The organism is Agrobacterium sp. RC10-4-1, assembly GCF_014138475.1.
Lineage (GTDB): Bacteria > Pseudomonadota > Alphaproteobacteria > Rhizobiales > Rhizobiaceae > Agrobacterium > Agrobacterium pusense.
Genome location: NZ_JACJIT010000001.1, coordinates 514,982 through 571,495, shown reverse-complemented (window position 1 = coordinate 571,495; position 56,514 = coordinate 514,982). Strand labels below are relative to the sequence as shown.

At 60.4% G+C, this 56,514-nt stretch carries 53 protein-coding genes (1 of these 53 running past the window's edge); 22 read left to right on the top strand and 31 right to left on the bottom strand.

The features are described from left to right. Positions 1 to 78 precede the first annotated feature (78 nt). On the top strand, positions 79 to 1,125 hold the full coding sequence (locus tag FHW77_RS02635) for a GlxA family transcriptional regulator (RefSeq protein WP_004445412.1): 1,047 nt from the start codon (positions 79 to 81) through the stop codon (positions 1,123 to 1,125). Between the two features lie 88 nt (positions 1,126 to 1,213). Here FHW77_RS02635 and FHW77_RS02630 read toward each other — a convergent pair whose 3' ends face one another. The 11 genes from FHW77_RS02630 to FHW77_RS02580 form a co-directional block, all read right to left on the bottom strand. Continuing rightward, a complete protein-coding gene (locus FHW77_RS02630; RefSeq protein WP_100911190.1) occupies positions 1,214 to 2,029 on the bottom strand; it encodes a DUF2189 domain-containing protein in 816 nt (271 codons plus the stop codon). Positions 2,030 to 2,215: 186 nt separating this feature from the next. Further along, positions 2,216 to 3,610 (bottom strand): FGGY family carbohydrate kinase, encoded by a 1,395-nt coding sequence (locus FHW77_RS02625; protein WP_004445415.1) that lies wholly within the window; start codon positions 3,608 to 3,610, stop codon positions 2,216 to 2,218. Beyond that, the gene (locus FHW77_RS02620) at positions 3,610 to 4,872 is read right to left on the bottom strand and encodes an NAD(P)/FAD-dependent oxidoreductase (RefSeq protein ID WP_004445416.1); all 1,263 of its coding nucleotides are present in this window, start codon (positions 4,870 to 4,872) and stop codon (positions 3,610 to 3,612) included. The genes FHW77_RS02625 and FHW77_RS02620 overlap by 1 nt, the downstream gene beginning before the upstream one ends. Next, positions 4,869 to 6,266: an NAD(P)/FAD-dependent oxidoreductase gene (locus FHW77_RS02615; protein WP_004445417.1), complete on the bottom strand. Its 1,398-nt coding sequence runs from the start codon at positions 6,264 to 6,266 to the stop codon at positions 4,869 to 4,871. The genes FHW77_RS02620 and FHW77_RS02615 overlap by 4 nt, the downstream gene beginning before the upstream one ends. Before the next feature lie 146 nt (positions 6,267 to 6,412). Further along, positions 6,413 to 7,207, bottom strand: a complete 795-nt coding sequence (locus FHW77_RS02610) for an ABC transporter permease (protein ID WP_004445418.1) — start codon at positions 7,205 to 7,207, stop codon at positions 6,413 to 6,415. Between the two features lie 12 nt (positions 7,208 to 7,219). Continuing rightward, positions 7,220 to 8,098, bottom strand: coding sequence for an ABC transporter permease (locus FHW77_RS02605; protein WP_004445419.1), 879 nt, complete (start codon positions 8,096 to 8,098; stop codon positions 7,220 to 7,222). Then, positions 8,095 to 9,168 carry an ABC transporter ATP-binding protein gene (locus FHW77_RS02600; protein ID WP_004445420.1) on the bottom strand — a complete coding sequence of 358 codons (1,074 nt, stop codon included), beginning with the start codon at positions 9,166 to 9,168 and terminating at the stop codon, positions 8,095 to 8,097. Before FHW77_RS02600 ends, FHW77_RS02605 begins: the two co-directional genes overlap by 4 nt. Before the next feature lie 214 nt (positions 9,169 to 9,382). After that, positions 9,383 to 10,423, bottom strand: coding sequence for an ABC transporter substrate-binding protein (locus FHW77_RS02595; RefSeq protein WP_004445422.1), 1,041 nt, complete (start codon positions 10,421 to 10,423; stop codon positions 9,383 to 9,385). A gap of 62 nt (positions 10,424 to 10,485) precedes the next feature. After that, complete coding sequence (locus FHW77_RS02590) at positions 10,486 to 11,151, bottom strand: RraA family protein (RefSeq protein ID WP_004445424.1); 666 nt, start codon at positions 11,149 to 11,151, stop codon at positions 10,486 to 10,488. Between the two features lie 15 nt (positions 11,152 to 11,166). Then, positions 11,167 to 11,949, bottom strand: a complete 783-nt coding sequence (locus FHW77_RS02585) for a carbon-nitrogen hydrolase family protein (protein ID WP_037091354.1) — start codon at positions 11,947 to 11,949, stop codon at positions 11,167 to 11,169. A 147-nt stretch (positions 11,950 to 12,096) separates the two neighbouring features. Further along, the gene (locus FHW77_RS02580) at positions 12,097 to 13,005 is read right to left on the bottom strand and encodes a LysR family transcriptional regulator (RefSeq protein WP_004445429.1); all 909 of its coding nucleotides are present in this window, start codon (positions 13,003 to 13,005) and stop codon (positions 12,097 to 12,099) included. A gap of 312 nt (positions 13,006 to 13,317) precedes the next feature. Between FHW77_RS02580 and FHW77_RS02575 the strand changes: the two genes are divergently transcribed. From FHW77_RS02575 to FHW77_RS02560, 4 genes are all read left to right on the top strand, one after another. Beyond that, on the top strand, positions 13,318 to 14,817 hold the full coding sequence (locus FHW77_RS02575; RefSeq protein ID WP_004445430.1) for a helix-turn-helix transcriptional regulator: 1,500 nt from the start codon (positions 13,318 to 13,320) through the stop codon (positions 14,815 to 14,817). A 118-nt stretch (positions 14,818 to 14,935) separates the two neighbouring features. Next, entirely contained in the window at positions 14,936 to 15,115 is a 180-nt protein-coding gene (locus tag FHW77_RS02570; RefSeq protein ID WP_004445431.1) for a CsbD family protein, read from the top strand. A 7-nt stretch (positions 15,116 to 15,122) separates the two neighbouring features. Continuing rightward, positions 15,123 to 15,470: a BON domain-containing protein gene (locus FHW77_RS02565; protein WP_100911191.1), complete on the top strand. Its 348-nt coding sequence runs from the start codon at positions 15,123 to 15,125 to the stop codon at positions 15,468 to 15,470. Next, on the top strand, positions 15,467 to 15,973 hold the full coding sequence (locus FHW77_RS02560) for a DUF992 domain-containing protein (protein WP_004445433.1): 507 nt from the start codon (positions 15,467 to 15,469) through the stop codon (positions 15,971 to 15,973). The genes FHW77_RS02565 and FHW77_RS02560 overlap by 4 nt, the downstream gene beginning before the upstream one ends. A 64-nt stretch (positions 15,974 to 16,037) precedes the next feature. On the opposite strand, the gene FHW77_RS02555 is transcribed toward FHW77_RS02560, so the two are convergent. Beyond that, positions 16,038 to 17,312, bottom strand: coding sequence for an NAD(P)/FAD-dependent oxidoreductase (locus FHW77_RS02555; protein ID WP_004445434.1), 1,275 nt, complete (start codon positions 17,310 to 17,312; stop codon positions 16,038 to 16,040). A 15-nt stretch (positions 17,313 to 17,327) separates the two neighbouring features. Next, positions 17,328 to 17,996: a haloacid dehalogenase type II gene (locus FHW77_RS02550; protein ID WP_004445435.1), complete on the bottom strand. Its 669-nt coding sequence runs from the start codon at positions 17,994 to 17,996 to the stop codon at positions 17,328 to 17,330. Between the two features lie 324 nt (positions 17,997 to 18,320). On the opposite strand from FHW77_RS02550, the gene FHW77_RS02545 reads away from it, so the two are divergent. From FHW77_RS02545 to FHW77_RS02515, 7 genes are all read left to right on the top strand, one after another. Further along, complete coding sequence (locus FHW77_RS02545; protein ID WP_004445436.1) at positions 18,321 to 19,157, top strand: GNAT family N-acetyltransferase; 837 nt, start codon at positions 18,321 to 18,323, stop codon at positions 19,155 to 19,157. 16 nt (positions 19,158 to 19,173) lie between these two features. Further along, positions 19,174 to 20,547 carry an aspartate aminotransferase family protein gene (locus FHW77_RS02540; RefSeq protein ID WP_004445438.1) on the top strand — a complete coding sequence of 458 codons (1,374 nt, stop codon included), beginning with the start codon at positions 19,174 to 19,176 and terminating at the stop codon, positions 20,545 to 20,547. Between the two features lie 259 nt (positions 20,548 to 20,806). Further along, on the top strand, positions 20,807 to 21,520 hold the full coding sequence (locus FHW77_RS02535; protein ID WP_100911192.1) for an HAD-IA family hydrolase: 714 nt from the start codon (positions 20,807 to 20,809) through the stop codon (positions 21,518 to 21,520). A gap of 94 nt (positions 21,521 to 21,614) precedes the next feature. Then, a complete protein-coding gene (locus tag FHW77_RS02530; protein ID WP_111813884.1) occupies positions 21,615 to 23,225 on the top strand; it encodes an ABC transporter substrate-binding protein in 1,611 nt (536 codons plus the stop codon). A gap of 93 nt (positions 23,226 to 23,318) precedes the next feature. Then, entirely contained in the window at positions 23,319 to 24,269 is a 951-nt protein-coding gene (locus tag FHW77_RS02525) for an ABC transporter permease (RefSeq protein ID WP_004445443.1), read from the top strand. After that, the gene (locus FHW77_RS02520) at positions 24,269 to 25,123 is read left to right on the top strand and encodes an ABC transporter permease (protein ID WP_004445444.1); all 855 of its coding nucleotides are present in this window, start codon (positions 24,269 to 24,271) and stop codon (positions 25,121 to 25,123) included. Before FHW77_RS02525 ends, FHW77_RS02520 begins: the two co-directional genes overlap by 1 nt. Continuing rightward, complete coding sequence (locus FHW77_RS02515; protein ID WP_004445446.1) at positions 25,120 to 26,775, top strand: ABC transporter ATP-binding protein; 1,656 nt, start codon at positions 25,120 to 25,122, stop codon at positions 26,773 to 26,775. The genes FHW77_RS02520 and FHW77_RS02515 overlap by 4 nt, the downstream gene beginning before the upstream one ends. Before the next feature lie 248 nt (positions 26,776 to 27,023). Here FHW77_RS02515 and FHW77_RS02510 read toward each other — a convergent pair whose 3' ends face one another. Next, a complete protein-coding gene (locus tag FHW77_RS02510; RefSeq protein WP_004445447.1) occupies positions 27,024 to 27,500 on the bottom strand; it encodes an Lrp/AsnC family transcriptional regulator in 477 nt (158 codons plus the stop codon). A gap of 229 nt (positions 27,501 to 27,729) precedes the next feature. On the opposite strand from FHW77_RS02510, the gene FHW77_RS02505 reads away from it, so the two are divergent. Continuing rightward, complete coding sequence (locus FHW77_RS02505) at positions 27,730 to 29,055, top strand: NAD(P)/FAD-dependent oxidoreductase (RefSeq protein WP_100911193.1); 1,326 nt, start codon at positions 27,730 to 27,732, stop codon at positions 29,053 to 29,055. Positions 29,056 to 29,117: 62 nt separating this feature from the next. Here FHW77_RS02505 and FHW77_RS02500 read toward each other — a convergent pair whose 3' ends face one another. The 7 genes from FHW77_RS02500 to FHW77_RS02470 all read right to left on the bottom strand — a co-directional run bounded on the left by FHW77_RS02500 (position 29,118) and on the right by FHW77_RS02470 (position 37,172). Then, a complete protein-coding gene (locus FHW77_RS02500) occupies positions 29,118 to 30,053 on the bottom strand; it encodes an ABC transporter substrate-binding protein (protein WP_100911194.1) in 936 nt (311 codons plus the stop codon). A gap of 128 nt (positions 30,054 to 30,181) precedes the next feature. Then, positions 30,182 to 31,120 carry an ABC transporter substrate-binding protein gene (locus tag FHW77_RS02495; RefSeq protein ID WP_100911195.1) on the bottom strand — a complete coding sequence of 313 codons (939 nt, stop codon included), beginning with the start codon at positions 31,118 to 31,120 and terminating at the stop codon, positions 30,182 to 30,184. Positions 31,121 to 31,142: 22 nt separating this feature from the next. After that, on the bottom strand, positions 31,143 to 32,948 hold the full coding sequence (locus FHW77_RS02490; protein WP_077985899.1) for an amino acid ABC transporter permease/ATP-binding protein: 1,806 nt from the start codon (positions 32,946 to 32,948) through the stop codon (positions 31,143 to 31,145). Between the two features lie 13 nt (positions 32,949 to 32,961). Further along, entirely contained in the window at positions 32,962 to 33,516 is a 555-nt protein-coding gene (locus tag FHW77_RS02485) for a GNAT family N-acetyltransferase (RefSeq protein ID WP_037091330.1), read from the bottom strand. A 21-nt stretch (positions 33,517 to 33,537) separates the two neighbouring features. After that, a complete protein-coding gene (locus tag FHW77_RS02480; protein WP_111813882.1) occupies positions 33,538 to 34,725 on the bottom strand; it encodes a M20 aminoacylase family protein in 1,188 nt (395 codons plus the stop codon). Positions 34,726 to 34,803: 78 nt separating this feature from the next. Further along, positions 34,804 to 36,144, bottom strand: a complete 1,341-nt coding sequence (locus FHW77_RS02475; protein WP_100911197.1) for an LLM class flavin-dependent oxidoreductase — start codon at positions 36,142 to 36,144, stop codon at positions 34,804 to 34,806. Positions 36,145 to 36,167: 23 nt separating this feature from the next. After that, positions 36,168 to 37,172, bottom strand: a complete 1,005-nt coding sequence (locus FHW77_RS02470) for an LLM class flavin-dependent oxidoreductase (protein WP_182590346.1) — start codon at positions 37,170 to 37,172, stop codon at positions 36,168 to 36,170. Positions 37,173 to 37,474: 302 nt separating this feature from the next. Here FHW77_RS02470 and FHW77_RS02465 point away from each other — a divergent pair, with 302 nt between their 5' ends. Then, positions 37,475 to 37,924, top strand: coding sequence for an RrF2 family transcriptional regulator (locus FHW77_RS02465; RefSeq protein WP_004445456.1), 450 nt, complete (start codon positions 37,475 to 37,477; stop codon positions 37,922 to 37,924). A 30-nt stretch (positions 37,925 to 37,954) separates the two neighbouring features. Here the strand turns inward: FHW77_RS02465 and FHW77_RS02460 are convergent, their stop codons facing one another. The 5 genes from FHW77_RS02460 to FHW77_RS02440 form a co-directional block, all read right to left on the bottom strand. Next, positions 37,955 to 38,899, bottom strand: coding sequence for an acyl-CoA dehydrogenase family protein (locus FHW77_RS02460; RefSeq protein WP_004445457.1), 945 nt, complete (start codon positions 38,897 to 38,899; stop codon positions 37,955 to 37,957). Positions 38,900 to 38,947: 48 nt separating this feature from the next. Next, on the bottom strand, positions 38,948 to 39,493 hold the full coding sequence (locus tag FHW77_RS02455) for a flavin reductase family protein (protein ID WP_004445459.1): 546 nt from the start codon (positions 39,491 to 39,493) through the stop codon (positions 38,948 to 38,950). Between the two features lie 179 nt (positions 39,494 to 39,672). Continuing rightward, a complete protein-coding gene (gene ssuD / locus FHW77_RS02450; protein WP_004445461.1) occupies positions 39,673 to 40,842 on the bottom strand; it encodes an FMNH2-dependent alkanesulfonate monooxygenase in 1,170 nt (389 codons plus the stop codon). Between the two features lie 168 nt (positions 40,843 to 41,010). Next, positions 41,011 to 41,208, bottom strand: coding sequence for a hypothetical protein (locus FHW77_RS02445; protein ID WP_004445462.1), 198 nt, complete (start codon positions 41,206 to 41,208; stop codon positions 41,011 to 41,013). A gap of 189 nt (positions 41,209 to 41,397) precedes the next feature. Further along, positions 41,398 to 42,000 (bottom strand): alpha/beta hydrolase, encoded by a 603-nt coding sequence (locus FHW77_RS02440; protein ID WP_004445464.1) that lies wholly within the window; start codon positions 41,998 to 42,000, stop codon positions 41,398 to 41,400. Between the two features lie 396 nt (positions 42,001 to 42,396). Here FHW77_RS02440 and FHW77_RS02435 point away from each other — a divergent pair, with 396 nt between their 5' ends. Then, positions 42,397 to 43,467: an LLM class flavin-dependent oxidoreductase gene (locus tag FHW77_RS02435; RefSeq protein ID WP_004445465.1), complete on the top strand. Its 1,071-nt coding sequence runs from the start codon at positions 42,397 to 42,399 to the stop codon at positions 43,465 to 43,467. Positions 43,468 to 43,524: 57 nt separating this feature from the next. Here the strand turns inward: FHW77_RS02435 and FHW77_RS02430 are convergent, their stop codons facing one another. The 3 genes from FHW77_RS02430 to FHW77_RS02420 all read right to left on the bottom strand — a co-directional run bounded on the left by FHW77_RS02430 (position 43,525) and on the right by FHW77_RS02420 (position 47,448). After that, a complete protein-coding gene (locus tag FHW77_RS02430; RefSeq protein WP_004445467.1) occupies positions 43,525 to 44,703 on the bottom strand; it encodes an acyl-CoA dehydrogenase family protein in 1,179 nt (392 codons plus the stop codon). Beyond that, a complete protein-coding gene (locus tag FHW77_RS02425; RefSeq protein WP_004445469.1) occupies positions 44,700 to 45,731 on the bottom strand; it encodes an ABC transporter substrate-binding protein in 1,032 nt (343 codons plus the stop codon). The genes FHW77_RS02430 and FHW77_RS02425 overlap by 4 nt, the downstream gene beginning before the upstream one ends. Positions 45,732 to 45,840: 109 nt before the next feature. Further along, positions 45,841 to 47,448, bottom strand: coding sequence for an ABC transporter substrate-binding protein (locus tag FHW77_RS02420; protein WP_004445472.1), 1,608 nt, complete (start codon positions 47,446 to 47,448; stop codon positions 45,841 to 45,843). Between the two features lie 269 nt (positions 47,449 to 47,717). Between FHW77_RS02420 and FHW77_RS02415 the strand changes: the two genes are divergently transcribed. The 7 genes from FHW77_RS02415 (at position 47,718) to FHW77_RS02385 (ending at position 54,991) form a co-directional block, all read left to right on the top strand. Next, a complete protein-coding gene (locus tag FHW77_RS02415; RefSeq protein WP_004445474.1) occupies positions 47,718 to 48,707 on the top strand; it encodes an ABC transporter permease in 990 nt (329 codons plus the stop codon). Further along, positions 48,704 to 49,699, top strand: coding sequence for an ABC transporter permease (locus FHW77_RS02410; protein ID WP_004445477.1), 996 nt, complete (start codon positions 48,704 to 48,706; stop codon positions 49,697 to 49,699). Before FHW77_RS02415 ends, FHW77_RS02410 begins: the two co-directional genes overlap by 4 nt. Further along, positions 49,696 to 50,694: an ABC transporter ATP-binding protein gene (locus FHW77_RS02405; protein WP_004445479.1), complete on the top strand. Its 999-nt coding sequence runs from the start codon at positions 49,696 to 49,698 to the stop codon at positions 50,692 to 50,694. The genes FHW77_RS02410 and FHW77_RS02405 overlap by 4 nt, the downstream gene beginning before the upstream one ends. Beyond that, positions 50,672 to 51,607, top strand: coding sequence for an ABC transporter ATP-binding protein (locus FHW77_RS02400; RefSeq protein WP_004445481.1), 936 nt, complete (start codon positions 50,672 to 50,674; stop codon positions 51,605 to 51,607). Before FHW77_RS02405 ends, FHW77_RS02400 begins: the two co-directional genes overlap by 23 nt. An 18-nt stretch (positions 51,608 to 51,625) precedes the next feature. Beyond that, positions 51,626 to 52,681 carry an aldo/keto reductase gene (locus FHW77_RS02395; RefSeq protein WP_004445482.1) on the top strand — a complete coding sequence of 352 codons (1,056 nt, stop codon included), beginning with the start codon at positions 51,626 to 51,628 and terminating at the stop codon, positions 52,679 to 52,681. A 68-nt stretch (positions 52,682 to 52,749) separates the two neighbouring features. After that, positions 52,750 to 53,988, top strand: a complete 1,239-nt coding sequence (locus tag FHW77_RS02390) for an acyl-CoA dehydrogenase family protein (protein ID WP_004445483.1) — start codon at positions 52,750 to 52,752, stop codon at positions 53,986 to 53,988. 31 nt (positions 53,989 to 54,019) lie between these two features. Next, positions 54,020 to 54,991, top strand: a complete 972-nt coding sequence (locus tag FHW77_RS02385; protein WP_022562893.1) for a LysR substrate-binding domain-containing protein — start codon at positions 54,020 to 54,022, stop codon at positions 54,989 to 54,991. Between the two features lie 16 nt (positions 54,992 to 55,007). Here the strand turns inward: FHW77_RS02385 and FHW77_RS02380 are convergent, their stop codons facing one another. Continuing rightward, entirely contained in the window at positions 55,008 to 56,360 is a 1,353-nt protein-coding gene (locus FHW77_RS02380) for an LLM class flavin-dependent oxidoreductase (RefSeq protein ID WP_004445487.1), read from the bottom strand. 38 nt (positions 56,361 to 56,398) lie between these two features. After that, positions 56,399 to 56,514, bottom strand: the final stretch of a protein-coding gene (locus FHW77_RS02375; RefSeq protein ID WP_004445490.1) for an ABC transporter substrate-binding protein. It continues 1,480 nt past the right edge of the window; only the last 116 of its 1,596 coding nucleotides appear in the window; the start codon falls outside the window, past its right edge — the gene reads right to left on this strand; it ends in the stop codon at positions 56,399 to 56,401.

The following is a 56,514-nucleotide window of genomic DNA, read 5'->3' as shown; positions in this document are numbered from 1 at the left end:
CCCGACGGTTGGAAAATCTGTTGTCGTAAAAGCTAGGATCATTTGCCATCGCCCGGCTGGACAATCGCGTCTGTTTGCATGAATATTTGCGTCATGAAATCGCACGCCGCCAAAAAACGCCTCAGCGTCGCCTTCCTGCTTGCCGACCGCTTCACGCTGTCAGCCTTTGCGAATTTCGTCGACGTGCTGCGCCTTGCCGCGGACGAGGCGGACCGCTCCCGACCCATCCTCTGCGAATGGTCGGTGCTCTCCGCAACGCTCGGCAGCGTGCAGTCGAGCTGCGGCGTGAAAGTGCAGCCGGATACGCGGCTGAGCGATGCCGGTCACTACGACTACATCGTCGTTGTCGGCGGATTGATCAGCGATCATAGCGCCCTGCCGCCGGAAGCACTTCGCTTCCTGAAAGACCGCGCAACGTCAGGCGTTCCCATTGTCGGCCTCTGCACCGGCGTCTTCATCCTCCACGAAGCGGGCCTGCTCGATGGCTATCGCTGTTGCGTAAGCTGGTTCCACCACCAGGATTTTCTCGACCGTTTCGATACGGTTCGGATGATCTCAGACCAGATCTTCGTCATCGACCGCGACCGGCTGACCTGTTCGGGCGGCCATGGTGCCGCGCATCTGGCGGCTTTCCTCGTCGAGCGCCATGTCGGCCAATCCGCCGCCATCAAGAGCCTAAACATCATGATGATCGACAGCGCGCTGAGCGGTGAGAAACCCCAGCCCGGCCAGCAGAGCACACGTAAGGCCAGCGATCCCCTTGTCAAAAAAGCGATCCTGCGGATGCAGCAGAATATCGAGATTCCCAAGACCGTGCTGGAACTGGCAAGCGACCTCGGCCTTGGCCGCCGCAGCCTCGAGCGGCGTTTCCTCAATGATCTGAAGGCCACGCCATCCAAGGTCTATCTGGAGCTCCGTCTCGACCGGGCGCTCTCGCTCCTGCGCACCACGCACGACCCCATCACCCAGATCGCGCTTGCCACCGGCTTTTGCGACGCACCCCACCTTTCCCGTACGCTTCGAACCGAGCGCGGTTTTACGCCCAGCGAATATCGCAAGACACAGGCAGGCCACACGGCAACCGAGGAAGAATTTGCCGTTGGCGTGCTGCTTCCACAATCCTGAATGTGGTTGCGCCGATCTTACGAACCGCCGCTTTCGAAGGTTACCCGTCATCACCGCAAGAACGGCACGACAGGTTTGCTCGATAAATTCAAGGCACACGGCTGGAATAATCGGGGACGATCATTTTCCGATAAAGGTGCCATGTAGAATGGCCGAGAACGGGCACGACAACCGCTAAACCGATGAATGCCGGGATCGTCCCGAGAACGAGCAGCGCAGCGACAATCAAGCCCCACAGCGCCACCGGAACCGGGTTGGCAAGCGTGGCACGGATGCTTGCATCCACCGCCGCGACCGCGCCGACATCCCGATCAAGCAGCAGAGGAAACGTCACCACCGTTGTCGCCAGCACGATGGCGGCAAAAACGCAGCCAGCCAGATTGCCCCAGATGACGAGAGAGAGTCCTTGCGGGGTCATCAATACATCGGAGAGGAAGGTGGAGAGCGAAACCGGTGCCGTCGCCTCGAAATTCACGGAGTATATGCGCTGCGCAACAATCAGCCAGACGGCGAAAAGCGCAAGCAGCATGACGGCGACCGCGATGATCGACGGCAGTGCCGGAGAGTTACGAACCTCCAGCGCGTGCCGCCACGAACTATCCAACCCCTGTTCGCGCCGTCGACTGATTTCATAGAGGCCGATCGCCGCAACTGGGCCCATCAGTGCAAAACCCGACATCAGGGGATAGATCAGCGGCAGCATATTAGCGCCGGCACTCCACATCACCATGAAAACACCGGCGATCGGATACATGAGACAGAGAAAAAAATAATGGGACGGCTTTTCTTTAAAGTCCTCCAGTCCCAGCCTTAACGCGTCGGCTATATCTGCAATACCAATCTTGCGGACTTCCGGGCGGGCAAATTCGCCACTCGCACCGGCCATGACATGGAATGCCGTCATAGCACTTCTCCTCCTGCGCCATGATCCGGCTGGCAGTATGGGAACGCCCGGCGACTTTCACCCGTGCGTCAAACAGCAACCGGCCGACTTGTAATTTATCAAATTTCGTCGCCTTTGTCGCCTGTTCAATTCCACCCACTGGTCCCTCTACGCCAAGGGAGACGTGACAGCTGTTGCCGAGGCGGCTTACCGCCCCCAGCAGCGGGCATTGTCTATGGCGCGTGCGAACCGGGCATGATCTTCGGCGCCGACCGATCCATCGGGCGCGAATATCTCGGTCTCGCGCCGCATGGCGGCGACATCAATGCCGCACAGTTCGGCCAGCCCTAGCGCCGTCAACTCGCGCATGGCCGGCACGCAAATGGTCCGGCCGCTGGCTGCTGCCAGAAAACGGACAAAATAGCGGCTGTTCGACAGGCCGCCATCGATGGAGATCGTGTCGCCTATGGGAGCAACAACCGATGCCGCTTCGATCAGCCGCGCCGTCAGCAGTGCAATGCCTTCCAGCACCGCGCGCACCATGTCACTCCGCTCGGTGGCGTGGTTCATACCGATGAACAGCGGCGCGGCGTGTCTGTCCCAATAAGGCGCGGCAAGGCCAGAAAACGCGGGTACGAACGCGAGACCACGGCGAATGGCTGATGGCCCCTCAAAACAATCGATTTCGGCATTTTCAGCGTAGAGGCCAATCTTTCTCGCCCATTCGACCGCCGCGCCGGCATCATAGACGCCGCCTTCAATGGCGAAAACGGCAGGCGCGCCCTGCATCTGCCAGGCAATTGTTGGCAGAAGCTCTCCCGTCGATGGGCGCCCGTTACCGGCAACGGACAACAGAAACGCCCCCGTTCCGAAAGTTATCTTGCAATCGCCTGCCGTGCGGCAGCCGTGGCCATAAAGTGCGGCCTGCTGATCAACGATGGAAACGCGGATGGGCGTTCCCTCGATCGAGCCGAAGCCGCCGTCGACAGGGCCGACCATGGGCAGGCAATCCATCGTCACGCCATGCAGCGCGCAGAGCTCCGGACTCCAGTCTCCGGTTGAAAGATCCAGCAGCCCCGTGCGCGACGCCGTCGCAAGGTCGGTGCGGAAACAGCCCGTCAGCCGGTCCAGAAAGAACGCGTCGGTGGTGCCCAGCCGCAAACGCCCGGCTGCCTTCGCCTCTGCCACTGCCGGATTGTGCCTGACCAGCCAGGCCAGTTTGCTGGCCGAAAAATACGGATCGAGAGGCAGCCCGCAAATCTCTTTCGAAAGATGTGTTGCCGAGGGCGGCAGGGCGGCCAGCGTTTGGGCGGTGCGGGCATCCTGCCAGACGATGACTGGCGAGAGCGCCTCACCGCTGACGGCATCCCACGCCAGACAACTTTCGCCCTGATTGGCAATGGCGATGGCGTCCACCGGCCCGGCGGCGGCGAGCACCGCGCGGATATTAACAAGCAGTTCTTCCGGATCATGCTCAACATGATTGGCGGCGGGGTAAAATTGTGCGTGACGCCGACTGGCCACAACCTCCGCCTTGCCGCCATCGGTCACCACAAGGCACCGGGTTGACGTCGTCCCCTGGTCGATCGCCGCAACGCGCATCAAGTGGTCTCCTGAAAATGAAAGGAAATCTGAGCCGCTTCAAACGCCGCGGCGGGAATGGGCACAAGCACACGGCGTTCAGGGAACCACTGGCCGGTCTTGCTCCACACTTCCTTTCCATCGAGATGAAGCGAAAGCAGGCCTCGAACGCTTCTGGTGAAACGAAGCTGAAAGTCATGAAATGCGGGTCTGTCGAGCCCGCCCGGCCGTAACATGGCGGGAACCGCCAGCTTGAGCGGATCGGCGAAGGTGACGGGCACCCCCGGCGCGCTGCAGGGTGCCCGGGCGAGATCGTTTGCCACCGCCGCGCCAACCCGACGGCCTTCGCGAAACGCCCAGCCGCCCGTTTCCACGGCCCGCAAGACATTTCCGCCGGCGAAGAAGATCGGATTGGCCATTCGCCCGTCCTGGTCGATCAACGGCCCGGCACTGCCTGCCGCCACCTCCACCGCGGATGCATCGAGAAGCGCCGCCTCCGGCGTGAATCGCCCGGTGAGCAGAACACCATCGCACTGAACTGTCAGGATACGACCATCCACCAGACGGATATCCGCCTCCTCGACCCGGCCGCGTCCGCGGATATCCGTGAGTGCGGCGCCACAATGAAAGGGCACCCCAACAACCGGCGGGAAGCATCGAAAAGGCCAACGCGCGAGTGGATAAGGTTCCGGCTCGATCATCGCCACCGGCCGGGCATGATGCGTAAGGCAGGTCAAAAGCGCAGAAAAGGAAACAAGTTCCGAACCGACGATCAGCGGCCGGCGAAATGGTATGATGCCGTGAAAGGCGACATAGGCTTGCAGCGTGCCGGTGGTGAGGACGCCCACCGGCCTGTCACCCGGCAGAAGCCGCGCGGAGCGTGGTTTTTCCCGCGCGCCCGTGGCCAGCACGATACGCCGGGCCTTCAGTGTCTCGACGCCGCGTGCCGATGTCACCAGCAGCGTGCCATCCTGCCGCAGTTCGACCACGGAATGACCGGTGCGGATATCGATACCCGCTTCCTGCGCCTGCCGCTGCAGGCGTTGCGCATAAGCCGGGCCGAAATAGACGCGTCCGAATTCGCGCATGCCAAAGGGCGAATGCACGCAATGCCGGGTGGCGCCACCGAGAGCGGGTTCGCGGTCGAGGATCATCACGCGGGGGATACCGCGCGCTTTCAGCTCAAGCGCCGCAGCCACGCCCGCCGGACCGCCGCCGACCACGATGACATCTGCATTCTCAAGGTTTTGATGCACGCGCTGAAACGGCTCCCCGGCGCTCATAGGTCCGCTCCCTCCCGGACGGAAAGCGGCGTTGCCAGACGGTCGCCGGTCATCGCAGCCAACCGCGCGTTACAATAAAAGCCCTGACAGCGCCCCATGCCGGCGCGGGTACGCCGCCGCAGGCCTCCGAAATCGCCGGATGGCACCGGGCTCAAAAATGTCGCCTCGATTTCCCGGCGGGTGACGAGTTCGCAATGACAGACGATTTCGCCGTGATCGGCACGCTGCCAGTCCCGCCCGCAGGTTTCGGTCAGATTGGGCATCGTCACTTCAGGGATTGAGGATGGCGGGTTAAAACGCGTACCGAAACCTTCGTGAAGCCTCAGCGCATGCTGCGCCAGTCCGAGCGCGGCACTGAGGCCCGTGGAGCGAATGCCGCCGAGCGTGATCGCCCGCCGGTCTGGCCGGGTGGAAATCCGGTAGTGCTTCTTTTCAGACGCCGGGCGCAGACCAGCATAAACAGCGGTCACGGAAACGGAGGCCAGCGCGGGAACGATTTCCGCACCGCGTTCCAGCAGTCCTTCCAGCGTCGCCGTCTCGACCGCCGCGCGTTCGCGATCTTCCTGCTCTTCCGCCGTCGGACCGACAAGAACGTTGCCGAAGGCGGTCGGGCACACCACGATGCCCTTGGTGATTTCGGTCGGAACGGGCAAAACAATGCGCGGCACATGCCGACGGGCAGCTTTATCAAGCACCACGAACTGCCCCTTGCGGGGCTTGATGGTGAAGTCGGGCGGAAATCCCAGACGTGCGTCGACGATATCTCCGAACAGCCCGGCGGCATTGACGACGCTGGCGGCAAATATAGTGCCCGCCGTCGTCTCTATCTGCCACACGCCGTCGAATGCACCGGACAGGACCTCCGCGTTGCGCAGCAGCTGGGCACCCAACGCCACCGCCTGCGTGAGATAGCCGAGCGGCGCGGACCAGGGATCGATGATATGTTCGCCCGGAACGTCAAGTGCGGCGACAAGGCGGCCGGACAGGCCCGGCATGGCTTCACGGGCCTGCTCGGCCGTGCGTAACTCAAGCCCGGCAATGCCGTTGCGCCGCCCCTGTTCGGCGATCGCCTGCAGTTTTTCCGCTTCGCCCGGGTTCCAGGCGCAGACCAGTGCGCCCGTTTCGACGATGCTGAGACCCATCCGGCAATGAATGGAGAGATATTCCGCCCGGCCTGCCTTCACCAGTTCCAGCTCCAGGCTGCCTTCCGGCGCATCGAAACCGGTATGGAGGATGGCGCTATTGGCCTTGGAAGCGCCGGAGAGGATGTCGGGGCCTTTTTCGATCACCACCACCTTCGCACCGGCCAGTGCGAAACGGCGGGCGACCGCGCAACCGACGACACCGGCGCCAATGACGGCGACATCAAATTCCGTGGAGGGGGTCTCGGCCATGGGCTTACCTTTGCCTTCGTCGTTCCAAGCGAGATCAACAGGCGCGACGAGTCGCACCGATGCAGCAGCGGTGTTGATAAACGGGAATGAAATCTTCCCCTTTGCCAGTCAGGGGCAGCCGGCACCGGCCGGCGACCCCCGCGACTTTACTTCACAAAAGTCTTTGTCAGGCCCGCCGTGCGGTCAACGATGAAGACGACGGCAAGTGTGAGCACGATCAAGAGAACGGAAATGGCCGCAACAAGCGGATCCGCCTGCGTCTCCACATGCTGATACATCGCGACTGGAAGCGTGGTGATGCGCGGACCCGTGAGGAACAGCGAAATCACGGCTTCGTCGAACGACACCAAAAAGGAAAGCGCCGCCGTCGCCACGACACCCGGCGCAATCATCGGCATGGTCACGCGGCGGAAAACCGTGAGCGGCGATGCGCCCAGGGTGGAGGCGGCCTCTTCGAAGATCAGCGGCAGGCCGGCAAGCGAGGTGGTAAGCACACGCAGCGCATAAGGCAGCACGATGATGAGATGCGCGATCACCAGACCGGTGAAGGTGCCGAGCAGACCGGCACCGGCAAAGACGATGAGGATCGCAAGGCCGAGAACGATTGTCGGCAGCAGCAGCGGCGCGGTGAAGAAGGCGAGAAGCGCGTCCGCGCCGATGACCCGCATGCGAACGATGGCATAGGAGGCCGGCAGCGCGATCAGCATGGACAGCACGGTGACGATGATGGCGAGAAGGGTGCTGGTGCCCAGCGCTCCCATCATCTTCGAATTATGCATGAGATCCACATACCAGCGCAGGCTCCAGCCCGAAGGCGGGAAAGCCATGTAGCTATCGGCCGAAAACGAGATCGGCACCACGAGCACCACGGGCGCCAGCAGAAAAACGAACATGATGAAGGCGACGATTTTCAGCGCCAGCGGAACGGGACGTTCTTCCATCTTTGATCTCCCCTAAAGAATGGCCCGCAGAAGCCGGGAATAAAGCACCAGAGCTGCACCGAAGATCACGAGAATGATCATCGACAACGTCGCAGCGAGCGGCCAGTTGAGCGTCACGATGGCCTGATCGTAAATTTCCGTCGCGAGAAGAAAGACACGCCCGCCGCCAAGCAGCTTGGGGGTGATGAACGAACTGACGGCGAGGACGAAAGAGAGCAGGCAACCGAGCGCGACACCGGGCATGGTGAGCGGCACGATGATGCGCCAGAACACCTTCCAGGGCGATGCGCCGAGTGTTTCGGCCGCCTCCTCGACACGCGGATCGAGCCTGCCGAAACCGGCAAGCAGCGCCAGGATCATATAGGGCATCAGGATTTCGGTGAGACCGATGACAACGCCGACCTTGTTGAACAGCAGCCGCACACCGCTTTCCGCACCGAATGCGAAGAGGATATTGTTGATGAGGCCGTCATCGGCAAGGATCGCGATCCAGCCATAGGTACGCACCACGGCCGAGGTCAAAAGCGGCGAGATGACCAGTACCAGCAGCAGCGTCTTCCAGCGACCCTGCGCCCGGTGAAGATAGAGCGCGATGGGATAGGAAGCGATAAGCGTGAGGACGGTGATCAAGAGGCTGGTCAGAATGCTCTGGCCGATCAGTTCGATATAAAAACCGTCGGTCAGCGTCGATGTCCAGTTGTCGAGTGTGTGGGCTTCGCCAAGACCGCCGCCGCCGAGGCTTTCGCGGAAGGAAAGCAGGAGCAGGTTGAAGACCGGCATCACAAAGGCAAGGCCGTTGACCGCAATGATCGGCCCGAGAAGAAGCGTTGCGAGAAACACCATGGAGGATGTGCGGCTGCCGGGAGCCGTGATCATGACCGCCGCTGTCATTGGTTTGCTCCGAAGACCAGCGTGTCCTCCACGCGCCAGACGAGGCTGACTGCGCTGCCCGCCGCCACCGGCGTTTCGCCGCCTGATGTGGCACGCTCTACGGACAGCGTCTGGCCGCCCGCGGCGATCTCGTAATGGAGGATGTCACCGGCATAATAGACATCGCGGACTTCACCGGCGATACGATTGACCGGCGCTCCCTCGAAATCGGGCGCGACGTCACCGGCCACCGTCATGGCCATGCGATGCGGCCGGACCATAAGGTCGATCTTGCCATTGTGCGAACCGGGCGCCCGCAATACCGCATCACCGACCGTGATGTGATCGCCGACCGCGTTTCCGACCAGGCGGTTGGTGCGGCCGACGAAAGAGGCGACGAATGCCGTCGCCGGGCGCTCGTAGAGGTCATGCGGCGTGCCGAGCTGTTCCAGACGCCCGCCATTGAGGACGGCGACCTTGTCGCACATGCTGAGCGCCTCCACCTGATCATGGGTGACGAAGATTGAAGTGATGCCGAGCTGTTTCTGGATACGGCGGATTTCAGAGCGCATCTCGTCGCGCAGCTTGGCGTCGAGATTGGAAAGAGGCTCGTCGAACAGGAGAATGGAGGGCTGGATGACGAGAGCACGTGCCAGTGCGACACGCTGCTGCTGGCCGCCGGAAAGCTGGGCCGGTCGGCGGTCCTCGCGCCCTTCCAGACGAACCATGGCGATTGCCTCACGGGCACGCCGTTCCGCTTCCGCAGCCGGCACCTTGCGCATTTCAAGACCGAACATGACGTTCTTGAGAACCGTCATATGCGGGAACAGCGCATAGCTCTGAAAGACAAGGCCAATATCGCGCTTGTAGGGCGCAAGCCGGGTTACGTCCTTGCCATCGATCAGGATCGAGCCCGACGTCACCGGGGCAAGCCCGGCAATCATGCGCAGCGACGTCGACTTGCCGCAGCCGGACGGACCGAGAAAGGCGACCAGTTCGCCTTTGGGTATCTCGAGATTGAGATTATCCACGGCGACCATGGTTTCATAGCGCTTGGTCAGCGAACGAATTGAGAGAAATCCTGGCTGCATGATGTCTGAAGTTCCCATTCTGGCTTTTTGCCTTTCTCCAGAGCATGTCAGACACTTGGCGTCTTGAACATGTCCTGTCCCTTGCGCGCCGACCCACCTCCCCACCGACCCGAGCGTCGGTGGGGAAGATGAGCCGAGGGGTTTGGTATGCTGCTTCCGCAGCCGATAAGGGGTGCGGAAGTCTTGCCATTTCTCACGCCAGGCGCGAAAAGCCTCAGCGGCTGAGCGGAATGACCTTGCGACGCCAGTCCTGCGTGATCTGGTCACGAACCTTCGAGAGGCCGATCCAGTCAACCGGAATGACCTTGTCCATCGCCTTGACGACCGTGCGATCGCTGACATCGGCAGCCACCGTCGCCTTGGCATTGGTCGGCGCATAATACATGGCGGCGGTGAAGGCGGCCTGGGCTTCCGGGCTCAATGCATAATCGACGAACTTGCGGGCCGCCTCGGACGAAGGGCCTCCTTTGACGAGGTTGAGCGTATTGATCTGGAGAATCGTACCTTCCTTCGGAAGAACGACCTTCATCTTGCCCTTGGAACCATCGGCATTCACCTGGCTGCGGGCGTTCCAGCCCACGCCCAGCGATACCTGGCCATTGACGACATTCGGATAGACTTCCGGTTTCGGTTCCCAGGTCTGGACGTTCGGCGCGACTTCCGCCATCGCACTGATGCCGGCGTCGATATTCTTGATGAAGTCTTTGCCGCCATTCATGTGATCCATGATGATCGTCGTGCCGATACCGACGATGTCAGGGGCGCTCAGCATGGCGACCTTGCCCTTGAAGGCGCTGTCTTTCAGGGCATTCCAGCTGTCCGGGGCGGTCTTGACCGCATCGGTATTGTAGATGAGAACCAGATTGTCGAAAGTCACGCCAACACCGGCCACACCTTCGAAGCGCGCGTTCGGATAAAGGTCGGCGACATTCTTCGTCACGCTTTCATCGATCGTGTCGAACAGGCCTTCATCCGTGCCGGTTTTGGCAACAGAAACATCCATCAGCGCGATATCGGATTGCGGTGCAGCTTTCTGGGCGCGCAGCGAGCCGAGCATGGCGGCAGAACCCTGCTGCGGGAAATATTCGACCTTGATGTCAGGGTTGGCGGCCATGAAAGGCTCGATGACGGCCTTCGTGTAACGCTCCTGGAAAAGGCCGCTATAGCCGAGGAACGTCACGGTCTGCTGGGCCTGCGCCGGCAGGGCAGCCGCACCGAGCATGAGAATCCCACTCAGAAGTATCGTTTTCTTCATTGTCCTGTTCTCCTCTATTGTTATTGGGAGTGGCGAACGAATCCGCCACCCGTAAGCCTGTGTCAGGCGCTGAGCTTGGCCTGGACGAATTTATTGGCGCCCGAAATATCCGGCAGCTTCTCGCCGTTGCGCAGGCGCTCCAGAAGCACGATCTCGGCTTCCTGCATGCCGATGGCGCGCTCCGCCATGGCGCGAGCCTGGCTCGGATGAAGGGCGACCACGCCGCTCTCATCGCACAGGATCGCATCACCCGGATTGATTACCTGGCCGCCAACGCTGATCGGAATATTGATCGCGCCTTCCAGACCGAGGATCTTCGTGGTGATCGGCGACGGGCCGCGGCACCACATGGGCATGTCCACCTTCGTGAACTCCGAGAAATCGGTCGCCGGACCATCGACGACACCGGCTTTGACACCGGCCATCTTCATGGTGTTGGTGATGACGCCGCCCCAGCAGGCGTGGCGAGTATCACCGCAACGGTCGATGAGAACGATATCGCCCGGACGCACGAGTTGCGTCAGGTAGTGCAGCATGGTCGAATCCGCATTCGGGATGCGAAGCGTGACGGCGGTGCCCGCCACGCGCTTGCCCGGAAGGACCGCCCGGATTTCAGGATCGACGAAACCGGAATGGAGCACATGGCCAATCGTGGCGACTTCGACCTTTTCAAGAAGTTCGATGACGTCGGGGCCGATCTGTTCCGGCATGGGGTTGACGATAAACATTGGGTCTTTCTCCGATCAGAGAACGTGGTGGTTCGCCACCGGCACGTTGGCGCGCACCTTGGCCGAATAGTCGAAGTCGAGAGCGGCGCCGGCTGTCCCGACAGTGTCGGAGCATTGCGCGACGATGTGACCCCACGGATCGATGACCATGGAATGTCCCCAGCAGGCTTTCTTTCCACCCGCATGGGTGCCGATCTGTCCCACGGCGAGGAAATAGGTCTGCGTCTCGACGGCGCGGGCGCGGGCCAGCACTTCCCAATGGTCCTTCCCCGTCATCAGCGTGAATGCAGCCGGCAGAACGATGACATCCGCGCCCTTGTCCCGCAGCGCACGGAACAGTTCCGGGAAGCGGATATCGTAGCAGATGCCGCAACCGACCGTCTTGTCGCCAACCTTATAGGTTACGACCTCTTCGCCGCGGGCGACGGAATCGGATTCGCGGTAGCTGATGCCGTTCGGCGTATCGACGTCGAACAGGTGAATCTTGCGATAACGGGCGATCTGCTTGCCATCAGGGCCGAAAACGAGGGTCGAATTATAGAAGCGGTTGCCTTCCTTCTCAACGATGGAGCCGGCATGGAGCGTTATGGCATGCTTCTTCGCGAGCCCCGAAAGCAGCGTATAGATTTCACCGCCGGGAAATTCCTCGCCGCTTTCATGCATCTCCTGAGGATTATCTCCAAGAAATGCAAAGTATTCAGGAAGAACAACAAGGTCTGGATTGTCCGCCTTGACTGCCTTCTCAATCAAATCGGCAGCAACCTTCAGGTTCTCTGCCTTGTCATTCTGGGTATTCATTTGAACAAGTGAGACTTTCACGTTGCTCTCCTCTCATGTTGCGAGGAGAATTAAGAACGGGAACTGTTTTCGTGACAAACGGAAAAACTCTATCGAAACCCATAAGATAAGCTTATAGATTAATCATCTTGCAATGCAGCATAAAAATTAAGCTGCGGCGGTCATCCACTGAATCGTGGTTTCACTGACGATTTCCGTCGCCATGTCGGCGATCGCGCGGGCGAGCGCATTGTCGCCTCGCTCCTGGTAAACCGTGTGAAAGGTCAGGGGCGGCACCGATGGCGTGATGTCGAGAATACGCGCTTCGCCAGATTTGATGATGCCGTCCACCAAGACACGCGGCAGCGCACCGACGCCGACGGCCGTGGCCACGAGGCGTGTCATGATCGACAGCGAATTCGAATTATAAATCCGGCTGTCGGACAGGCCGTGCGAATCCAGAAGCGCCCGCAACGCCTGATGCGGCTGCGAGCCGGTGGAGAAGGTAAGCAACGGAAAATGCGCGATATCTTCAAGCGTCACGCCGGTTTCCGGCAGCGGCAGTTCGACCGCGCCCACCCAGCAGGATTCGAAGGTGCAAAGCGGTGAGTTATAGATGTCAGCAGCCATGATCGGCCCCATGATGAAGCCGACATCCACCTCGCCGTTCTGGATACGCTGTGAAAGTTTCAGGCTGGTATCGATTGTCAGATCCAGACTGACGCCGGGATATTGCTCGTTCATGCGGCGGATGAGAAGCGGCAGCCAGGCATACACGATCGTATCGGCAGCACCGATCCGCACAGTCCCCCTCAGCGCTTCCCGATTGCTGACGATTTGCCGGAATTCGCCGGTGAGGTTGACGATCTTTTCGGCATGTTGCAGCGCCAGACGACCGGCGGGCGTCAGGTTGACGCAGCGCACATCACGCGTGAACAGCACGACGCCGAGCTCCCGCTCCAGCGCGGCGATGCGGTTTGAAACAGATGCCTGGGTCGTGTGCAAGCGTTCCGCGGCTGCCGAAAAGCTGCTCAATCGGGCAGCCCAGAGAAAGGTTTCGAGGAATCGGGTATTCATGGCTCAATCTTCTCGGATGGCTGCGCGATCCAGCTTCAAGTCTCTGGCGTCGTCTCGCCCTTGGCATCTGTGGTTCAAGAGGCAGTATGTCCGATGGGCGCGCCCATAAGCAAGTGATCACCGCCGCGTTTGCAGGGGGCGAAAATGAGCCTTGAGGTGACGGTATGACGGACAGCCAACAAATCCGCACCATCCGATTCCGGCGCTTATCGCGGTCAAGCGGCGCGTTATCGTGTCGTCTATGCCGGCTTTGCAACACTTGGCGGAACTTGGCGTTATAAAGGCATAAAGTTTCTAGATGCCAGGGGCGACATGGACGACAGCGTGACCATTCCCAAGATCAACCGGCTCGTATTGCAAAATCTCGTAACCGGGCTGAGCGACGGGCTGATCCTTCTCGAAAACGACGGAACAATCGCCTGGGCCAACAGGGCGGCGCTTGTGATGCACCGCATAGAATCGGTATCCGAACTCGGCGACGATACCGAAAGCTACCGGCGGAATTTCACGCTTCGGTATCGCAATAATCACCTTCTAGACGCAGGGCAATATCCGCTTGAGCGGCTTCTTGCCGGCGAGACCTTTGAAGACGTCACTGTGGAAATATCTCCGAGTGACGATGAAACCGAATGCTGGGTGCACACCGTGCGTGGCCTCATCCTGGAAGATGCCGGCGCGAAACCGGATGTGCTGGTGCTGATCATTCGTGACGAGACGCCGCGCTACGAAGCGGAGGCACGTTTCGAGAGTGCTTTTAACGCAAATCCCGCACCTGGTCTCATCTGCAGGCTTGAAGACCAGCGCTTCATTCGCGTCAACCAGGGCTTTCTGGAAATGACCGGCTTCAGCCGGGAGGATATTATCGGCATCAGCGTCGAGGAACTCGGCCTGTTTTCCGAATGCGATACCGGCGAGGATGCGCTGAAACGCCTGCATGAAGGACGTGTCATACGCCAGCGTGAGGCGCTCATCCCCATTCCCGGCGGCGACCGGCTGGTGATCGTGGCGGGAGAAACCATCGCCGTTGCCGAAGAGCCGTGCATGCTTTTTACCTTCGCCGATCTCGACGGCCGCCGGAAAGCACAAAATGCACTTCGCCAGAGCGAGGAGCGCTTTTTCAAATCCTTCCGACTCTCGCCCGCACCGGCTGCGATTTCGAGGCTTGAAGATTTCGTGCTGACAGAAGTCAACGATGCATTTCTGACGCTGTGCGGACGCAAGGAAGCCGAGGTGGTGGGCAAGACGGCGAGCGAACTGAAATTGTGGGACGATGTGGCAGCACGGCGCGATGTCGAAAAGCGGCTGAAGGACAATATCCCGATCCGCAACGAGAACCTGCGCATGAACCTTGCCGATGGCGGCGCGGCCGAATGTATCGTTTCTGCAGAACGCGCCGAGATCAATGACCAGCTCTGTGTCATCTGGGCGATACAGGATGTGACGGAGCGACGCCGCTCCGAGAACGAACTGATCGAGGCGATCGAGAGCGTCATGGCCGATACATCATGGTTCAGTCGCACCGTGGTGGAACGGCTGGCAGGGCTCAGGCAGAATTCCCGCGGGGCGTCATCTTCCGCTTCGCTCAAGGATCTCACCGAGCGTGAAGAGCAGATATTGTCTCTGATCTGCGACGGATGCAGCGACAAGGAAATGAGCGACCGGTTGAACCTGTCCAGACATACCATCCGCAATCATATCGCGTCGCTATACGGCAAGATCGGCGTCAACCGCCGCACGGCGGCGGTCATCTGGGCTAGGGAGCGCGGTTTTGCCGGCCGCCGGGAAAAACAACATTCGCCACCCGCAAAATAGGTCAATTTGTACCAGTTGAACTAGTAGCTAATGCTCTGCAAGGAGCACTATTCCAGGGCTACCTTTCCATCATGCCGTTACCAACCGCGGCACGCTCAAACGATGGAAGGAGTTCGTCATGGACAATAACCGTATCGAAGGTATCGCCCGTCAGGCAAAGGGCACGATCAAGGAAGCAGCCGGCAAGATCACCGGCAATGACAAGCTTCAGGCTGAAGGCAAGGCCGAAAAACTGGCCGGCCAGGCGCAGGAAAAGCTGGGCCAGACGAAGGATACCGTCAAAAAAGCATTCAAGTGAACCGTCAATGTTCAAGGCAGGAGGTTTCACCATGATGCTTGCGTGCGAAGCAACCCCGGCGGCAAGCTGCCTTCCGCAGGAGGTCAGCCTCTGCGCCGCCTTGCAGGCCGTAATCGCCTATGCTGACGGACAGGAGAAAAGCTCAATCTCCGTCACGTCGGTCGAGGGCCGTATTGTGCTCTCGGGCGAGGTTGAAACGCTCTCTGCCTTCGAACGTGCGGTGATCATCGCGGAATGTTTCGCATCGCGGCCGATCATTGCGGATCTGGCGATCCGGCAGCCGCCCTTTCCCTATCTGGATGCCTCTTCCCCACGCATCCGCCTCGTGAATGATAACAGGAGTGACAGACAATGAAAAAACTCGTTCTCGCAACTGCAATTGCAACGCTGGCCATTGCCCCACTCGCTTCCGCCGAGACGAAGCACAACGGCAAGCGCGCTACGGAAACCGCGCAGAAGGAGCGTGTCGGCACGCTGTCGTGTGAAATCGCCGGCGGCGTCGGCCTCGTCGTCGGATCCAGCAAGGCGGTGAACTGCGAATTCCGCCAGCGCTCAGGAAAGACTGAGCGCTACACGGGCAAGATCGGCAAGCTCGGTCTCGACATCGGCGTGACCGGCAAGACCTATATGAGCTGGATCGTGCTGAACACGGCGGCAAGCCGTGTGGGTGACGGCGCGCTGAGCGGCGATTATGTCGGCGCTTCCGCAGGAGCGTCGGTCGGGGTCGGCCTCGGCGCCAATGCGCTGATCGGCGGCAATGCCAAAAACTTTGCCCTGCAGCCGATCAGCGCCGAAGTGGGAACCGGCGTGAATGTTGCAGCGGGTGTATCCCACCTTCAACTGAAGCGCGGGGGTTGACCGTTCATCCGGGGCATCCGAGGAGAGGCCGCGCCTGGCTGGCGCGGCCACAAATTGCGGCCGGCTACTGTATCTTGTCCAGCATCTTGTAATATAAACCCACGAGCGGCAGGAACCAGGGCTTGCCGAAATGACCTGGCACCGCCGGCCACTCAAGCCCCTTTAGCGGGTTGTTGTCCGGCCGCCCCAGAATGGCGTCCGCAACCACCATACCGAGATGTGTGGAAAGCTGCGCCCCGTGACCGGAATAGCCCATGGCATACCAGACGCCATCGTGATAGCCGGCCCGCGGATAGCGGTCCTTGGTCATGTCCACCAGTCCGCCCCAGCAATAGTCTATCGGCACATGCGAAAGCTGGGGAAAAATGCGATGGAGGCTTTCCGTCAGGATCGCTCCGCTCTTGGCGTCAGAACGCTGGTCCGACGTGGCGGAGAAGCGTGCACGGCCGCCAAAGATCAGCCGGTTATCCGGAGCCAGCCGGAAGTAGTTGCCGATGTTCATGGAATTGACATAGGTGCGGTTGCCCGGAACCGACGCCTTCACTTCTGCATCCGTCAGCGGCCGCGTGGCGATGATGAAACTGCCGACGGCGATGATGCGCCGGCGAAAATAACCGAAACCGGAGGGCGTGTAAGCGCCAGTCGCAACGAGAACATTGTCCGCGGTCACCTTGCCGCGCGCGGTTTCAAGTTCGTGAAGCCCGCCGTTCTGGATGTGTTTCGTCACCGACGCATTTTCGAAGATCACCGCCCCATGACGGCTGGCAGCTTCGGCGAGCCCTGCCACATAACGGCCCATATGCATCATGGCGCTCTTCTTCGAGAGCATGGCGCCATGAAAGGGCGATCCTATTTCCGCCGTCAGATCGGCGGCGGACAGAAGCTCCGTATCGGGATCGACCTCGGCGTGGACAGCGTCGAAATTCCTCGCCAGCCCTTCGAAATGCTGCGGCTTCGAGGCCATCTTCAGTTTGCCCGCCCGGCGGAAATTACAGTCGATACCTTCCTCGGCGATCAGGCTCTCCAGCGTGTCAATTGACGCGTCCAGTGCTTTGTAGAGCGCAATGGCTCGTTCCTTGCCAAGCTCCGCCTTGGCGGAAAGATAGGAATGGGCAAGGCCGTTATTGAGGTGCCCGCCATTGCGGCCGGAAGCACCCCAGCCGACCCGCTGCCCTTCCAGAACAACGACGCGCGCGCCCGCTTTTGCGAGCTGGCGCGCAGCACCAAGACCGGTAAAGCCGCCGCCGATGACGGCTACATCATAGTGACCCTCTACAGGACCTTCCGCCGCCCCCGCGAAAGAGGGGGCAGTATCGTGCCAGTAGGAGACGAGCTTCATGGCCTGGTCCTTTCCTTACAGTCCGACAACACCCGCGAGACCGGAAATATCGGCGATCTCGACATAACCATAATAAGGGTTTGCCGGTTCGTGGCCGCGATTGACCCAGACCTTGTTCTTGATGCCGAGATCATGGGCCGACATCAGGTCGTAACGGAATGAGGACGAGACGTGGAGAATGTCTTCCGGACCACAGCCGAGCATGTCGAACAAATACTCGAAAGCCTTGAAATGCGGTTTGTAGGCCTGCGCCTGCTCGGCCGTATAGACGGCATGGAACGGCGCACCGAGCTTTGCGACATTCGACATGATCTGCGAATTCATGGCGTTGGACAGGATGACGAGCGGAATTTCGTTGGCGACCTTCGCCAGACCAGCGGGGACATCCGCGTGCGGACCCCAGGTCGGAACGCGCTCATAGGTCATGATGGCATCCTCGTCCTTGAAGGATACGCCGTTGCGCCTGCATGTCCGTGACAGCGCGTTGTGAACGACTTCAGCGTAAGGCTTCCAGTCATGCATGACCTCGTCCAGACGATAAGCGGAGAAATTCTTGATGAATTCCTGCATCTGCGCTTCATCCAGGCGGTCGCCGTAAAGATCGCGGGCGGCCTCGGCCATCTGAAAGTTAATCAACGTACCGTAGCAATCGAAAGTGATGTATTTCGGGCGGAAGATGGTCATGTCGTCGTCATCCTTGATTGGGGATCGAGTGTGGCCGGAATAATGAGATCATAGAAAGCCTTTGTCCCGTCGGCGCACCGCAATTGCCCGTCGCGAAAGCAGATTGTTGCGTATGTAGCTGCCAGTTTGGCAGAGAGTTGCGCGCGGAGAAACCCGGATGCCCTCGCCCGGCCCGGTTTGCCGCCAGGCGCGCACGACAGGCGGCATAAGATGCGGCAACGGATAAAAGCAACAGCGAAACATATCGAACCTTCCCATTTGTCGGGACAATCTTCTTCAAACCTCAGTCTATCAATGAACCAGCAGAGCAAACGGAGTTTCGGCATGCACGCCAGCCCCATCGACATCCAGTCCTTTCAACCTGACCATCTTGACGCCGCCGTCGAACTCTCGCGCCAGGCCGGTTGGCCGCATCGCAAGGAAGACTGGGCGCTTGTCCTTTCAATCAGCAATGGCTTCGTCGCGCTCGAAAACGGCCGTGTCGTCGGATCCGCAATGGCGACGTTGCTGGGAGATGGCTGCGCCACCGTCAATATGGTGATCGTGGATGAGGCAATGCGCGGCCGCGGTCTTGGCCGCCGTCTGATGGATGCGGCGATCGGCGCCGCCGAGGAGCGCGAATGCCGCCTGGTCGCCACGGCCGATGGCCTTCCCCTCTATGAAAAAATGGGCTTCGTCGCCTCGGGGGAAGTGCTCCAGCATCAGGGTGTTCCTGTTCCTGGCGAAAAGCCGGCGGGTGTCGCCTGGCTCGAGACCGTCGTTCCAGGGGAGCTTGCGGTGCTCGATGCGCAGGCGTTCGGCGCGGACCGCACCGCACTATTTGCAGCGCTTGTCGCGAGAGCGCGTTTTGCCGAAGTCCGGCAGGAGGGCGTCCTCAAGGGCTTTGCAGCCCTGCGTGCCTTCGGGCGCGGTGAGGTCATAGGCCCGGTCGTGGCAGAAAATGCTGAAACTGCAAAGGCCCTCATCGCTTTCGTCATTGCCGAGCGCCCCGGCATGTTCCTGCGGGTGGACACCACCGCCGATACGGGTCTCGCCCCATGGCTCGTCGAAAATGGTCTTGCCCATGTCGGCGGCGGCATCGCCATGCGCCGACCGAAGACCGACATCGCCCCCGGCAGAAAATTCAAAACATTTGCATTGACCAGCCAGGCACTCGGCTGAATCCGGAGAGAGACCCATGTTAAGCAATTCCCTGATCGAACTGGACCGCGCCCATCTGGTGCACCCCGTCTCCTCCTTCCGCGGCCATGAGAAGCTGGGCGTGCGGGTGCTGAAATCGGCAAGCGGCGCCACCGTCACCGACATCACCGGCCACCAGCTCATCGATGGCTTTGCCGGTCTGTGGTGCGTGAATGCCGGTTATGGTCATGACAGCATCGTTGAGGCCGCGGCCAGACAGATGCGGGAATTGCCCTATGCCACAGCCTATTTCGACATTGGCAGTGAGCCGGCCATCCGGCTTGCGTCGGAGCTCGCCGACCGAGCGCCCGGCGACCTGAACCATGTTTATTTCACGCTCGGCGGCTCCGATGCCGTGGACAGCACCATCCGTTTCATCCGCTATTACTGGCACGCCAGGGGTGAGCCGCAGCGTGACCAGTTCATCTCCATCGAACAGGGTTATCACGGCTCCACCACCGCCGGCTCGGGCCTCACCGCCCTGCCCGCGTTTCATGCTGGTTTCGGCGTGCCTTACGACTGGCAGCACAAAATCCCGTCGCATTACGCCTATCGCAACCCGGCCGGAAGCGATCCCGCCGCCATCATCGCCTCCTCCCTGCAAATTCTGAAGGACAAGATCGAGACGATCGGTCCGGAGCGCGTCGCCGCCTTTTATGCGGAGCCCATTCAGGGTTCCGGCGGGGTGCTCGTACCGCCGCCCGGCTGGATCAAGGCCATGCGGGACCTCTGCAAGTCATACGGCATCCTTTTCGTCGCCGACGAAGTCATCACCGGCTTCGGGCGTACCGGCCCGCTTTTTGCCTGCGCCGACGAAGATATCGTGCCCGACTTCATCACCGCGGCGAAGGGCCTCACGTCCGGCTACGTGCCGATGGGCGCGGTATTCATGGCTGATCATGTCTACGACACGATTGCCGATTTCGCAGGCGAAGCGGCGGTCGGCCATGGCTATACCTATTCCGCTCATCCGGTCAGCGCAGCCGTGGGTCTGGAAGTGCTGAAGCTCTACGAAGGCGGGCTGCTGGAGAATGGCCGCCGCGCCGGCGCGCGCCTCATGGCGGGGCTGGAAGGGCTGAGAAGCCATCCGCTGGTCGGCGATGTGCGCGGCCGCGGCATGCTTGCCGCCGTCGAGCTTGTGACCGACAAGGAGAAGAAAACCCCGCTTCCGGCAGCGGCTGCACCAGCCCGCAGGGTTTTTGATCGTGCCTGGGAGAACGGCCTCATCGTACGCGCCTTCGCGAACGGCATCCTCGGCTACGCGCCGCCGCTCTGCTGTACGGATGGCGAGATCGATGCGATAATCGAACGGACGCTTAAAACCCTCGATCAGACGTTAGAGGACCCGACCGTGCGGGCGGCAATGGCCTGAAGCGGCGACCGGCTCTTTCCCGGCACCTTCGCGAAATGTCGCCACACAGCGCATATTCGCAATATTCTGCCGAAGAGCCGATCCATTTCGGAGAATCCGGCGCGCCGGAACTGCCAAACTATCCCTAAGAAAAAGCACAAAACGCCACTAAAACAGGCGTTTTCAAAAATGGGAACGGGACAAGGATCCCGTCCGGGAACGAAATAAAATGCCGCAACCTTCCCCTAAAAAGGACGTGGCGGCAGAGCGGAGACCGACATTGCCCAAAAAACTGAGCGACTTCAAATATATGAGCTTCGACGTGGTGGGAACCCTCATCGATTTCGAACGGGGTCTGACATCGACGCTGGCCGCAATCGGTGCGGAAAACGGTGTTGAGGTCGATGGTGAAAAGGCGCTCGCGCTCTACCGTGCGGCCCGCTACTCCGACGCAACCGACCTTTTTCCCGATGATCTCGTGCGCGTCTACCTCATCATTGCCCCTGAGCTCGGCCTGCCGGTGGAGCGCGCCTATGGTGAGCGTCTGCGCGACGCGGCAAAGGACTGGAAAGGCTTTGCCGACAGCCGCGCCGCGATGGCCGAACTTTCAAGGACCCACCGCCTGATCGCCATGACCAACGCCCGACGCTGGGCCTTCGACTATTTCTCGACGGAACTCGGCAACCCCTTCCACGCCGCTTTCACCGCCGATGACACCGGCACTGAAAAGCCCGACCCTGCCTTCTTCGAGAAGGTCTTCTCCTTCGTGGAAAGCGAAGGAGCGTCGAAGGAGGACATTCTGCACGTGGCGCAGAGCCAGTACCACGATATCGGCATTTCCCGAAAACTCGGCATGACCAATTGCTGGATAGAGCGTCGCCATGCCCAGAAGGGATATGGCGGCACGATCGAGCCGGAAAACTTTACCGCACCGGATTATCACTTCACGTCCATGGCCGGCCTTGCCGAAGCCGCCAGACAAACGGGCGGCTGAGCCGCCCCTGCTGTCGGCGTGGCGCACACCGGTGCCCCAGCCGCAGATAATTTCTACAGACGCATTTCAAGAAATCATACAAAAGGGGAAGACCATGAGTGACAGGATTTCAAACTGGACCCGCTCCGACGATGCTGCCGTTGAACAGGCGATCCGCCGCGGCGCCACACGGCGCGAACTGCTTCACATGATGCTGGCGGGCGGCGTGGCCCTTTCCGCCGGTTCGGCAATCCTCGGCCGCGCCTCGCAGGCCGTGGCGGCTACCCCGGTTTCCGGCGGCACGCTGAAGGCGGCGGGCTGGTCGGCCTCCACTGCCGATACGCTGGATCCGGCCAAAGCCTCGCTCTCGACGGATTATGTCCGCTGCTGCGCGCTCTACAACCGCCTGAGCTTTCTCGACATTTCCGGCACGCCGCAGATGGAGCTGGCCGAATCGATCGAATCCAAGGACGCCAAGACCTGGACCGTGAAACTCCGCTCAGGAGTGACCTTCCACGACGGCAAGGCGCTGACCGCCGACGACGTGGTCTATTCGCTGAAGCGCCATCTCGATCCAGCCGTCGGCTCCAAGGTTGCCAAGATCGCGGCACAGATGACCGGCTTCAAGGCCGTCGACAAAAGCACCGTCGAGATTACGCTGGCCAGCGCCAATGCCGACCTGCCGACGATCCTTGCCATGCACCACTTCATGATCGTGGCGGACGGCACCACCGATTTCTCCAAGGGCAATGGCACCGGTGCCTTCAAGCTCGAAAAATTCGAGCCGGGGGTACGCTCGATCATGGCGAAGAATACCAATTACTGGAAATCCGGCGGACCGCACGTCGACAGCTTCGAGTTCTTCGCGATCTCGGACGACAACGCCCGTGTCAACGCGCTTCTCTCCGGTGATATCCAGCTCGCCGCCGCCATCAACCCGCGCGCGCTCCGTCTGCTCGACAAGCAGGAGGGCGTTGTCCTGTCGAAGGGAACGTCCGGCAACTACACCAATCTCAACATCCGTCTTGATCAGGCACCCGGTAACAAGGCCGATTTCATTGCCGGCATGAAGTCGATCGTCAATCGCGAGCAGATCGTCAAGGCGGCCCTGCGCGGACTTGGGGAAGTGGGGAACGACCAGCCGGTGCCGCCCATGAGCCCCTATCACAATCCGGATCTGAAGCCGAAAGCCTTCGATCCCGAAAAGGCGAAGTTCCACTTCGAAAAAGCCGGCGTCATTGGCCAGTCCATCCCGGTCATTACCTCCGACGCGGCGAACTCGGCCATCGACATGGCGATGATCATCCAGGCTTCGGCTGCGGAAATCGGCGTCAAGCTGGACGTGCAGCGCGTTCCCGCCGACGGCTACTGGAGCAATTACTGGCTGAAGGCCCCGATCCATTTCGGCAACATCAACCCGCGTCCGACGCCCGACATCCTGTTCTCGCTGCTTTATGCATCGGACGCGCCGTGGAACGAAAGCCAGTACAAGTCGGAAAAATTCGACAAGTTGATGGTGGAGGCGCGCGGCCTGCTCGACATGGAGAAGCGCAAGCAGATCTACTTCGAGATGCAGACGATGATCGCCGACGAAGCAGGCACCATCATTCCCGCCTATCTCACCAATGTGGACGCAATCTCCTCCAGGCTGAAGGGGCTGGAAGCCAATCCACTCGGCGGCATGATGGGTTACGCCTTCGCGGAATACGTCTGGCTCGAAGCCTGATAAACCATGGTGCCGGGCGTGAAACAGCGCCCGGCAAGCTTTCCCCAAGATGCGGGAAGCCTCCACCATCAGGCAGGTTGCAGGAGCATGTGAATGAACAGCCGGATATTATCCCTTGTCGCCAGGCGGCTGGTCGTCATGCTGACGACGCTGCTTATCGTCTCATTTATCGTCTTTTCAGCCACCAGCCTGTTACCCGGCGACACCGCGACGATCCTCCTCGGCCAGGCGGCGACGCCTGAAGCCGTTGCCGGCCTGCGTACCGCCATGCATCTCGACGATCCCGCCCTGCTGCGTTTCATCCGTTGGCTTTTCGGCCTGGTGCAGGGTGATCTCGGCACGTCCTATGCCAATAACATGGCGATTGCCGATCTCATCGGCCCGCGTTTCATCAACTCCATGAAGCTGGCCGGCATCACGACCATCATCGCCGTGCCGCTGGCGCTGACGCTCGGCATCAGTTCCGCAATGCTGCGCGGAACGCTTTATGACCGGGCCGTCACCGTGCTGACCATCGGCGTCATTTCGGTGCCGGAATTCATGATCGCGACGCTCGCGGTGCTGCTTTTTGCCGTTTACCTGAAATGGCTGCCGGCGCTATCGCTCGTCAGCGAAGTGCACACGCTTTTCGATGTGCTGCGTGTTTACGCCATGCCCGTCATCACCCTGACCTTCGTTGTCTCCGCCCAAATGATCCGCATGAGCCGCGCCGCCGTTATCGAGACACTCGACACGCCCTATGTCGAAATGGCGCTGCTGAAAGGTGCGCCGCGCATGCGCATCGTGCTGCGCCACGCGCTGCCAAACGCGCTCGGCCCCATTGTCAACGCGGTGGCGCTCTCGCTCTCCTATCTTGTCGGCGGTGTTATCATCGTCGAGACGATCTTCAATTATCCCGGCATCGCCAAGCTGATGGTCGATGGCGTCGCCACCCGCGACCTGCCGCTGATCCAGACCTGCGCAATGATCTTCTGCGTCGGTTATCTCCTCCTCATCACGACCGCAGACATCATCGCCATCATGTCCAATCCGAGGCTGCGCTGATGGCCGATCATGTCAAAACAACTTCGGGGACCTCGCGTTTGGGTTACAAGATCAACGCAGTCGGCGTTTTCGGCTTTCTCGTCATCTTTCTCTGGGCCATGGTTGCGATCTTCGCGCCATATCTCATTCCGCATCCGGTCGGTGAAATCGTCGATTTCGATTATTTCGGGCCGATGACATCGGAGCTCTGGCTCGGTTCGGACTATCTCGGTCGTGACGTGCTTTCCCGTATTCTCATGGGCGCACGTTTCACGGTCGGCATTTCGCTGGCAGCGGTCGCCATCGCCTGCACCTGCGGCGTTGTGCTCGGCATGTGCGCCGCCGTCATCGGCGGCTGGTTCGACGCCGCGCTCAGCCGGTTTCTCGATGCGGTGAATTCCATTCCAAGCAAGCTTTTCGGCCTCGTGGTCGTCGCCGCTGTCGGTTCGTCCATTCCGGTATTGATCGTCACGCTCTCGGTCATCTACACGCCCGGCGCCTATCGTTTTGCGCGCGCGCTTGCAGTCAATGTCAACACAATGGATTTCGTCACAGTGGCGCGTGTTCGCGGTGAGAGCCTCTTTTATCTCATCGGCTCCGAAATTCTGCCGAACATCATCCGGCCCGTGCTTGCCGATCTCGGCGTGCGGTTCGTGTTTATCGTCCTGCTTCTTTCTGGCCTTTCCTTCCTTGGCCTCGGCCTGCAGCCACCCAATGCCGACTGGGGTGCGCTGGTGCGCGAAAACATCGGCGGCCTGCCTTTCGCGGCTCCCGCGGTCATTTTTCCGTCACTGGCCATTGCAAGCCTGACGATCAGCGTGAACCTGCTGATCGACAATCTGCCGCAGAAAATTCGCGACAGGAGCGAAGCATGAACAATCTCGTTGAAATCCGCGGATTGAAGGTCGAGGCAACCACCGATTCAGGCCGTCGCATCGATATCATCAAGGGCGTCGACATCGATATCGCCGATGGCGAAATCGTCGCACTGATCGGCGAAAGCGGCTCCGGCAAGACCACCATCGCCCTGACGCTGATGGGTTACGCCCGCCCCGGTTGCCGCATTTCCGGCGGCAGCGTCAAGGTGGCGGGTCAGGATATGGTGCAGCTTTCCGAAACAGAGCGCGAAAGGGTTCGCGGCACACAAGTCACCTATGTCCCGCAAAGCGCTGCTGCCGCCTTCAACCCGGCACAGAAGATCATAGAGCAGGTCATCGAAGTCACCCGCATCCATCACCTGATGCCGCCGCAGGAAGCCCGTGCACGCGCGGTTGAGCTCTTCAAGGCGCTCTCATTGCCCAACCCGGAAACCATCGGTGACCGTTATCCGCATCAGGTCTCCGGCGGTCAGCTTCAGCGCCTCTCCGCGGCCATGGCGCTGATCGGCAATCCGAAGCTGGTGATCTTCGACGAACCGACCACCGCACTCGACGTCACGACCCAGATCGAGGTTCTGCGCGCCTTCAAATCGGCAATGCGCAAGGGCGGCATCGGAGGTGTCTATGTGTCACACGATCTCGCCGTCGTTGCCCAGATCGCCGACCGGATCGTGGTGCTGAAAGGCGGCGAGGTACAGGAAACCGGCACCACCAGGGATATTCTCGAAAATGCGCAGCATCCCTACACAAAGGAATTGCTGACGGCATTTCATGACAAGGCCCGCGCGGTCGCCCCGCCAACGCAGGAGCGGGCAGCACCGTTGCTGGATATTGAAAATCTGATCGCTGGATATGGCACCAAGGGCGACGACAGGATGCCGCTCGTGCGCGCCGTGGATTCCGTCAGCCTTTCGGTCTATCCCGGTCGCAATCTCGGTATCATCGGCGAATCCGGCTGCGGAAAATCGACACTGGCACGCGCCATTGCCGGCATTCTTCCGGCGGCAGGCGGCCATGTCATTTTCGAAGGCAAGGAGCTGGATGCCGATGCCCGCCATCGGACAAGCGACCAGCTGCGCCGCATGCAGATCGTTTTCCAATATGCCGATACCGCGCTCAACCCTTCGAAACCGATCGAGGATATTCTCGGCCGGCCGTTGACCTTTTATCACGGCATGAAGGGCAAGGCCCGGGATGCGCGGGTCGATCAGCTTCTCGACATGGTGAAGCTGCCGCGCTCGGTGCGCCACCGTCATCCCTCAGGCCTGTCAGGCGGGCAGAAGCAGCGCGTCAATTTCGCCCGGGCGCTGGCCGCCGAACCATCACTCATCATCTGCGACGAAATCACCTCGGCGCTGGACACCGTGGTTGCCGCCGCCATCATCGATCTTCTCGGCGAATTGCAGCGGGAGCTGAACCTCTCTTACATCTTCATCAGCCACGATCTCTCGGTGGTGGAGACCATCTGCGACGAAATCGTGGTGATGTACGCCGGCAAGAAGGTGGAGCATCTGGAGACGGAAGCCATCAAATCGCCGACGCATCCCTATTCAAAGCTGCTCTTCTCTTCGGTACCCAAACTCGACCCGACATGGCTCGACAATCTTCAGCAGGATGCGGAGCTGGTGCGGGCGTTTTCCAAGCGGTGAGCCGCTGAAAAACAGTAAGGCGTTGCAAAAACCTGGGTGATTACCAAAGAGGATTGAGACGCTGTCCTCCGTCATGCCGAACTTGATCCGGCATCCAGCCACGGCGCGTCTGCCCCGTGAGAAGAGTCTTTTGCGATCAGGGACTTGATCGCGCTGGACCCCGGATCAAGTCCGGGGTGACGGAGTGTAAGTGCAACCCCCTGTCAAACCCATCGGTTCTGCGGACGTCAGATGCACTCCCTCTCACTTCAAAGCGGAAACAGGCTGGTCAGCGGCATATGCGATTTGATAATCGGCGATTTCAGCACCACGAAGCTGAAATATTTGTCGATGCCCACGTCCATATCGGTCAGCCTTTCCATGATCGACTGATATTCGACAATGCCCGACGTGACGAATTTCAGGAGGTAGTCGTAACCGCCGGAAACGAGATGGCATTCCACCACCTGGTCGATTTTTTCGACGACCCCGAGGAAGCGGGCGAAATCGATCTGGCGATGATTCTTGAGTGTGATCTCGGTAAAGACCGTCAGCGTCTGGCCGAGTTTGTTGATGTTGATCTGCGCCGAATACCCCTCGATATAACCTTCCGACTGGAGCTTCTTCACCCGCATCAGGCAGGGGCTTGGCGAAAGATTGACAAGTTCCGCCAGCTCGACATTGGTGATGCGACCGTTTTTCTGAAGTTCATAGAGAATCTTGATATCGATCCGGTCAAGTTTCATCACGTGCGGAACCCCTTTTGTTTTTTCAGACACGCGGCATAAAATTCTGGCGCGGCAATTGAAATCTTACCACATGGACGCGCGCTGTCGACGCAACGATGTTTTTTTCATTCAGCAGAAAGAGTTGCAGAGAGGTCTGTGAACAGCAGGAAATTCCGGCAGAGAGCCCAGTCTGGCAACGTTTGCGCGCCGGCCAAGGTAAATTAGGACGACTATAAGGAGCCAGACCATGCCCGCCCCGCTGCAACAGATAACGACATCGCCGGACCTGCCGAAAGCGGCTGACGCCGTCATCATCGGCGGCGGCATCGTCGGCGTATTCGCTGCTTATTACCTCGCGCAGCGCGGCCTGAAAGTCGCCCTTGTCGAAAAAGGTCTTATCGGCGCGGAGCAATCCAGCCGGAACTGGGGCTGGTGCCGGCAGCAGAACCGCGACGCAAGGGAATTGCCGATTTCGACGCAGAGCCTTACGCTCTGGGAACGATTTGCGGCCGAAGGCGGCGAGAACACCGGCTTTCGCCGCTGCGGGCTGCTTTACCTGAGCGACAACGAGGCCGAGCTTGCTGGATGGGCGCGCTGGCGCGACTTTGCCCTTACTGCCGGCGTGACGACCCATATGTTGAGCGCAGATGAGGCGAGCGAGCGTGGGCATGCGACCGGAAAACGCTGGAGGGGGGGCGTTTTTTCACCGACCGACGGAACAGCCGATCCTTCCATGGCGGCCCCCGCCGTAGCGCGTGCCATCATGAAGCTGGGCGGCACGGTGCATCAGAACTGCGCCGCGCGGGGCCTCGAGACGGAAAATGGTCGCGTCAGCGCCGTCGTTACCGAAAAAGGAACCATCCGCACGAAAACGGCGATCATGTCCGGCGGCGCCTGGGCCTCTTCATTCTGCCGCCAGCTGGGCATCCGTTTTCCGCAGGCTTCGGTTCGGTCCTCTATTCTCGCCGTTACGCCCGGCGCGGAAGGTCTGCCGGATGCGCTGCACACTGCCGCCGTCTCGGTAACGAAGCGGAATAATGGGGGCTATACGCTCGCCATCAGCGGGCTTGGACGCATTGACCCGACGGCGCAGCAGGCGCGGTTTGCGCGTGAGTTCGTGCCGATGTTCCTAAAGCGCTGGCGCAGTCTCAGGCCGGGCGGCCTGGAAGGCGTTCGCGGCGGCCACGAGTCGCTGAAAAACTGGCGCCTCGATGCGCCGACCCCCATGGAACGGGTTCGCATTCTGGATCCGAAACCGAATGCGGCAGCGATACGCGAAACCCATGAAAGAGCTTTGCAGCTCCTGCCTGCTCTGCGCAAAACGCAGGTTTCGACCACATGGGCCGGCTTTATCGACAGCACGCCGGATGGCGTACCTGCCATTGGTGAAACCAGCGAATTGCCCGGCTTCATCCTCGCCGCGGGCTTCAGCGGCCATGGTTTCGGCATAGGTCCGGGAGCGGGCCACCTCATTGCCGATATCGTCACTGGCGCCAGCCCGAGCGTCGATCCCGCGCCTTATCATCCCAGCCGTTTTAACAGCTCGGCCTGGGGCAAGGTCGCGGATTTCTGACGGACAAATACCCGCGGGGCTGACCCAGCGGGTATTGCAGTCCGCCGCATCTCATCTGCAGGTCAGCTTTTCGGCAGTCCGGGAGGATTGGTCCGCGATTCCGGCAGCGCCTCTTCGGAAAGCTGCCAGCGGTCGAGAATTTTTGCATAGGCACCACTCTTGATCAGATCGTTGGTGGCAAGTGTCAATGCATCGGCCAGTCCCGAACCCTTGCGGGTGGTGATTGCAACGTCGGAACGTTCCGGCCATCCGGCGGAAAGGGTTCCGACACGCTTGATGGTCTTGTCTCGCGCTGCGATGAAAACCAGCTGGGCATGCGGCTGAACGATTACATCCGCCCGCCCTGCCGAAAGGGCTACAAGCCGCGTTGCTTCATCGTCGTAATATTGCAGCTCGATCGGCTTCAAACCGGCGGCAACGTTCTCGTCGCTCCATTTCAGCAGAATACGCTCCTGATTGGTGCCGGCGCCGACGATGATACGCAGCCCCGCCGCATCCTTCGGCTCCCTGATAGCGCTTATGCCACTGTCGGACTTGACGAAGAAGCCGTGGAGACCCTGCCGGTAGGTGGAGAAGTCGAACTTTTCCTTGCGCTGCTCCGTGACACCTACATTCGAGATCACCGCATCGTATTTGCCCGACGCGAGCCCCAGCGGCCAGTCCGCCCAGGCGACCGCCACCAGTTCCAGCTCAAGCCCGAGACTGTCGGCAACGGCGAGCGCATAATCGGGATCGGCCCCTACGACAGTCTTCGCGTCGGTTGCGTAAGTGGCCAGCGGCGGGCCGCCCGGTGAAACGGCCACGGTGAATTTGCCTGGTGAGACGAACCGGAAATCCTTCGGGATGACGGCAATGGCGCCGGCATCCTTCTCGACCCTGACACGCCCAGGCTGATCCGGCGACAGATCAAAGACATCATCTGCGAAAGCAGACACGAAGCCGGCAAAGGAAAGAAAGGCGCCGAGCGTGACAGAGGTCAGGCGAAAGGTGAAAGTCATTGGTGTTTCCCGATATTGATCGCGGGACGGGGGTAGCGCGGGCGGGAGGAGGCCCGCGCTACCGGCTGAGTGATGTCCCACCTTCAACTCAGCTTTTTCGGCAACTTGGCTGTCAGCGATATGCCTTCTCAACTCTTGGGCAGACCGGGCGGGTTTGTGCGGGATTCGGTGATGGCCTCCGAGCCCAGATTCCAGCGGGCGAGCACCTTGCCGTAGTTGCCGTTCTTGATCTGGGCATTCAGTGCGGCAGTGATGGCTTCGGCAATACCGGCGTCCTTTTTCGAAGCGACGGCGATTTCCGCCGCTTCGGGCCAGCCGCCGGAGAAGGTGCCGACGAGCTTCGTCTTCTTCTGGCTTGCCGCCTGGAAGGCAGAGGTGGCATTGGGGCCAAGATAGGCATCCGCGCGGCCGGATTGCAGGGCGACATCAAGCACCGCCTGGTCGTCGTAATATTGTACCTCGGTGTCGGCCAGACCCTTGGCTTTGTTGTCCTTGATCCACTTCAAGAGTATCTGCTCCTGATTGGTGGCCGCGCCGACAATCACCTTCAGCCCGGCAACATCCTCGGGCTTGCCGATTGACGTGACCTTGCTGTTGTTGCCCACGTAAAAGCCCAGCAGGTCATTGCGATAGCTGGAGAAATCGAACTTTTCCTTGCGGGCCTCCGTCACCGTTATATTAGACGTCACGGCGTCATATTTGCCTGATGTGAGACCGAGCGGCCAGTCAGCCCAGGCGATGGGGACAAGCTGAAGTTCAAGTCCAAGGCTGTCGGCGACGAGCTGGGCAATATCCGGCTCCACGCCAATCGGCGTCTTCGTGTCGCTCGCATAATCCACAAGCGGCAACCGGAAAGGTACGGTCGCAACCGTCAGCTTTCCATCGGCGACGAACTTGTGGCCGGCAGGCAGAAGCTTGATCGCCTCCTCCACCTTTTCTGCGCGAACGCGACCCTTCTGCTCCGGCGACAGGTCAACCTCCTGCGCATGCGCTGCCGGGATGAGCGCGGCACTGGCCGTGAAAAGACCACCAGCGAGCAGGGATAATAATTTCGATGAAAAAGCCATGTGAGTGTTTCCTTTTTGTTGATTAGAGAACTTTGGCGAGGAATTCGGCTGTGCGCGGATGCTCGGGATTATTGAACACCTTGTCAGGCGTGCCCGTTTCGAGAATTCGCCCCTGCTCCATGAAGATCACCCTGTCGGAAACTTCGCGGGCAAAACCGATCTCGTGCGTGACGATGATGAGGGTGACGCCGGACCGGGACAGTTCCTTGATGACGTCAAGCACCTCGTTGACGAGTTCGGGATCGAGCGCCGAGGTCGGCTCATCGAACAGCAGCACCTTTGGCCGCAGGGCAAGCGCCCGCGCAATCGCCACGCGCTGCTGCTGGCCGCCCGAAAGCTGACGCGGATAGGCTCCGGACTTTTCGGCAAGACCGACGCGAGCCAGAAGATCCCTCGCCTCCGCCTCGGCCTGCTCCTTCTTGATGCCGCGAACCACGACCGGCGCTTCGGCTATATTTTCCAGTGCGGTAAGATGGGGGAAGAGGTTGAAGCTCTGAAAAACCATACCCACTTCAACGCGCCGCTTGAGGATCTCCCGCTCCTTCAGCTCGTAGAGCGTGTCGCCTTGCTGGCGATATCCGACCAGTTCGCCGTCGATGGCAATGAAGCCATCATCCACGCGTTCCAGGTGATTGATGGAGCGCAGCAGGGTGGACTTGCCGGATCCGGACTGGCCGAGAATGGTGGTGACACTGCCCGCCGGAATGGAAACGGTGACATCATCAAGGACTTTCAGCGAGCCGAAAGACTTCGAAACACCGTGAATATTGACCGACCCACCGCGATTTCCGAGCTGGAAACTACCGGTCCTGACGGCGGCCGGCCGTTCGGCTCTAGCGTCCGCAGGCGCTGGTGCCTCCACCGCTTCAGGCAAGGGCCTGCGCGGCCGGATTGTGCGGTAGAGGGTTGCAAATAGTGAGGGCGGAGGGTTGCGCAGCGCGCCACGCGAAAAGTGCCGCTCAATGTGATGCTGGACGATGGAAAGCGCGGTCAGGATCACCAGATACCAGACGGTTGCAACCATCAGCAGCGGGATCACTTCCAGATTGCGGCGATAGATGATCTGGATCGTATAGAATAGCTCGGGCAGCGCGAGGATATAGACCTGCGACGTTCCCTTTGCGAGGAGAATGATCTCGTTGAAACCATTGGGCAGAATGGTTCTCATCGCCTGCGGTAGCACGATGCGCGAAAACTGCCGGCGGCGCGGCAGGCCAAGCGAGGCCGCCGCCTCGAGCTGACCTTGTTCGACCGATAGGATGCCGCCGCGCACGATCTCCGATGAGAAAGCCGCAGCATGTAGCGTCAGTCCGAGCACCGCAGCCGCAAAGGGCGTCATGAGCTGCGTCGTGTTCCAGCTGAAGAAGTTGATACCGGTATAGGGAACGCCGATCGTGACGGTCTCGTAGAGATAACCGAGATTATTGAGGATCAGCAGCAGCACAATCAGCGGAATGGAACGGAATATCCAGATATAGGTCCAGGAGATCGCGACAAGCAGGGGAGACCCCGAAACGCGGGCAAGGGCGAGAACGGTGCCGAGCACGAAACCCAGAAAAGCCCCAAGCGCCGTCAGCAGCAGCGTCCGGCCTAGCCCCACAAGCACCGGTTCGGCGAAAAACCATTCCGCAAATACATTCCAGCCCCAGCGTGGGTTACCGAAGACGGAATGCAGGACGGCCGCGATGATGAGAACCGCAAGAACGGTGCCCGCCGTACGCAGCGGATAGCGGGCAGGAACGACGCGGAAATGCGCGTAACCGTCCCTGACCGGCTCGCCCTTGTGTTCACTCACCGAGACATTCGGAAAATCGGAAGCTATCGTCATCGGAAAAGGCCTTTCACGGATGAACTGGAGAGAGTTGCGGCCGCGCGGCCGAAAGCGATGCGCCATCCCTGATGGGCGCAGAAGCTTCAGACAGCCATTTTTCAAAAGGCAGGGACTTGATCGTCTCGGGATCGGCCGCGGTGTCGAACAGGGCGCGGTAGCCGTTGGTCAGATAAAGACCGACCGCTTCTGGCTGACGGAAGCCGGTGGTCAGATAAACGCGGGCGTAGCCCTGACGGATCGCCTGCAGCTCCAGTTCCCGCAGCACAAGTTTCGCGAGCCCCTGCCTGCGATGGGCGGAGTGTGTCCAGACGCGCTTGAATTCTGCCGTCTCGTCGTCATAGCGCATGAAAGCCCCACCGGCGATCGCCTTGCCGTCACGCAGGAGCAGCAGGAAGTTGCCAGATGGCGGGCTGAAGGCCTCAGGCGGATATTTGTTGAGCTCCGCCTTGGCCCCTTCCGCATTGAAAAATGTGCCGTAGCGGCTGTCATATTCGAACAGCAACTCCTCAAGAAGCGGCGTCGCGAGCGGATCCTTGACCGATGTGTAGAAAAAACTGTCGCTCATGTCCTTGTCCCAAATTTTGCGTCAGGAGAGGTAGTCTTCCGCCAGACGCACCCAGAAGCGCGCCGCAGGCGCGATGATCGTATCGTTGAAATCGTAGTGAGGGCTGTGCAGCGGCGCGCTGTCGCCATTGCCGACGAAGAGATAGGAACCAGGCCGCTCCTGCAGCATGTAGGCGAAATCCTCGCTCGCCGTTCTCGGCTGAAAGCTCTCGGCGATCCGTCCTGGCGGGAAGTGCCGTCTGGCGACATCTTGGGCGAAAGCCGTCTGCACGGCATGATTGATGACGGGCGGAAAACCCCGTGCATAAGCAACCTCGGCCTTTGCGCCAAAGCTTTCCGCCTGCGCCTTTGCCAGCGCCGGAAGCCGCTCTTCCAGCCTGTCGCGCACGACCGGCGAGAAGGCGCGTGCAGTGATCTGCAGTTCGACGCTCTCGGGAATGACATTCGAAGCCGTCCCGCCATGAATGGAGCCAACCGTCAGCACCGCCATCTCGCGCGGATCGACATTGCGTGAAACGATGCTTTGCAGCGCGGTGACGAAGCTTGCTGAGGCGAGAACCGGGTCGACCGTTTCGTGCGGCGCTGCCCCGTGTCCGCCCCTGCCGACAATCCGCACCTTCGCCTTGTCGACGGAGGCCATGGCAGGACCTTCGACGAAACCGAACTGGCCCGCCTCGACACCCGGCCAGTTATGCAGGCCAAAGACGGCGTCGACCGGAAAGCGTTCGAACAGCCGGTCCTTTATCATCGCCCTCGCGCCGGCGCCGATTTCCTCGGCGGGCTGGAAGATCAGTGTCAACGTGCCGGAAAAACTCGAGGTCTCGGCAAGATAACGGGCTGCTGCGAGTAGGATGGTCGTATGGCCGTCGTGACCGCAGGCATGCATGACGCCCGGCGTGTCGCTGGCATAGGCAAGGCCGGTTTCCTCGGCAATGGGCAGCGCGTCGATATCGGCGCGAATACCGAGGCGTTTTTCGCCGTGGCCGCGCTTGAGGGTCGCCACGACGCCATGTCCGCCGACGCCCTCCGTCACCTCATATCCGAAGGACAGAAGATAACGGGCGATGAGAGCGGCCGTGCGTTTCTCCTTCAGCGAGAGCTCCGGATGCCGGTGGAGATCGCGCCGGATGGCGATGCTCTCCTCGATGAAGGCAAGGATTCCCCGTTCGGCGTCGTCCTGCGGACGCGCGCCGTCAATGTGGATGTTCATGGTTCTATCTCCTGCACGACCCTTTACGCGCCGCGTCCTGAAAGTCTGCGCCGGCCGGATCGCCCTCCGGCCGCGATCTTATGCGATGGCCTTGTCCGAACCGCTATCGCCGCGGGCGTAGACGCTTTCCCGGAAAGGCAGCCCGAGATGGTCGCGCAGCGTCGCCCCGTCCAGATGCGGATCGAAATAACCCCGCCGCTGCAGCACAGGAATGACAAGGCGGATGAAATCATCCAGCCCTTCGGCGATCACGGGAAAACCGAGAATGAAGCCGTCCGCAGCGTCGTGCTCCACCCAGCGGATGATTTCGTCAGCCACCTTGTCCGGTGTGCCGATGAAGCCCTCACGCGGGGTCGCCGCCTCCAGTGCAGCCTCGCGCAGCGTCTGGTTCTTTTCCTTGGCGCGACGCTTGATGCGGTCGGTCGTTGAACGGAAACTGTTCTTGCCGATATCGCCCAGGTCAGGGAAAGGATCATCCAGCGGATAGACGCTGAAATCATGATGATCGAAGAAGCGGCCGAGATAGGCGAGCGCCTCCTCGATTGTGATGAGGTTGCGGATAACGTCGTATTTCGCCTCCGCTTCTTCCTGGGTCTCGCCGACAATCGGTCCGATGCCTGGGAAGATCTTCACATCGGCAGCGGACCTGCCCTGCGCGACGGCACTCTGCTTGACTCGCTTCAGGAAGGTCTGGTTTTCCTCAAGTGAAGCGGAATTGGTGAAGACCGCATCAGCGTGCTTGCCCGCAAGACCGATGCCGGCATCGGATGAGCCGGCCTGAAACACTACCGGCTGCCCCTGCGGCGAACGCTGGATGTTCAAGGGGCCTTCCACCTGGAAAAAGCGGCCCTTATGGCCGAGGGTGTGAAGTTTGGTGCGGTCGAAAAATTGTCCCGTCTCACGGTTGCGCACAAAGGCATCATCGTCCCAGCTGTCCCACAGACCCTTGATGACTTCGAGATATTCGTCGGCAATCTCATAACGCAGCGCATGTTCAGGATGATTGCGGCTGTAGTTCTTCGCCGTGCCTTCGAGAGGTGTCGTCACCGCATTCCATCCGGCGCGGCCACCGCTCAGGAGATCGAGCGAAGCAAACTGGCGGGCGATGGTGAAGGGGTCGCTATAGGAGGTCGAAACGGTTCCGGCGAGACCGATCTTCGAGGTCACCGCGGCCAGCGCCGAAAGGATCGTCAGCGGCTCGAACCGGTTGAGGAAATGAGGGATCGACTTTTCGTTGATGTAAAGCCCGTCCGCCACGAAAGCGAAGGCGATACCGGCCGCCTCCGCCTTCAACGCATTCTTCCTGAAAAACTCGAAATTGACGCTGGCGTCAACTGGGCTTTTGGGATGCCGCCAGGCGTTCATATGCCCGCCGGGACCCTGAAGCATGATGCCGAAACGGATTTTCTTTCTCGTCATGTCATTTCCTCCTGAGGACTAAATCACGCCGCCCGGGAAAGGCGGTGCGTGGCCAAGAGTTCGATCGAGGCAAGCCGCTGATCGGCCCCGACATGCGGCGGCTCGATGATGAATTCTTCGATGCCGTGCTCTTCGGAAAGCGCGCGAAGCGCCTTGTGAATATCCTCCGGCCCGCCATGCAGGACATTGGGCTTGCGCTCCTCGATGCGGTAATCGGCATCGCCGGACTGGCGGGCAAATTCCTCCGCCTGTTCACGCCGGCCCAGATTGAAGGCCCTGCCATCACTGAGGAACACCCGGTAAATGCGCTGACCTTCGACCTGCCGCGCGGCATGGGCGGGGTCGCTGGCAGCAAACGCTGACAGTGCAAGGACCGGGGCAACTCCGCCGCTTTCTTCACGGAAAGCCGAAAGGCTGCGGCGGAGAACCTCCACGTCGCCATTGAGATGGCCGGCAAAAACGAAATTCCACCCGCGTGAAGCGGCAAGCCTTGCGCTTTCCGGGCTGGCGCCGAGCAGGAATCGTTCCGCAGCGACCGGCGGTACGGGAGTTGCCCGCAATCCGGCCTGCGCGTGTTCGTGCGGCGCCGCGCCGGACAGGAATGTGGTAAGCTCGCCGAAGGCCGCTTCAAAATCCGGTTTGCGGGCAGTATCATAGGCCTGCTGCAAGGCTGACGTCGCGAGCGGCAGCCCGCCCGGTGTCTTACCGATGCCGAGATCGACCCGGCCAGGCGCGAGCGACGACAGAACGTTGAAAACCTCGGCAACCTTGTAAGGGCTGTAGTGCTGCAGCATGACACCGCCTGAGCCGACGCGGATGTGGGAGGTCTTCGCCAATATCCACGCAACCAGCGCTTCCGGCGCGGACCCGGCTAGTTCCGGCGAATTGTGATGCTCGGCCACCCAGAAACGGCGGTAGCCCAGCTCTTCGGCACGTCTGGCGAGATTGATCGTGTCGCGGAATGCACTCGCCGCGTCCTCACCCGTTGGAACAGGGCTCTTGTCCAGCAAACTGAGCGTATACATCATCACCTCGCGTGTCTTAGATGCATACTTTGTCTACGGATTTTATATACTAATAAAGGATGATCGTTCCACGTTGCGGCGCGATGAGAGAAAATATTGTTTTCAGTGGTGTCTCGGAAAGCCGGCGCAGGCGGGAGGCATCCGCAACGCGGAGGTCACCTCAAAATAACGTGGCAATTGGCCGCTTTCAGCACCAAACGAAGGCGAAACGGGCTTGCGCCGAAATTCGGTAAAAACTACTTAGTAACTCAGGAATAATATGGCGAGGCGCTGTAAAATGTGCCGTCTCTCTTTCGGATCATGTGATGTTGACCAAAAAAGGCAAATACGGACTAAAGGCACTTGTCGATCTGGCGCGGTTGCCCCAGGGCGAAACCGCCTTCGTGACAGAGATTGCGAGCCGTAACAACATCCCGAAAAAATTTCTCGACACCATTCTTCTGGAACTGCGCAATAGCGGAATCCTGCGCTCCAAGAAGGGGCCCAATGGCGGTTATTCACTGTCGAAAATGCCGTCGGAAATCATGATCGGCCAGGTTATCCGCACGCTGGACGGTCCTCTGGCGCCCATCCGCTGCGCAAGTCGCACAGCCTTTGAAGCCTGTGACGACTGCGATGATCCGGAGACCTGTCAGGTCAGACTTTCGATGACGGACGTGCGTGACGCCATCGCAACGATTCTGGACAATATGACGCTTGCGCAATTCGTGGAGAAGGACGGGCAGGACGCCCACGCCATTCCGGCCGGTCAATAGATTTCGAACGGTCGGTCATTCGCGATCTACTCATTGCCTGCGCAGATCGTCCTCCAGCGAAGCGATCAATCCGTCTTCGCTGACGCCTTCGACAAGACCGAGGCGCGCCATCAGGATTTCAAGCGTGATGGCATTGTTGCGAACCGAGCGAAAGGTGACGTTTTCTGCACCAACCTGTGCCGCATCGATATTGGCCGCAAGGCTTGCTATCTGCGCCCTCAGGAGTTCGATGGCGAGAAATACTTCCCCTATGACGGGTCGTGCCGCACCCTTATACGCCAGCCTGTCGATCAGCAGGGACGAAAGCTCACCCTGCTTTTGTCCCAACGCCACTGCGGCCCTCAAAAGAGTTGAAACGGAAGTGGCCAGATTTCCGGCGCCCTGAGCCAGGAACACAACCTGATCGGCACGCAACAGACCCTCCCACGACGTATTGGGGCGATTGCGCAAGACGATAAGCAAGGGCTGCCCGGACGTATTGACCGCTGGCACGACGATCCAGTCCGCGTCGCCCCTCACCGACCCAACAACGTCGTCGGGAAGCCGCAGGGCGTAGTCGTCTTCCGTCACCGTAACCGCTTGGTCCAGATTCGCGGCAGACGTTGCCAGTCCGAATGTCTCGCCAAGATCGAGACGGGCGAAAAGCGCCCTGCGCTGCTCTTCGCTGCCCGCATTCCTGATGAACTCAAGGGCAGTGAAATGTTCAACGAGGCCCTGCGCCGCCTCGGCATCGGCTGCTGAAATAATGGCAAGCGCCTGTGACAGAATGTCATTGGTGATATCCGCTCCACCGAGCTCCGTTGGAACGGAAAGAGCGAGAAGGCCGGAACGGGCAATCCGAGCGTGGATGTGTCCTGGACTTTCAACCCCGCAGTTCGCGGCGATTGCCCGTGCGACGGTCAGCACATCGATATCCGCGCCAAGGCGTGGAGGAACGAAACGAAGTCTTTCGCCGAGAGGCGTGACGGATCCCATGCTCAACTCCCTCAAACAATGACAAAGTGACGCGCCGGCGGCCGACGCTTAACCCAGCGAATGATAACGCCCGTTCTGATAGACCAGCGAGTAGCCGGAGCCGACGCGGATCGCCTCCACCTTGCCGATCACGATGACATGGCTATGCCGTTCGATCGCTTCCTCAATGGTGCAGTCGATCGCCGCGACAGCATCCTCGAGAATGGGCGCGCCGCTCGCCAGCCGGGTCCATTCAGCACCGCGATAACGATCCGCACCCTTCAGGCCGCCGATGCCGGCGAACTGGTTGGCGATGAACTGATGGTTGGGGCCGATAATGTTCACGGCGAGATGGCCGAAACGCTGCACGACCGGCCATGTGGACGAGGAGCGATTGAGCGCGACAAGAATTCTGGGGGGATCGACCGACAGCGCCGTGGCCGAGGTTACGGTCGCACCCGTACGGGCCTCCCCTTCCCCCGCCGTGATCACGCTGACGCCGCCGCCCAGTGTTCTCAGCGCCGCCTTGAGGCTGTCGGCATCCGGAGCCTTGCCGGCAACGGGGTCACGGAGATTGATGAATTGTTGATCCTTGGCCGCATATTGCAATGTCATCGGTGGCTCCTGAAAAAGCTGATTTGTTCAATAGCTAACAGCGGCGATGGGGTGGGAAACAGGCACCTTTTTCCATAATGACAAAATTCTATAGAAATAATGTTTTATATGCTTCTGCGCCGTTGCAGCTGCCGCAGGATACGAGGCGGAAGAAGAATGGCCTGCCTTTCGCAGGCCATTCAGGACCCGGATACAAGCTTGACGTTTCCGCCATGGCCACCGCCGCCAAAGACCTGCTTCGTTCCGAATGACGAGCGGATCTGATCGCGCGGTCCGCCGAGCCCGATTTCCGGGAACAACAGTTCGGAAACGCGATAGGCTTCCTCGAGATGAGGATAACCGGACGCAATGACGGTATCGATGCCGAGCGCCTGATATTCCCGCAGTCTCGCCGCAACCGTCTTAGGCGAACCGACCAGCGCCGTGCCGGCGCCCGAACGGACGAGCCCGATGCCCGCCCACAGGTTCGGGGAAACCTCGAGCCTGTCGCGTCGGCCATTGTGCAACGCCTGCATCCGCGCTTGCCCGACGGAATCCGACGCTTTGGAGAATACTTCCTGAGCAGACGCAATGGTCTCGTCGGAGAGCTTCGAAATCAGCCTGTCGGCATCGGCCCAGGCCTCCTCGTCGGTTTCACGCACGATGAAATGCAGGCGAATGCCGAAGGTTACCTCGCGGCCCTTTTGGGCAGCGGCCGCACGTACCTTGGCGATTTTTTCAGCGACCTGTGCCGGCGGCTCGCCCCAGGTGAGATATTTGTCGGTGATACCAGCCGAAAACTCGATGCCGGCATCGGAAGAGCCGCCGAAATAAAGCGGCGGGCGCGGCTCCTGTACCGGCGGCAGGCCGAGCCTTGCGTCCACCGCCTTGATATATTTGCCATCCAGGCTCCCCTTGCCGGTTTCGATCAGTGAATTGAAAACCTGGAAGAACTCGTCGGCATGGTCGTAACGTTCGTCATGCGGCAGGAAAATGCCGTCGCCGCCCAGTTCCTGCGCACTGCCGCCAACCACGATGTTGAGAAGCAGCCGTCCATGGGAAACACGATCAAGCGTGGAGGCCAGCCGGGCATAATAGGCGGGTGACGCAACGCCCGGACGGATGGCAACGAGGAATTTCAGCTTCTCGGTATAAGCCGCAAGATTGGCCGCGAGAATAAAGGATTCCTCGCAGGCGACGCCGGTTGGAATGAGCACGCCGGAATAACCCAGCCGATCGGCAGCCTGCGCGATTTCGCGAAAATAGCCGGGATCGGCAGGACGCGCGAGATCGTCGGAGCCCAGATAACTACCGTCGCCCGACGAGGGAATGAACCAAAGAAAATCGAGGGGTTTGTCGGCTGTGCTCATCGGCTGGTCCTTTGCAATCCGCCCTTCGGGCAATGCGTTCTGATGATAAAGGGTAGCCAATTCCCCGGCGCGTTTAAGAAATTTTGTTCCAATTTCCATTCGGCATGGAGAGTTTCTCTCCCGGATAACCCGCCCTGCGAAGCGAAACGAAGCCTTCGCCAATAGCCGTCAGAAGACCGGGTAAAGGCCGAGCATTGCAAAATTCATTTCGCAGATTTCTTCCCGCTCGAGTTCGAGATCGCTTTTTTCTCGCCTGATACGTCCGGAATGGTCCAAGGGATGAAGGCTGACCTGTTCCTCGTCACGCGGCTGACGCCGGGTCAAACCGAACAGATCGAAAGTAAACGCATGAAGTCCCTGTGGCATGTGCGCCTCCTTTGCTCTACTCGCTCAATCCTCAGGCGATCATACAAAATCGTCAATATTTTCGATAAAATTACTATTCTATAATTAGAGGATCATCGGCAAATGTGGACCAAGCTTGCGGCGTGACGGAAAAAATCCGTTTCCGACGGCCAATGGCAGTACATGGACCGCAAACGGCCACTCTTCTCTTCAAAAATACGCATCACTGAGCGCACTCAGTGTGTTGGACCTCGATCGGGTCCCCGCCTTTGCGGGTGCGTTACCCATCTTCAGCCGTTCGAGCAGAGCATAACCCTCGGGCCATCGTCCGTAGCCGCTGGCAATATTGATATGCCCGACGGCGCCGAGATTGATGAGATCGCTCCCCCACAGGCTGGCACTGCGCGAGAGCTCTTCGGCATCCATGTAGGGATCGTTCATACTGCCCACGACGAGGCTCGGAAAAGCAAGCGGCTGCTGCGGAAATGCGCCGAACCGCACAATACAGGGGTGCATCGCCTCCACGCGGTCGAGATGAGCGGGTGCAACCAGAAGCGCGCCCCTGATCTTGGCGGCGGAGGGTCGAGAAGCCATATTCGCCACCAGCAGGCAACCGAGGCTGTGGGCGACGACATAAGCACTTTCGACGGTCGCCAGCGCTGCCTCCAGACGGTCAAGCCAGTCGTCGAGAACCGGGCATTGCCAATTGTCCTGATCAACCAGTTGGGCATCGGGATCATCCAGCAACCAATGTCGCTGCCAGTGCCCTTCATCCGAACCATTCAGGCCAGGAACAATCAAGGTGGTACACATGCCTGCTCCGTAGGTTGTGTGCGAGTGCACCAAGCATGGTGAATTTTATGATTCCAGTCGACTATCGCCTTGCTCACCTTTTGGACGCACGAGGAAAAACGATCCAGACAAATCCCATAGTTCAGAAAATACGTTCTCGGTCCCCAAGATAATGTCCGTCAGAGGAAATCATTTCCTCAAATTTTTTATATAGAAAATATGTGCAATTTAGGCTTTCCGGACGGAAAGCTTTTCCTCTGCCGGACAACAAAAGAAACGTCGCTGCTTCGCCGGGCCGTCGCCGCTTTGCCATTCTCGCACGTGGGTAGGCTTGCGCTTCCCGTAGCCCAAGTGGCAGAGGCCGGGCTTTGGCAGAGCCGCTCCGCCGCACCACAAACGAAAATTCAGGCGGATAATGTGAGCAGCACGAGCGAATTTCTCTGGTACATCCCCAATGACGTCAAACCCGGTCACCGTGGCGATGCCGTCAGCGATAATCACAACAGTCTCGACACGTTGACGGGCCATGCCAGGGCGCTTGAAACCCATGGCTGGAAAGGCGCGCTGGTCGGCACGGGTTGGGGAAGACCCGACACGTTCACGGTGGCGGCGGCGCTTACTGCGCGCACCACCACATTCGAACCGCTGATCGCCATCCGCCCCGGCTACTGGAAACCGGCCAACCTCGCATCGGCAGCCGCCACCCTCGACCAGCTTTCGGGTGGCAGGGTCAGGATCAACATCGTCTCCGGCAGGGATGAGCTTGCGGCCTATGGCGACGAAGAAGGCGATCAGGCGCAGCGTTATGCCCGCACGAAAGAATTCATGCGGCTGGTGCGGCGGCTCTGGACGGAGGAAAACGTCTCGTTCGAAGGTGAGCATTTCCGGGTGAAGAACTCCACTGTCCTGCCGCGCATCGCGCCGCGCGAAGGCAGGCCGCATCCCAAACTCTATTTCGGCGGCGCTTCCGAAGCAGCCGAGCAGGTTGCCGCAACCGAGGCCGACGTGCAGCTTTTCTGGGGAGAGCCGCTCGCCGGTGTGCGTGAGCGGATAGAACGGCTCAGGTACCTCAGTGAAACGCTCGGCCGCGATCTGCCGCCGCTGCAATTCGGCCTGCGGATCACCACGCTGGTGCGCGAAACGACCGCCGAGGCGTGGCGCGATGCGGAAGCAAAGGTTGCCGAGATGGCCGCAAACAATGGCGTGCGCTGGAACGACCATCTTCAGGCAGTCGCAGTCGGCCAGCGCCGCCTTCTGGACTTGCACCGGCAGAGCGACGTGCTGGACGACAATCTTTACACCGCTCCGGGCAAATTCGGTGGCGGCGGCGCCGGGACGACCTGGCTTGTAGGATCAGCGGAAGATGTCGCAACGTCGCTCAAGAAGTATCGTGCGTTGGGGGTCACCCATTTCGTGCTGTCCGATACGCCCTATCTGAAAGAAATTGAGCGGCAGGGCGACAGGCTGCTGCCGCTGCTGCGGGATTGATGCGGTGACGCTGCCGGGCGACCCTGCTGGAACAGGGCCGCCCAATGCCTTCTCCGGTCAGCCGCCGGCTGCCTTGATGCTCTGGCGGCCAAGCATCGTACGGATCATATGGCTCTGCGGCGCATGCGCCCGTGCCGTGATGGCATCGCGGTGATGGCGCTCAAGATTGTAGTCCCGGCGCAGGCCGCGATTGCCGCCCAGTTCCAGAGCCAGATCCGTCACCGCCACCGCATTGTCAATCACGACATGGCGAACGGCCAGTGCATCGGTTCCCACTCTCTCCCCCGCATCGATATCCCGGGCGACGGAGGCAAGCAGGCGTCTGTTCGCCGCCAGCAATACTTCGATCTGACCGAGACCTTCCTGAATGCGGGGGATGGAGGACAGCGGTGCGCCGAGACTTGCCGGAACATGGCCATTAAGATGGCGCAGCAGATCGTCCCGCGCCGAGAGCGCGACGCCGTGATAGACGGAAGCCAGCAGCACGAAGAAATTGTAACCGTCCACTTCATCGCGCCGCAGCGGCTCATCCGCCGGTTGCTCGGCCACGATATCGGCAAGTGGCACCCTGACGTCCTCCAACACCAGATCATGACTGGCGGTGGCGTACATGCCGGTCGCTTCCCATGCCTTTTCCTGGGTGATCCCAGTCGCGTCGAGAGGAACCAGGAGCTGGATGAGGCGCGGCGTCTCTTCCGTCGTCACGGCGAGTACGATCGCCCATTTCAGGCCCGGCAGGCCAGTCACGAAGCTCTTGCGGCCGTTGACGACCCAGACATCGCCCTCAATTCGCCCCGTTGTTTCCGGCAGGCCGCCATGGGCCGGCGAACCGACACCCGGCTCTGCCTGCGCGTTGTTGAGGAGTGCCAATTCCCGGCCATTGGCGGCCAGCACCCTTGCGGCCAGTGCCGCCGGCCACTTGCCGCGCCGGATCGCGGCATGGACGCTATAATGCATGGCGAGGATGAGAGCGGTCGATGGATCGCCCTTGGCGATGGCTGTGATGACGGCATGGGTCGTTTCCATGCCCTCGCCCCAGCCGCCATCCTTCTCAGCCGTGACAAGACCGAGCAGTCCTGATTTGAAAAGCGCCTCGAAATTACCCGCAGCGAATTCACCGCTTTTGTCATGGTCCGCAGCCGTCAGGCTGAAATCTTCGGCCAGCGCGGTTGCCACGGCGACCGGATCGGCGGGCTGCGCCGACGCGTTCGGAACGGCGGAAAGTGCGACGCTCATGCCACCGCCCTTTCATTCGCCGTAACGAAACGATCATCGATCCAGGCGCCAAGATTGAAGTCGTTTTCAAGGAAGCCCCACTGGTGCAGGAAGTCCTTGTAATGGCCGACGGCACCGACAAGGTCGGCATCGAGGCCAAGGCCAAGATGGCGGTGAACCTCCGCGCCGTTGGCGGCCAGAACCTGCTCTTCGGTCGCGCCAGCCTCACGCGCGATGAAACGGCGCGTCTCCTCGGGGTGCTGTTCCGCCCAGAGCGAGGCTTTGCCGATGGCGGCAACCAGCCGCTCGACCAGATCGGGACGCTCATCGGCAAGCCGCCCATCCACCGTCAACACCCGGGGTGAACCGGAATTGATGCGTATCTTCGGATCGGGGTGAAAACCGAACTCCGCCACCTGCACGGCGCCGATCAGGTTCGCGGCGGCAATGCCAGCCGTTCCCTTGACAAAAATCGCGTCGACCTCACCGCGCAGGAGCGCGATGATCTCCTCGCCGAAGGATTGCCGGCGCTTCAGGCCGAACAGCGACGGCCCTTCCTGCGAGGCGAGCACCGAATCCTTGATGACAATATCTGTGAGTTCGATATCCCCGACCTTCAGCCCTTCCAGCGAGAGCGCCGAAACGATGCCCTTCAGCGCCGTCGCCCGCATGAAATCGACGATGCCCTCCGGCCGGCGCGGCACGCCGAAACGGCGACCGACGAGATCGGCAAGCGAACGGATACCGGTTTCCGGCAGGGTAATGATCGCCTGAAACTCATCCGTCCACGTCACCCCGACGAGACGCGTATTGCGCCCTTCCGAGCGGGCACGGATAGGCGGCACATTGCCGCCATGGCGGAACGACCATTCCAGCGTGTGGTTGAAATGGCTCTGGCGAACGGAGCGGTCAGGTGAGTCGATGATGGATTTCAGCGCTATGCCGGCCTCTTTGAAGGTCTGCTCGAGATAACCCAGCTGCGCCGCGAGCCCCACTGGCGTGGGCACCGGGCAGCGTGTGTACCAGATTTCAGAAAGTGACGTGCTCATGGAATGGCCTCAATGAAACGATGGCACCGGAAAGCGAAGCTGCGGCGCCCGTCGGCTGAAGGGAGACATCCCGGCCCGCCGCAAGGGCGAGCCGGGTCTGGTGAGACGATCAGGATGCGGCGATATGCGCGAAGGCGAGGCTTCCCGCCACACCTTCGGCACCGATGGTGTGATCGGCGATACGTTTGTTGTAGATGGTGATTTCAGGTGCTGCGACGATGTCGATGGCCGGCACGTCCTCGACGAGGATCTGCTGGATCTCCTTCCATTGCGCGACGCGCTTGTCGGGATCGATCTCGATGGCGGCCGCTTCAAGAAGTGCATCCACCTTGGGATTGCTGTAAGCCGCGCCATTGGAGAAAGGCACACCCTTCTTGAAGTTCTTCGACCAATAAAGCCGCTGCACACCCACGGTCGGATCAAAGAGATTGCTCATGCCCTCATAGGCAAAATCGAAGTCGCGATCCGTGTAGATACGCTTGGTGTAGGTGGCGAAGTCCTGCGTGCGCACCGTCACATCAACGCCGACTTTCGCCAGCGCTTGGCGAATATAATCTGCGCCGCGGGGATAGGCCTCGGTGCTCGGCACGTAATCCAGATTGAGCTTGAAACGGATGCCATCGGCACCGCGCTTGTATCCGGCCTCATCGAGCAGCGCTTCGGCGGCCTTCAGATCGATCGGATAGGTCTTCAGATCATCCACGAACCATTTCGTGAGCTTCGGATTGATTGGCCCGGTGATCGTCGCGCCGTAACCATAGTTGACGGTGTTGAAGATGACGTTGCGGTCGATGACATGCGCGAAGGCGCGGCGGACACGGACATCCTTAAAGACATCCTTTTCAAGGTTGAACTCCACGCGGCTGATCGAGTTGGTATATTGATAGCCATTGGTCTCGAAGCCGAGGCTCGGAAGCTCCTTCAAACGATCGAGATCGCTATAGGCAACCGGCGTGCTGGGCGCGAGATCGATTTCGCCGGTTTCAATGGCAATCGCGCGGGCGGAAGCATCAGGAATGAAGCGAACGATGAGCTTGTCGAGATAGGGGCGCGGCGCATCCCAATAATCGGCATTGCGCTCGAAAACGATATGGCTGCCGCGTACCCATTCCTTGAACTTGAACGGGCCGGTGCCAACGGGTGCGAGATTGACCGGGTTTTCGGTCACTTTCGTCCCTTCATAGAGGTGTTTCGGCACGATCGGCGTTTCGGCGGCGGCGAGCGCCGTAATGAGGTAGGGCGCGGGCTTGGAAAGCACCAGCACCGCCGTCAGCTCGTCCGGCGTCTCGACGGCAGTCAGATTGAGGAATGTGTTGCGGCCGCGCGGATGCACTTCCTTGATGGTGTTGATGGAGAACGCCACATCGGCGGATGTGAAGGGCTTGCCGTCATGCCATTTAACGCCGGGTCTCAGCTTGAAGGTGTAACGCAGGCCATCCGCGCTCACATCCCATGATTTTGCCAGCAGCGGCTTGGGATTGAGATCGAAATCATAGGTCAGCAGACCCTCGGTGACCTTCGGTGATATATAGACGGAATTATAGGCCGTGTGCGCAATCGTCGTCAGCACCGGCGGTTCCGACGAGATAAGCAACGTGGCTGTTCCGCCACTGGCAGGCTCTGCCGCGCGAAGCTTCAGCCCAGGCAAAGACACCACGCCAAGGGCGACCGACGCCAGCAGAAATCCCCGCCGCGTCGTCTGGTTGAAAACAGTCATGCGATACCCTCTCCTTGATTGAACCGGCGAAAGACCGGCGAAACTGAACTCTTGCGCTTGGGAAGAAGTTTGTTCCTCGGACAAGAACGAGATTGGGATAGTGAACCAACCATTCTCACAAATAGGAATTATCTTTTCTTTAAGGCGCGATTTTCCGTAAATTTCAGAAAATAATTCTATTACTCTTTGACAAATTCCATAAAATTAGTCAACTAATGTCCGTGCCTTCACCGGCGGATTTATGTTTTAACGATTGCGGACTGGAGCCGATGTCAAATTCGAAAAGGATTTTATCGCAGGCGAAACGGGTGGCCATTCAAGCCGTCCCGACGGTTCTCGGTATCGTCATTCTGAACTTCTTCCTGCTGCAGTTAGCGCCGGGCGATGCCGCAGATGTGCTGGCTGCGGAAGCGGGTTCGGCGACCGTCGAAACCATGGCGGAAATCCGCAATCGTTTCGGGCTGGACCTGCCGGTCCTGCACCAGCTGATGAATTATCTCGGCAATCTCGCCCAGTTCAGCCTCGGATTTTCGCCGCGCTACGGCATGCCGGTGGCTGATCTCATCGGCCAGCGCCTGCCGGGCACGCTTGCGTTGATGGGCGCGGCGCTCGGCATTGCGATTTTCGTCGGCGTGTTTCTCGGCTCGATCATGGCCCTTTTCTCCGGCAAGCTGCCGGATCGGATCATTTCCATCGGCTCGCTGATCTTTTATTCCGTGCCCGGTTTCTGGATCGGGTTGATGCTGATCCTTACCTTTTCGGTGAAGCTCGGCTGGCTTCCCTCGGGCGGCGACAGCACCATTGGCAGCAGCCTCACCGGGTTTTCCGCCCTGCTGGACCGGCTGCGCTATATTGTCCTGCCCGCCCTGTCCCTGGCACTTTATTTTCTGGCGATCTACGCCCGCCTCACTCGCGCGGCGATGCTGGAGGTGAAGTCGCAGGACTATGTGCGCACCGCTCGTGCCAAGGGCGTTTCACCGATCAGGCTGACCACACGCCACATTCTGCGCAATGCGCTGATCCCCATCACAACCATGGCCGGCATGCATATTGGCGGCCTGCTTGGTGGTGCTGTCGTGGTCGAAACCGTATTCAGCTGGCCCGGCCTTGGCCGCCTTGCTTTCGAAGCCGTCATGGCGCGGGATTTCAGCGTTCTGCTCGGCATTCTGCTTCTCTCTTCCCTCGTCGTTATCATCGTCAATGCAGCCGTGGACCTGTTGCAGGCATGGCTTGACCCCCGCATTGGAGAAAGCCGATGAATTCCTCCCATACATCAGCGGTTCTCGACACGGCCGAACTCGGCGCTGAAGAAACCAGCCCCAAACCGAAGAAGCCCGAAGAAAAGACCTGGCCCTATATCCATGCGCCGGATGCGCTCTCGGCCCGCTCCGTTTCCGTGCCCCGGCGCGGCCTGCGGCGAGAACTGAAAATCTTCCTCACCAATCCCAACGCCATCGTTGGCCTGCTGTTTCTCGCGACCGTCATCGTTACCGCGCTGATCGCCCCCTTGATCTATCCCGGCGATCCCCTGGAAATGGTAGCCCGCCCGTTCCTGTGGCCCGGCCAGAACGCGGCCTATCCGCTTGGCACAGATTCCATGGGCCGGGATGTTCTGGCAGGCATCGTGCATGGTGCGCGCATCTCGCTCACCGTCGGTGTCGTGGCGACACTGATCGGGCTCACCATCGGCATCGCGGTCGGCGCTTTCGCCGGTTATTTCGGCGGCATCATTGACGATATCCTCGTCAAGCTGATCGAAATCTTCCAGACCTTGCCGAATTTCGTGCTGCTGGTCGTGCTTGTCGCCATCGCCCAGCCTTCTGTCACCACGGTCACCTCGGCGATCGGCATCATCACCTGGCCACTGGTGGCACGCCTCACCCGCGCGGAATTCCGCGCCATCCGCGAGAAGGACTACGTGCTTGCCGCGCGCAGCCTCGGTTACGGCCATGCGCGCATCGTGTTTCAGGAAATCCTGCCCAACGCGCTGCCGCCGATCATCGTCACCTCCTCGGTCATGGTGGCGGGCGCAATCCTCATGGAAGCAGCACTTTCCTTCATGGGCCTTGGTGACCCCAACCGCGTTTCCTGGGGTTCGATGATCGGATCCGGCCGCGATGTCATCCGCACGGCCTGGTATCTGACCGCCCTTCCCGGCCTTGCCATCGTCTTCACCGTCATTTCGCTGAACCTCATCAGCGATGGCCTCAACGATGCGCTCAACCCCCGTTTTTCGGAGGAACGCCGATGAGCAAACTGATTGAAGTCCATGATCTCTCCGTCAGCTTCGGCTCTGCCCAGCCCGTCAAAGGCGTCAGTTTCGATGTCAGCCCCGGTGAAATGCTCGCAATCGTCGGCGAGAGCGGCTCGGGCAAATCCCTGACGGCGCTCGGCCTGATCGGCCTCCTGCCCTCCCACGCCAAGACGGGCGGGCGGGTTCTGCTCGAAGGGCGCGATCTGCTGCCGCTTTCGGAAAAACAATGGCGCGGCATTCGCGGTCGCGATATCGGCATGATCTTTCAGGAGCCTATGACCTCGCTGAACCCGGTTCTGACCGTTGGCGAACAGATCATCGAGGTGCTGCGCATCCATGAGAAGATCGACCGACATCAGGCCCGCAAACGGGCCATTGAGCTCCTCGACCTCGTCAATATTCCCGATGCCAGCCGTAGAGTGGATGATTATCCGCACCAGCTGTCCGGCGGCATGCGTCAGCGCGTGATGATCGCCATCGGCGTTGCCTGCAATCCGAAACTGCTGATTGCCGACGAGGCGACAACCGCGCTCGACGTGACGATACAGGCGCAGATACTCCAGCTGCTCGACAATCTGCGCCGTGATCTCAACATGGCCGTCATCCTCATCACCCACGATCTCGGCATCGTGGCGCAATGGGCGGACCGGGTGATGGTCATGTATGCCGGACGCAAGGTGGAGGAAGGCTTGCCGGAACCGGTTTTCTCCACTCCCTACCACCCCTATACGCGCGGCCTGCTTGCCGCCTCGCCGCGCGCCGAAGACGGCCAGCACTATCGCGACGGGCCGCTCATTGAGATTCCCGGCTCCATCGTTTCCGCCACGGGGGAACGCGGTTGCGCCTTCCGGCCGCGCTGTCCGAGCGCCCGCGGCTTCTGCGGGCAGTATGTACCACCGCTGAGGCAGATTTCAGACGGCCGTTACGCCGCCTGCCCCTTCGTTGCTCCAACATCTCAGGAGATACCCAATGGCGCTCTTGTCGGTGCATAGTCTTTCCACCCATTATACGGGCGGACGCGGCACGGTGCGCGCCGTCGATGACGTGTCGCTCGATATCGAGGCGGGTGAAACCGTTGCCCTGGTGGGCGAATCCGGTTGCGGCAAGTCTTCGCTCGGCAAGTCCCTGATGCGACTGGTCGAACCGTCTTCCGGCAGGATCACCTTCAAGGGTGCGGATGTGACCGCAATGACATCGTCCGAACTGCGCGGCATTCGCCGCCGCATCCAGATGATCTTTCAGGATCCCTTTGCCTCGCTCAATCCCCGCCAGACGGTGCGCACCATCCTTACCGGGCCGTTGAAGGTGCACGGCATAGGAGACCGGGCGCGCCAGCGGGAGATCGTTGAAGCCATCGTCGCGCAGGTGGGCCTGCCGGCGGATTCACTCGACCGTTATCCGCATGAATTCTCGGGCGGCCAGCGCCAGCGTATCGGCATTGCCCGCGCACTTGTTCTGGAACCGGAACTGGTCGTCTGTGACGAGCCGGTCTCGGCGCTCGATCTGTCGATACAGGCGCAGATTCTCAATCTTCTGGTGGAGATGAAGAAGCGGCTTTCGCTGTCCTATCTCTTCGTCTCGCACGACCTTTCCGTGGTGCGTTATTTTTCCGATCGCGTGCTGGTCATGTATCTCGGCAAGATCGTCGAAAGCGCGCCCACATCGGAACTCTGGGCATCCCCGAAACACCCCTATACCCGCGCGCTTCTCGCCGCCGTTCCGGATCCCGCCCGCCGCAAGCAGGCGGCCCCCATTTCGGGCGATCTGCCGAGCCCGCACAATCCGCCATCCGGCTGCCGGTTCCATACACGCTGCTCGCTCGCCACCGATCTCTGTCGCGAAAAAGCACCTGACTATACCCTTTTCGGCAAGAACCACGCCGTGGCCTGCCACCATGCCCAATAAACTGAAGGAGCAACCATAATGGTCGACTATCGCTATCTCGGACGCAGCGCGCTGAAAGTTTCACCGCTGAGCCTCGGCACGATGATGTTCGGAGGCCCGACGCCGGATGACGTGGCCTTCCGCATCATCGACAAGGCTCGCGAACAGGGCATCAATTTCATCGACACCGCCGATGTCTATCACGACGGCAAGTCGGAAGAGGTCGTGGGCCGCGGCATCAAGGCCACGCGCGATCACTGGGTTCTGGCCACGAAATTCGTCAACTCCCATACCAAGGGCCCGAACCTTGGCGGCCATTCGCGCAAATGGGTGATCGAAACGGTCGAAAATTCGCTGCGCCGCCTCAACACCGATTACATTGACATCCTCTATTTCCACCGCGCCGTGTTCGATGCGCCGCTGGAAGAGCCGGTGCGCGCCATTGCCGACCTCATCCGCGCCGGCAAGCTGCGCTATTTCGGCGTGTCGAATTTCCGCGGCTGGCGCATAGCCGAAATTTCGCATCTGGCCGACCAGCTCGGCATCGACCGGCCGGTTGCCAGCCAGCCGCTCTACAACATCGTCAACCGTACGGCCGAAGCCGAGCAGTTGCCGGCGGCCAATCATTACGGCCTTGGCGTGGTGTCCTATTCGCCGCTCGCCCGCGGCGTGCTGACCGGCAAATACCAGCCTGGCGAACAGCCCGGCGCCGATACCCGCGTTGGCCGTGGCGACAAGCGCGTTTTGGAAACGGAATGGCGTCCGGAATCGGTCGAGATCGCCCAAAAGGTCGCGGCCCATGCCGCTTCGAAAGGTGTTTCAGCGGCGGATTTTGCGCTCGCCTGGGTGCTGAACAACAAGTTCGTCACCGCCGCCATCACTGGCCCGCGCACCGAAGAGCATTGGGACGGATATATTCGCGCACTCGATGTGAAGATCGATGCGGAAGATGAAGCGCTGGTCGACAGCCTCGTTACCACCGGCCATCCCTCCACACCCGGTTTCAACGATCCGAGCCACCCCGTCGAAGGCCGTGTGCCGCGCAATCTTGAAGCGGCGCACCGCCCGGCGCTCAAGCCGCGCGCGGTCGCCTGATCGTCCAGAAGACCATGCCTGCGGCGCGCTGTGCCGCAGGCCCTCACATCCGCTCAGGGAAAACCGCAATGTCCACTCCGAAACTGCAAACAACCACCACCGACAATTCCGGCGTACCGAGCCGTGACGAGATTCTGGCCCGGGCAAAGGACATTGCGGCTATCGCAGCAAAGGATGCCGCCCGCCGCGAACGCCAGCGGGAACTTCCTTACGATATCTTCGCCCTCATCAAGGAGGCGAAGATCGGTACATTGCGTATTCCCGAAGCCAAGGGCGGACCGGGCGGCTCGATTGCGGACTATATCGAGGTGCTGATGATCCTCGGCGAAGCCGACAGTAATATTCCGCACGCGCTTCGCAGCCATTTCAATTTTACCGAAAACCTCGCTCTCGCCCCCATCGAGCTGGAAGACCGGCGCCATCTCGAACATGTGCTCACCGGCAAGCTTTTCGCCGGTGCCAGCACCGAACAGGGCACCAAGCGCCCCGGCGAAATCACCACACGGCTCAGCGCCGATGGCGACCGTTACCGGCTGAACGGCCGTAAATGGTATGCGACCGGCACCGCCTTTGCGGATTTCGGCACCTTCAGCGCCATCGGCGATGACGAGCAACCGATCGGCGTGCTCATTCCGCTTGATCGCCAGGGCATCACCATTCTCGACGACTGGGACAGCATGGGCCAGCGCATGACAGCGAGCGGCGGTGTTCTGCTCGAGAATGTCGAGGTGCTGCCGCATGAATTGACGACCCGTAAGCTCGGCAGCCAGATTGGCCGGCACAGTTCGGCTATGCGGCAGCTGCACCTTGCCGCCTCGGCCGCCGGCGCCGTTCAGGGCGCGCTTAATGACGGTGTCGAGTATGTTTTGCGCCAGGCGCGCACCACGCTTCACAGCAGTGCCGAAACCGCCAATCAGGACCCCTTCGTGCAGAAGATGCTCGGCGAAATCAGCGCCGGCGCCTTCGCGGTGAAAACCCTTATCCGCGAAGCAGCCCGAACACTCGACCGTACCGCGGCCGCCTTCGCCACCGGCAATGAAGAGGCGATCGAGGCGGCGTTGCTGGAAGGCTCGCTCGCCACCGCCCGCACCCAGATCATTGCCTCGCAGCTGTCGCTGACCGTTGCCACCAACCTTTATGAACTGGGGGGCGGCTCGGCGACATCGAGCGACCGGAATTTCGACCGTCACTGGCGCAATATCCGCACCGTCTACAATCACAATCCGCTTGCCCACAAAGCGCGGGTGATCGGTGATTATTATCTCAACGGCACCACGACACATCTCAGGGAAGGCCGGGTGTTCTGACTGTGCGGAAGCCGCCAAAGGAGAAGCAGCAATGAGAACGGAGTTTGTCGCTCCCGCCGGCGGCCGGACAGCTTTTCGCCTGCCCACGCTTTCCCGCCTGCCGCCGCTGACGGCCCTGCGCGCCTTTGTCGTGGCTGCGCGCCACGCCAGCTTCTCACGCGCGGCGGAGGAGCTGCATGTTTCGACCGCTGCCATCGGCCAGCAGGTCCGAATTCTCGAAACCCACCTCGGCCAGCCGCTTTTCAGCCGCCAGCGCGGTGAATTGGTGCTGACCGATGCCGGCAGCGCACTTTATCCCGGTCTGGCGGACGCTTTCGAGACCATGATCGGCAGTCTTTCCGACCTGATGGTTTCGAATGCACGGCCGCAGTTGAAAGTTCTGGCGGAAGGTTGCTTTGCCGCCCGCTGGCTGGCGCCGCGGCTGGGCAGCATCGTTCCGGCACTCGGAGACGTCGAGCTTTCGATCGAATCCATCGAGGGCGATACCGTCGATCTCACCCATTTTGATGCCGATTGCGCCATCGTCGCCACCGCCGCCCAAATTCCCGGCTTCATTCATGAACCGCTATTTCCCGATACCGTCAGCGCCGTCTGCACCCCGGAATTTGCGGCCCGCCATGGCCTTGCAGGCGAACCGGAGCGGTTGCGTGATATCGGCTTTGCGCTGCTGCGTGGTAATGGCCTTGACCCGGCATTTGAGTGGGCGAACTGGCTTCGCGCCTGCCGCATTCCGCTCAGGCTTTCCGCAACGGGTCCGCGTTTTTCACGCCAGACCGCGCTGATAGAAGCGATCTCATCAGGGCACGGCATAGGCCTGGTGCGTCATTCGCTGATTTCGGAAGAACTGAAAAGCGGCCGCCTGATCGCTCCTTTTGGCTCGCCGCAGCCGACCGCCAGCCGCTATCACCTCCTGACCAGTCCTGACAGGCGGCGGCTGCCGGAGGTCGCATCTCTACTCGCTCTGTTGCGCGAGGATATGCGCGCTCTTGAGGCCGCCGCCTGAACACGCCCGTCCCACCTCAGGCGCGTTCCTTTTGCGGCTCTCTCGCCACGTAAATATTGTCAGGTCGTGGCAGGCCGTAGTGATCACGCAACGTGTCGCCCTCATAATCCTCACGGAAGAGGCCTCGTTGTTTGAGGATCGGCACCACCTCGTCCACGAAGAGATCAAACCCGCCATTCAGCCATGGCGGCATGATATTGAATCCGTCGGCAGCACCCTCGCGAAACCAGGTCTCTATCCAGTCCGCTACCTGTTCCGGTGTGCCTGATATGACCTTGTGACCTCGCCCGCCGGCAAGCCGGTGAAGCAATTGCCGGATCGTCGGGTTTTCCCGGTCGATGATGTCGAGAACCAGCTGATGGCGGCTGCTGTTCGCCTGCGCGCGCGTCGCTTCCACGGCTTCCTGCGGCAGCGGCCGGTCGAGATCGGCCGATGACAGGTCTATGCCGGTGATGCGCTGCAATTGCCCAAGCGAAAATGCCGGCTGGATGAGATCGTTGAAGGAGGCCTCAAGGTTTCGTGCCTCCTCTTCGGTTGATGCGATGAAGGGGCTGATGCCGGGTAAGATTTTCACATGGGCGGGATTGCGCCCCGTGGCCGCGACACGCCGCTTGATGTCGGAATAAAAAGACCGCGCACTCTCCAGAGTCTGATGCGCGGTAAAGATTGCCTCAGCATAATGGGCGGCAAAACCGCGGCCTTCCTCCGAGGAGCCTGCCTGAACATAGACTGGCCGTCCCTGTGGTGAACGAGGCACATTCAATGCGCCCCGCACCCGATAAAATTCGCCATCGTGATTGGCGGGATGGATGCGATCTGTTTCGGCAAATAGACCGCTTTCCTTGTCAGCGACGATGGCATCATCCTCCCAGCTGTCCCAGAGCTTCGTCACCACATCGACGAACTCGATGGCCTGACGATAACGATCGGCATGCGGCGGGTGCTTCTGGAGGTTGAAGTTGCCGGCCGCTGCATCCGCCGAGGTCGTGACGATGTTCCAGCCTACGCGGCCGCCGCTGATATGATCAACAGAGGCAAACAGCCGGGCGAGATTATAGGGCTCATAATAGGTGGTCGACGCCGTGGCGATGAAGCCGATCTTTTCGGTGACGGCAGCGAGAGCCGCCAGCATGGTGATCGGCTCCAGCCGGTGGCGGGCGGCGTAGCGGATGTTGGCATCCAGTACCGGCGCATCCGCAAAGAAGATCGCATCCAGCTTCGCCGCCTCGGCCTTGCGGGCGATATCCTGATAAAGCCTGATATCGGTGACGCGGTGCGGCTCTGAATCCGGGTGCCGCCAGGCCGCTTCGTGATGTCCGCCCGGATAGATGAAGGCGTTGAGAACCAGCTTTTCGGATTTTCTGCTCATGAAATGACCTCACTGCTCTAAGGACCAACTGCGGCGGCTCACGCCTCCTTCGTCAGCCATGCCCTGGCCAGATTACCGCCGAGACCTTCGGCCCCCGTCGCATAATCCTTGATGCGCACGCTGCCGACGACCGGCTGGATGGGTGCGACGAGAT

What these genes read in the sequence shown, in the direction of transcription:
- FHW77_RS02635 (WP_004445412.1), top strand. Translation starts at nt 79, where the DNA reads ATGAATATTTGCGTCATGAAATCGCACGCCGCCAAAAAACGCCTCAGC.
- FHW77_RS02630 (WP_100911190.1), bottom strand. Translation starts at nt 2,029, where the DNA reads ATGACGGCATTCCATGTCATGGCCGGTGCGAGTGGCGAATTTGCCCGC.
- FHW77_RS02625 (WP_004445415.1), bottom strand. Translation starts at nt 3,610, where the DNA reads ATGCGCGTTGCGGCGATCGACCAGGGGACGACGTCAACCCGGTGCCTT.
- FHW77_RS02620 (WP_004445416.1), bottom strand. Translation starts at nt 4,872, where the DNA reads ATGAGCGCCGGGGAGCCGTTTCAGCGCGTGCATCAAAACCTTGAGAAT.
- FHW77_RS02615 (WP_004445417.1), bottom strand. Translation starts at nt 6,266, where the DNA reads ATGGCCGAGACCCCCTCCACGGAATTTGATGTCGCCGTCATTGGCGCC.
- FHW77_RS02610 (WP_004445418.1), bottom strand. Translation starts at nt 7,207, where the DNA reads ATGGAAGAACGTCCCGTTCCGCTGGCGCTGAAAATCGTCGCCTTCATC.
- FHW77_RS02605 (WP_004445419.1), bottom strand. Translation starts at nt 8,098, where the DNA reads ATGACAGCGGCGGTCATGATCACGGCTCCCGGCAGCCGCACATCCTCC.
- FHW77_RS02600 (WP_004445420.1), bottom strand. Translation starts at nt 9,168, where the DNA reads ATGCAGCCAGGATTTCTCTCAATTCGTTCGCTGACCAAGCGCTATGAA.
- FHW77_RS02595 (WP_004445422.1), bottom strand. Translation starts at nt 10,423, where the DNA reads ATGAAGAAAACGATACTTCTGAGTGGGATTCTCATGCTCGGTGCGGCT.
- FHW77_RS02590 (WP_004445424.1), bottom strand. Translation starts at nt 11,151, where the DNA reads ATGTTTATCGTCAACCCCATGCCGGAACAGATCGGCCCCGACGTCATC.
- FHW77_RS02585 (WP_037091354.1), bottom strand. Translation starts at nt 11,949, where the DNA reads ATGAATACCCAGAATGACAAGGCAGAGAACCTGAAGGTTGCTGCCGAT.
- FHW77_RS02580 (WP_004445429.1), bottom strand. Translation starts at nt 13,005, where the DNA reads ATGAATACCCGATTCCTCGAAACCTTTCTCTGGGCTGCCCGATTGAGC.
- FHW77_RS02575 (WP_004445430.1), top strand. Translation starts at nt 13,318, where the DNA reads ATGGACGACAGCGTGACCATTCCCAAGATCAACCGGCTCGTATTGCAA.
- FHW77_RS02570 (WP_004445431.1), top strand. Translation starts at nt 14,936, where the DNA reads ATGGACAATAACCGTATCGAAGGTATCGCCCGTCAGGCAAAGGGCACG.
- FHW77_RS02565 (WP_100911191.1), top strand. Translation starts at nt 15,123, where the DNA reads ATGTTCAAGGCAGGAGGTTTCACCATGATGCTTGCGTGCGAAGCAACC.
- FHW77_RS02560 (WP_004445433.1), top strand. Translation starts at nt 15,467, where the DNA reads ATGAAAAAACTCGTTCTCGCAACTGCAATTGCAACGCTGGCCATTGCC.
- FHW77_RS02555 (WP_004445434.1), bottom strand. Translation starts at nt 17,312, where the DNA reads ATGAAGCTCGTCTCCTACTGGCACGATACTGCCCCCTCTTTCGCGGGG.
- FHW77_RS02550 (WP_004445435.1), bottom strand. Translation starts at nt 17,996, where the DNA reads ATGACCATCTTCCGCCCGAAATACATCACTTTCGATTGCTACGGTACG.
- FHW77_RS02545 (WP_004445436.1), top strand. Translation starts at nt 18,321, where the DNA reads ATGCACGCCAGCCCCATCGACATCCAGTCCTTTCAACCTGACCATCTT.
- FHW77_RS02540 (WP_004445438.1), top strand. Translation starts at nt 19,174, where the DNA reads ATGTTAAGCAATTCCCTGATCGAACTGGACCGCGCCCATCTGGTGCAC.
- FHW77_RS02530 (WP_111813884.1), top strand. Translation starts at nt 21,615, where the DNA reads ATGAGTGACAGGATTTCAAACTGGACCCGCTCCGACGATGCTGCCGTT.
- FHW77_RS02525 (WP_004445443.1), top strand. Translation starts at nt 23,319, where the DNA reads ATGAACAGCCGGATATTATCCCTTGTCGCCAGGCGGCTGGTCGTCATG.
- FHW77_RS02520 (WP_004445444.1), top strand. Translation starts at nt 24,269, where the DNA reads ATGGCCGATCATGTCAAAACAACTTCGGGGACCTCGCGTTTGGGTTAC.
- FHW77_RS02515 (WP_004445446.1), top strand. Translation starts at nt 25,120, where the DNA reads ATGAACAATCTCGTTGAAATCCGCGGATTGAAGGTCGAGGCAACCACC.
- FHW77_RS02510 (WP_004445447.1), bottom strand. Translation starts at nt 27,500, where the DNA reads ATGAAACTTGACCGGATCGATATCAAGATTCTCTATGAACTTCAGAAA.
- FHW77_RS02505 (WP_100911193.1), top strand. Translation starts at nt 27,730, where the DNA reads ATGCCCGCCCCGCTGCAACAGATAACGACATCGCCGGACCTGCCGAAA.
- FHW77_RS02500 (WP_100911194.1), bottom strand. Translation starts at nt 30,053, where the DNA reads ATGACTTTCACCTTTCGCCTGACCTCTGTCACGCTCGGCGCCTTTCTT.
- FHW77_RS02495 (WP_100911195.1), bottom strand. Translation starts at nt 31,120, where the DNA reads ATGGCTTTTTCATCGAAATTATTATCCCTGCTCGCTGGTGGTCTTTTC.
- FHW77_RS02490 (WP_077985899.1), bottom strand. Translation starts at nt 32,948, where the DNA reads ATGACGATAGCTTCCGATTTTCCGAATGTCTCGGTGAGTGAACACAAG.
- FHW77_RS02485 (WP_037091330.1), bottom strand. Translation starts at nt 33,516, where the DNA reads ATGAGCGACAGTTTTTTCTACACATCGGTCAAGGATCCGCTCGCGACG.
- FHW77_RS02480 (WP_111813882.1), bottom strand. Translation starts at nt 34,725, where the DNA reads ATGAACATCCACATTGACGGCGCGCGTCCGCAGGACGACGCCGAACGG.
- FHW77_RS02475 (WP_100911197.1), bottom strand. Translation starts at nt 36,144, where the DNA reads ATGACGAGAAAGAAAATCCGTTTCGGCATCATGCTTCAGGGTCCCGGC.
- FHW77_RS02470 (WP_182590346.1), bottom strand. Translation starts at nt 37,172, where the DNA reads ATGATGTATACGCTCAGTTTGCTGGACAAGAGCCCTGTTCCAACGGGT.
- FHW77_RS02465 (WP_004445456.1), top strand. Translation starts at nt 37,475, where the DNA reads ATGTTGACCAAAAAAGGCAAATACGGACTAAAGGCACTTGTCGATCTG.
- FHW77_RS02460 (WP_004445457.1), bottom strand. Translation starts at nt 38,899, where the DNA reads ATGGGATCCGTCACGCCTCTCGGCGAAAGACTTCGTTTCGTTCCTCCA.
- FHW77_RS02455 (WP_004445459.1), bottom strand. Translation starts at nt 39,493, where the DNA reads ATGACATTGCAATATGCGGCCAAGGATCAACAATTCATCAATCTCCGT.
- ssuD (WP_004445461.1), bottom strand. Translation starts at nt 40,842, where the DNA reads ATGAGCACAGCCGACAAACCCCTCGATTTTCTTTGGTTCATTCCCTCG.
- FHW77_RS02445 (WP_004445462.1), bottom strand. Translation starts at nt 41,208, where the DNA reads ATGCCACAGGGACTTCATGCGTTTACTTTCGATCTGTTCGGTTTGACC.
- FHW77_RS02440 (WP_004445464.1), bottom strand. Translation starts at nt 42,000, where the DNA reads ATGTGTACCACCTTGATTGTTCCTGGCCTGAATGGTTCGGATGAAGGG.
- FHW77_RS02430 (WP_004445467.1), bottom strand. Translation starts at nt 44,703, where the DNA reads ATGAGCGTCGCACTTTCCGCCGTTCCGAACGCGTCGGCGCAGCCCGCC.
- FHW77_RS02425 (WP_004445469.1), bottom strand. Translation starts at nt 45,731, where the DNA reads ATGAGCACGTCACTTTCTGAAATCTGGTACACACGCTGCCCGGTGCCC.
- FHW77_RS02420 (WP_004445472.1), bottom strand. Translation starts at nt 47,448, where the DNA reads ATGACTGTTTTCAACCAGACGACGCGGCGGGGATTTCTGCTGGCGTCG.
- FHW77_RS02415 (WP_004445474.1), top strand. Translation starts at nt 47,718, where the DNA reads ATGTCAAATTCGAAAAGGATTTTATCGCAGGCGAAACGGGTGGCCATT.
- FHW77_RS02410 (WP_004445477.1), top strand. Translation starts at nt 48,704, where the DNA reads ATGAATTCCTCCCATACATCAGCGGTTCTCGACACGGCCGAACTCGGC.
- FHW77_RS02405 (WP_004445479.1), top strand. Translation starts at nt 49,696, where the DNA reads ATGAGCAAACTGATTGAAGTCCATGATCTCTCCGTCAGCTTCGGCTCT.
- FHW77_RS02400 (WP_004445481.1), top strand. Translation starts at nt 50,672, where the DNA reads ATGGCGCTCTTGTCGGTGCATAGTCTTTCCACCCATTATACGGGCGGA.
- FHW77_RS02395 (WP_004445482.1), top strand. Translation starts at nt 51,626, where the DNA reads ATGGTCGACTATCGCTATCTCGGACGCAGCGCGCTGAAAGTTTCACCG.
- FHW77_RS02390 (WP_004445483.1), top strand. Translation starts at nt 52,750, where the DNA reads ATGTCCACTCCGAAACTGCAAACAACCACCACCGACAATTCCGGCGTA.
- FHW77_RS02385 (WP_022562893.1), top strand. Translation starts at nt 54,020, where the DNA reads ATGAGAACGGAGTTTGTCGCTCCCGCCGGCGGCCGGACAGCTTTTCGC.
- FHW77_RS02380 (WP_004445487.1), bottom strand. Translation starts at nt 56,360, where the DNA reads ATGAGCAGAAAATCCGAAAAGCTGGTTCTCAACGCCTTCATCTATCCG.